The following is a 56,956-nucleotide window of genomic DNA, read 5'->3' on the forward strand; positions in this document are numbered from 1 at the left end:
AGATGCTGAGCGATGGCAATCGCTTCAAGAGCACCCAGTCGGCCTTGGTGCTCGAGGATCTGATCGGCAAGTTCCTCACCAGCTCAATCGACAAGAGCGGCTCGAAGTGACCCGCCCCAGACCGCACTCCAATTTTCAGCGTGGAATCAATGCGATGATTCGTCACCTGCTGCTCGCCCTCCTGCTGCTGTTACCCTGGTCCGGTCCGGTTTTGGCCGCCGAACCCCCACCGGATCAGGTGATCCAGCAGATCACCGACCGCATGATCGCGCTGATCCTGCAGGAGAAGTCCCGTTTCGACCGCGAACCGCAGCACTTTTATCAGGCCATCGATCAACTGATGACGCCGGCATCGGATTTCGATCGCATTGCCAAGGGAGTGATGGGCAAATATTACCGCCAGGCCAGCGATGCGCAGCGCAAGCGCTTCGCCGGGGTGTTCAAGGAGCGGATGCTCCAGACCTATGCCAAGGCCTTCATGAACTTCGACAACCAGAAGATCGTGGTGCTGCCCTATCGGCCGCAGCCGGGCGACGAGCCGGGTCAGGCCAGCGTCATGATGGAGGTCCATGGCCACGATGGGACCATCTATCCGGTCGCCTACTCGATGTTCCTCGACGATGCCCGACAGTGGCGGGTGCAGAATGTGATCGTCAATGGCATCAACCTCGGCCTCACCTTCCGCAGTCAGTTTGCCAGCTCGATGGATCAGAAGCAGAACATCGATCAGGTGATCGATGGCTGGTCGGCCGAGCTGGACGAGGTCAACAAAGTGACCAGGAAAGGCTGACGCGATGGCGGTCGAACTCCTCCGCGACAGCGATGGCTCGATTCAGCTGATCGGCCAACTCGACTTCGACAATGTCATCGAGTGCCGTCGCCGCGGCGAGCAACTGCTGGATGATTCAGCCAGTCCGGTGCGAATCTCGCTGGCCCGACTGGAGCGGCCGAGCAGCATCGTGGTCTCGCTGCTGCTCGGCTGGCAGCGCCACGCACTGCGGCAACAGAAGCCACTGCTCTTTCAGTCTCCCCCCGAGGCATTGCGGCAGATCATCACTGTCTGCGGCCTCGACGAGCTGTTCGCATTCGACGGCTGATCCGGCCATCCTCTCGACATCTGCCCGGTTCCCGCCACCTCTTGGCAGCTGGCTGTTTGCCTCTTTGCGCAGGACGGACCGGACCCCAACCCGAGTAGTTCAGCGAACGAACGTCTCGCGGGGTGAAATCGTGAGGGGGGAGGGAAAATGGCGCGCCCGAGAGGATTTGAACCTCTGACCTTTGGCTTCGGAGGCCAACACTCTATCCAACTGAGCTACGGGCGCGTACAGGCTTGATCGAGCAGCGGATTCTACGCAGTCGCGGCGGCTGAGTCCATCCACAATTCGCCTCTGCGATGCGAATTGTGCCAGTTCCATCGCTGTGTCAAAGATGCAAACCAAAGGTCGCAGGACAGACTCCAACGCGGCCCGGGCGGGCATCTGGCGAAAATGCGCGCCCGAAGCGACTCCAGATATTCTCCTATGCTTCTCATGATCAGCCCCACCCGCTGATTCTTTCAAAACGAGGCAAATCATGCGAACAAGCGCGCAGTTGCGACCGGCAGACTGGAGCCACTCCGAAACCATCTATCAGGATCAGGATCACCGCTTCATCTGGCTCGGCTGGGAGGAGGAAGAGGATGAAGGGATGGTGCAGACCAACCAGTATCTGATCATCCACAAGGGTGAGGGGATCCTGCTCGATCCGGGCGGGGTGCAGGTCTTTCCGCGGGTGATCGGCAATGTGGCGCAACACATCGATATCGCCAGGATTCGCCACATCTTTTTCACCCATCAGGATCCCGATGTCTCCGGTGGCATCGCCCTGTGGGCCGGCGCCACTCCAGCCCAGATCCATCTCTCCAAGCTGTGGGGAAGGTTCGTCCCGCACCTGGGCCAAGTCGACGAGAGCCGCTTCACCTCGGTCGATGACCGGGGTGGCGTCATCGCACTGCCGGGCATGGAGTTGCAGTTGATCCCCTCGCACTTCATGCACTCGGTCGGTTGTCTCAGCCTGTGGGATCCCCGCGCGAGGATTCTCTTCTCCGGCGATGTCGGCACCGCGGTCTTCCCGCCGAACGACCGCTACCTGCGGGTGGAGAACTTCGATCGCCACCGCCAGCGCATGGAAGGTTTTCATCGCCGCTACATGGTCAGTCAGAGTGTCTGCCGCCGCTGGGTCGGCATGGTACGACGCCTTGAGCCGCAGATCATCGCCCCCCAGCATGGCGCCATCTTCCCGGCACCCGCCATTGCGCCCTTTCTGTCATGGCTTGAGAACCTGCGCTGCGGCATCGACCTGCTCGACGACTGGTATGGGGCTGCATGATGGCCAGGTTGACATTTTTTCGGCGCTCGCCGCAATCAGAAGCAAGCGGAGGCCGCTTACAGGGTCTGACCCAGACCCTGGGCCACTATCTGGCCTATGGCACCCTGATGCGCAGTGCACTGAGTCAGACCTTCAGTCGTTTCAACGGCATGATCGCCCAGATCCAGAACAGCACCCATCTTCTCTCCGACGTGATGGCGCAGGTACGACACAATGCCGACGAAGTGCAGAGCCACAGCCAGGTGATGCTGCTGACGGCGGCTGAAACCGCACAGGCGCAGGTGGGGCTGGTCGACTCTTTCTCCGCGCGGCTGGAGGAGTCGCATCAGGCGGTACACAAAGGGCAGCGGGTCCACGGCGAGATGGAGCAGTTCTCCCAGGCCTTCGTCGCCATCGGCCAGATGGCCCAGGTGATCACCGACATCGCCGATCACACCAACCTGTTGGCGCTCAATGCCGCCATCGAAGCCGCCCGCGCCGGTGACGCGGGCCGCGGCTTCGCGGTGGTGGCCGACGAGGTGCGCGCTCTGGCGCGGAAGTCGAACCACTCCTCCCAGCAGATACAGCAGGCCATCGAGGATCTGCGGCAGCGCATGGCAGCCTGTCTGCATCTGCTCACCGACTTGGTCGGGACGGTGACCACGCTGGAAGAGCACATGGTCGAGGTCAGCGGCATCGCCACACAGACGCTGGAGCAGGCCAACTCGGTCCGCCACGCCTCCGAGACCATCAACCAGTCGGTCACCCGGCAGTGCGAGGCCATCGATCAGGCCGCCGAGGTCTCGGCACGGATGTTGACGCTCACCGAACAGGCCAGACAGACCACCACTTCCCTCGGCGAGGCGATGGCTGCCGCCTGGCAGGTTTACCAGGCAGGCGGCCATGGCCGCTGACCTTGAGCAGGATGGATGGCGAAACCGGGAGAGCCCACTGCCCAGCTCCATGCGCACGGTGCTGATTCCACACGGCAATCGGACTATACTTGGCACAGGCTTCGATCGATCGCCATCCGTTTTTTCAATGACCCAAACTGGAGAATGTGCCCGATGAATCATCCTGTTATCACCATCAAGCGCGCAATGCTGGCCACTGCGCTGATCGCCTGCGCCGGTTGGATGGGTGCGGTCAACGCCGCGGAGCAGAGCCGCACCAGCCACCACAGCAACACCGAAGCCGCGATTGCCGAGCGCATCCACCCGTTTGGTTCGGTCTGCGTCGAAGGCAAGGAGTGCGCAGCCAACCAGGGTGTCGCTGGCGCGCAGGTCGCCAGTGCCGCCAAGAGTGGTGAAGAGGTGTTCAAGGCCAGCTGCTTCAGTTGCCATGGCACTGGCGCCGCCGGCGCACCGAAACTGGGCGACAAGGCCGCCTGGGCACCCCGCATCGCCAAGGGGATGGACACCCTGCTGAAGAGCGCAACCAGTGGCCTCAACGCCATGCCGCCCAAGGGGCTGTGCATGACCTGCAGCGACGACGAACTGAAGGGCGCGATCAAGTACATGGTGGATGGCAGCAAATAATCCGCTCCAGGCGCGCAGATTTTGCTGAACAGGGGGCCCGAAGGCCCCCTGTTGCATTCAGGGGTCACTGCTCCAGCAGATGCCGCAGGCTCGACAGTGCGGCGGCACCCCGTTGCTGTTTGGCCTTGGGATCTTCGTCGCTGCGCCCCTCCCAGTCGAGCAGCTCCGCTGGCAGTTCGTCGAGAAAGCGGCTCGGAGTGGTGGTAAAGAGCTCCTGGTAGCGCTTGCGGCGGGCGGTCAGCGTCAGCGTCAGGCTCTGGCGGGCACGGGTGATGCCGACATAGGCGAGCCGCCGCTCCTCTTCGATCTGTCCCAGCTCGATGCTGTTGCGGTGCGGCAGCAGCTCCTCCTCCATGCCCATGATGTAGACATGCGCAAACTCCAGCCCCTTGGCCGAGTGCAGCGTCATCAACTGCACCCGGTTGTCGTCCTCCTCTTCGTCACGCTGTTCGAGCAGGTCGAGCAGCAGCAATCGGGCAACGGCTGATTCGATGTCCCGTTCCTCTTCGTCATCGCCCAGTTGGCGACCGATCGAACCGAGCAGCAGCTCGACATTGGCGATGCGCCGTTCGGCAGTGATCTCGCTCTTGCTGTTCTGCCGCAGCCACTGCGGGTAGTCGATTTCATCGACCAGTTCGCGAATCGCGGTCAGGCTGTTGCGGGTGAAGATCTGCCGACGGCTGCGCTCCAGCAACTGCTGGAACTGACGCAGCTTCTCCAGGGCCCGTGCCGGCAGCGCACTCTGCAATCCCAGTTCGCCACAGGCGGCCAGCAGGCTGATCTGGCGCGCACCGGCATACTCGGCCAGCGCACGCAGCGTGGCCGGCCCGATCTCGCGGCGCGGCACATTGATGATGCGCAAAAAGGCACTGTCATCATCCGGATTGACGATCAGCTTGAGGTAGGCGACCAGGTCACGCACCTCGCTGCGGGCAAAGAACGAGGTGCCGCCGCTGATGCGGTAGGGAACACGAAAGCTCTGCAATTTGAGTTCGAGCAGCCGTGCCTGGTGGTTGCCACGATAGAGCACGGCGCAATCGCCATAACGGACCCGCTGCTTCAGGTTGCGCTCGATGATGCCGTGCACGATGCGTTCGACCTCGGCCTCTTCATTCGGCAACCGCAGCACCCGGATCGGCTCGCCCGGCCCCAGTTCGCTCCAGAGGGCCTTCTCGAACAGATGGGGATTGCGGCTGATCAATGTGTTGGCCGCCTTGAGAATGGTGCCGGTCGAGCGGTAGTTCTGCTCCAGCTTGATCACCTTGAGTGTCGGAAAATCGCGCTGCAACTCGACCAGGTTCTCTGGCCGGGCACCGCGCCAGGCGTAGATCGACTGGTCATCGTCACCGACCACGCTCAGCGCCGCACGGCTGCCCACCAGCAATTTGATCAGCTGATACTGGCTCTCGTTGGTGTCCTGATACTCATCGACCAGCAGGTAGTGAATGCGGTTCTGCCAGCGCTCCCGCGCCGTGGCATCGTTGCGCAGCAGCTCGACCGGCAGGCGGATCAGGTCATCGAAATCGACTGCATTGTAAGCCTGCAAACTCTCCTGATAATGCCGGTACACCTCCGCCACCAGCGCTTCGAGCGGTGTCGCGGCCATGGCCCGCAGTTGCTCCGGACTCTGCAATCCCGACTTGGCACTGGAGATGAGTCCGCGCACCAGCGCGACCTGCTCATCCTGCGCCCCGTCGTCGCGTCGCATGATCTCCTTGATCAGCGTCAGGCTCTCCTCCTCGTCGAAAATCGAGAAGCCGGGCCGCAGACCGAGCTGACTGCACTCCTGACGCACGATCGTCAGGCCAAGGGTATGAAAGGTGGAGACCATCAGCCCCCCGCCCTCTCTCTGCAACAGCTGCTTGATGCGCGCCTGCATTTCACGCGCGGCCTTGTTGGTGAAGGTGACGGCGGCGATGTGCCGCGGCGACAGGCCACACTCACGCACCAGATAAGCGATCTTGCGGGTGATGACGCTGGTCTTGCCGCTGCCGGCACCCGCCAGCACCAGCAGTGGGCCGTCGATGTAGTGCACCGCGGCCAGTTGTTGAGGATTGAGTCGCTGCATCGCTGCGCCGGTCAGAAAAGGGGGCGGATTTTAACAGGCGCAATCGTGCCGGCGACAACAGCCGCGCCGTCGGTTCTGGCTGCTCAGGCGCCGTTGCTCACTGTGGAGACTGAACCAGCCAGCTAAGCGGCCATCTGTTGCAGCAGCCGCGCCAGCAGTTGGCGGACATGCGCCATGCCGCTGTCCAGCACCTGGTTGATCTCCTCCATCGTGATCAGCCCGCTGCCACGACCAGCCGCCGGGTTGACCACCAGGCAGACGCAACCGTAGCGCAGCCCCAGTTCACGCGCCAGTGCCGCCTCGGGCATGCCGGTCATGCCGACCAGGTCGCAACCGTCGCGCTCCAGACGGTCGACCTCGGCCTTGCTTTCGAGCCGTGGCCCCTGGGTGCAGCCATAGACACCGGCTGGACTGTAGGGCAGCGACAGGGCGCTGGCCGCTTCGACCAACTGCTGTTGCAACCCGGCATCGTAGGGATGGGTGAAGTCGACATGCTCGACCCGGTTCAGGTCGGCATAGGTGTGGGCACGCCCCCAGGTGTAGTCGATGATCTGATCGGGAAACACCAGGATGCCGGGCGGCAGGCTGGCCGGGATGGCACCGACCGTGTTGACCGCGATGACGCGGTCGGCACCGGCCTGTTGCAGTGCCAGCATGTTGGCTTGGTAGTTGATCAGATGGGGCGGCAGCGAATGCTGCGCGCCATGACGCGGCAGGAACAGCAGCGCCTGACCGTGAAAGTGGCCACAGCTGATCGGTGCCGAGGGGGTGCCGTAAGGGGTGTCGATCTGGCGGGTCTCGCTCAGCTGAAAACCCTCGAGCTGGGTCAGACCGGAGCCGCCGATGATGGCCAGTTTGCCGTTCATGCGCATTTTTCACTGATTGAATCGTTGCTGGAAATGAAAAACCCGGCCAGTGCCGGGTTTTTCATCGTCACGCCGCCGCTCGCTCAAAGCAGTTTGTCGAGGGCGGGGACCGCTTCGAACAGGTCGGCCACCAGACCGTAGTCGGCCACCTGGAAAATCGGCGCCTCTTCATCCTTGTTGATGGCGACGATCACCTTGCTGTCCTTCATCCCGGCCAAGTGCTGGATGGCGCCGGAGATGCCGACGGCGATGTAAAGCTCGGGTGCCACGATCTTGCCAGTCTGTCCCACCTGCATGTCGTTGGGCACGAAGCCGGCATCGACAGCAGCACGCGAGGCACCGATGGCGGCATTGAGTTTGTCGGCGATGCCTTCGAGCAGCTTGAAGTTCTCACCATTCTGCATGCCACGGCCACCGGAGATGACGACGCGGGCTGCGGTCAGCTCAGGACGGTCGGACTTGACCACCTCTTGCGAAACGAAGGTGGAAACGCCGGCATTGTGGGCAGTGCCAACCGCCTCGACCGCGGCGGAACCGCCTTCGGCCTTGGCGGCATCGAAGCCGGTGGCACGCACGGTGATCACCTTGATCGGATCACCCGACTTGACAGTGGCCATCGCATTGCCGGCATAGATCGGCCGCACGAAGGTGTCGGCGCTGACCACGGCAGTGATCTCGGAGATCTGGGCCACGTCGAGCAGTGCGGCGGCACGCGGCAGGGCGCTTTTGCCGTTGCTGGAGGCCGGTGCCAGAATGTGGCTGTAGCCCTTGCCGAGTTCGGCGATCAGCAGGCCCATGTTCTCGGCCAGTTGCTGGGCATAGGCAGGGTTGTCGGCCAGCAGCACCTTGCTGACGCCATCGACCTTGGCGGCCTGATCGGCCACCGCGGCACAGCCGCTGCCGGCAACCAGAACCACCACATCGCCACCAATCTGCTTGGCAGCGGCCACGGTATTGAGCGTGGCACCCTTGAGGGTGCTGTTGTCGTGCTCGGCGATGACTAGAACACTCATGAAATCACCTTCGCTTCGTTTTTGAGTTTATCAACCAGTTGCTCGACGCTTTCGACCTTGATGCCGGCCTTGCGCTCTGCGGGCGGCTCGACCTTCACAGTGGTCAGACGCGGTGCGGCATCGACACCCAGATCTTCGGGCGTGATCCGATCGAGCGGCTTTTTCTTCGCCTTCATGATGTTCGGCAGCGAGGCGTAACGCGGCTCGTTGAGTCGCAGGTCGGCGGTCACCACTGCCGGCAGTTTGAGCTCGATGGTCTGCAAGCCATCATCAACCTCACGGGTCACCGTGACGCTGCCACCGGCCACCTCGATCTTGGAGACTTGCGTGCCCTGGGCCAGACCGGCCAGTGCGGCGAACATCTGGCCGGTCTGGCCGTTGTCCGCGTCGATCGACTGTTTACCGAAGATGACGAGGCCCGGCTGCTCCTTGTCGTACACCGCCTTCAGCAGCTTGGCGATGGCCAGTGGTTGCAGTTCGGCATTGGTCTCGACATGGATGGCGCGGTCGGCGCCCAGGGCCAGCGCGGTGCGCAACTGCTCCTGGCTGGCGGCGGGGCCCATGCAGACCGCGACGATTTCGGTGGCGACCCCTTTCTCTTTCAGGCGAACCGCTTCTTCGACGGCGATTTCGCAGAAGGGGTTGATCGCCATTTTGACGTTGTTCAGGTCGATGCCGGTCTGGTCCGAGAGCACCCGAACCTTGACATTGGCATCAACGACGCGCTTTACCGGGACAAGAACCTTCATGATGTGCCGTTTCCCAATTGAGCTGTGAATAAATAAAAACCCGGCAGATGACCGGGCATGACGGACGCGCAAAGCGGCATGATTCTCCTCGTTTAGTCGCCCGAGGTCAATATTCGAGGGCATCCGTGCAGGGGCTCTGCGCATCTTTTGAATTGGTCTTTGTTCCGGGTCGCTCTATAATCGCCCGCTGTCATTTTCTTCGTGTTCTTCGTGGATGACTGGGTTGGCCGCCTGGACCGGCCAGCCAGGTTCAGCAGAAACATAAGCAGCCAGGAAGAAGCCCAGCTCAAGAGTGAGGAGTGATCGCCGTGGAACGTGAATCGATGCAATTTGATGTGGTGGTGGTTGGCGGGGGCCCTGCCGGCCTCTCTGCCGCCTGCCGTTTGATGCAGTTGGCGCAGGAAGCCGGACAGGAGCTGACCGTCTGCCTGGTCGAAAAGGGTTCCGAGATCGGCGCGCACATTCTCTCCGGCGCCGTTTTCGAGCCCTCGGCGCTCAATGAGCTGTTTCCCAACTGGCAGGAGCTCGACGCACCGCTGAAGACGCCAGTCAAGGGTGACGTGTTCCACTACATGCTGAGCCCGACCAGCGCGGCGAAGGTGCCGAACCTGTTCATCCCCAAGCCGATGCACAACGAGGGCAACTACATCGTCAGCCTCGGCAACCTCTGCCGTTGGCTGGCCACCCAGGCCGAGTCGCTCGGTGTCGAGATCTTCCCCGGCTTTGCCGCTTCCGAGATCCTGTACAACGAAGATGGCAGCGTCAAAGGCATCGCCACCGGCGACATGGGTGTGGGCAAGGATGGCAGCCAGAAGGACAGCTTCACGCCTGGCTACGAACTGCATGCCAAGTACACGATCTTCACCGAAGGGTGCCGTGGCCACCTCGGCAAGCAGTTGATCAGAAAATTCAACCTCGACGAAGGGCGCGATCCGGGCCACTACGGCATCGGCATCAAAGAGATCTGGGAGATCGACCCGGCCAAGCACGATCAGGGGCTGGTGGTGCACACGCTGGGCTGGCCGATGGACAACCAGACTGAAGGCGGTGGCTTTCTCTATCATGCCGAGAACAACCAGCTCTACCTCGGCTACATCGTCTCGCTGAGCTACACCAATCCCCACTTGAGCCCGTTCGAGGAGTTCCAGCGCTGGAAGCAGCATCCGAAGATCAGACACTACCTTGAAGGCGGCAAGCGCCTGACCTATGGCGCGCGGGCAATGAACAAGGGTGGTCTGCAGTCGCTGCTCAAGATGTCGTTCCCCGGCGGCTTGCTGGCCGGTTGTGAGGCGGGCACGCTCAACACCGCCAAGATCAAGGGTTCGCACACCGCGATGAAGTCGGGCATGCTGGCAGCCGAGGTGCTGGCCGAGGTGCTCTTCGCCGGCGACGAGGGCGGCAAGGATCTGACGCAGATGCAGCAGAAGTTCGAGACTTCATGGCTCTATCAGGAGCTGCATGCCACCCGCAACTACGGCCCGGCCCTGCACAAGTTCGGCACCTTCCTCGGTGCTGCTTTTGTCTATGTCGACCAGAACCTCTTCGGCGGCAAGATGCCCTTCACCTGGCGCAACCCCGACCCCGACCACAAGGCAATGAAACCGGCGGCCGAGTGCGCCAGGATCGTCTACCCGAAACCCGATGGGGTGATCAGCTTCGATCGGCTGTCATCGGTCTACCTCTCCAGCACCAACCATGAAGAGGATCAACCCTGCCACCTGACGCTGAAGGACCCTGCGGTGCCGCTGCGAAACAATCTGCCGCTCTACGACGAGCCAGCGCAACGCTACTGCCCGGCCGGCGTCTATGAGATCGTCGAAGAGACGAACGGCGACAAGCGCTTCCAGATCAACGCGCAGAACTGCGTGCACTGCAAGACCTGCGACATCAAGGATCCGGCCCAGAACATCAACTGGGTGGTGCCTGAAGGGGGCGGCGGTCCGAACTACCCCAACATGTAACGGCAAAACGCCGTTCGGTTCCGAACCGATTCAGACCGACAAGGGCCTGCGCAATGCAGGCCCTTGTCGTTTACAGTCATGCCTGACGGCCTCGGCTGGATGACTGGCTGTCTGACGCTGCAAAGATGGAATAAATCGTGTTTTGAGTTATAACTGAACTGACCGACCCAGACACGGTACGGACATGGCAACCGACAGCGAACCGGAGCAGACATGAAGCTGCAACAACTGCGCTACATCTGGGAAGTGGCCCGTCACAACCTCAACGTCTCGCAGACTGCCGAGAGCCTCTACACCTCACAGCCGGGCATCAGCAAGCAGATTCGCGCTCTCGAGGATGAACTGGGGGTGGAGATCTTCTCACGCAACGGCAAGCACCTGACCCATGTCACGCCGGCCGGTGAGGCGGTGCTGAAAGTCGCGGGCGAGATTCTGCAGCGGGTCGAGTCGATCCGGCAGCTGGCCCAGGAGTTTCGCGACGAGAACAAGGGCAGCCTGTCAATCGCCACCACCCACACCCAGGCACGCTACGCCCTGCCGCCGACGATTCAGCGGTTCATTGCACGCTATCCCGATGTCTCGCTGCACATGCATCAGGGCACGCCGATGCAGATCGCCGAAATGGCGGCGGAGGGCAAGGTCGATTTTGCCATCGCCACCGAGGCGCTCGACCTGTTCGATGCCCTGCTGATGATGCCCTGCTATCGCTGGAACCGCTCCATCGTCGTTCCGCATGGGCATCCATTGACGCAACTGCCCAGGCTCACGCTGGAACAGGTTTCCCGCTATCCGATCGTCACCTATGTCTTCGGCTTTACCGGCCGCTCACAACTGGATGACGCCTTCAACGCCGAACGGCTGAAGCCCAGGGTGGTGTTCACCGCCACCGACGCCGATGTGATCAAGACCTACGTGCGCCTGGGTTTCGGCATCGGCATCGTGGCCTCGATGGCTTACGACCCGTTGCAGGACCGCGACCTGGTCGCACTGGATGCCAGCGCGCTGTTCGAGCCCAGCATCACCCGAATCGGCTTTCGGCGCGGCACCTTTCTGCGGCGCTACATGTATGACTTCATGCAGTTTTTTGCTCCGCACCTCAGCCGCGATCTGGTCGATCGGGCGGTGGCCTGCAAAAGCCGGGAAGAGGTCGAGGCGCTGTTCGCGCAACTGGTGCTGCCCGAACATTAGCAGCGCCATCGCCGGTGCATGGATGGCGAATGGCGCTGCGAGAGGGCGGCCACTCAGCCGCGCTGGTCGATCGACACGAAGTCGCGTGCCTGCGCGCCGGTGTAGAGCTGCCGCGGCCGACCGATCTTGTAGCTGTTGCCGACCATCTCGTTCCAGTGGGCAATCCAGCCGACGGTGCGGGCCAGCGCGAAGATCACCGTGAACATCGTCACCGGAATGCCGATGGCCTTCAGAATGATGCCGGAATAGAAGTCGACGTTGGGGTAGAGCTTCTTCTCGATGAAGTAAGGATCCTTCAGCGCGATCTCCTCGAGCTTCATCGCCAGTTCGAGCTGGGGATCCTGGATGCCGAGCTGATCGAGCACCTCGTAGCAGGTCTGGCGCATCACCCGGGCGCGCGGATCGAAGTTCTTGTAGACCCGATGGCCAAAGCCCATCAGTTTGAATGGATCGCTCTTGTCCTTGGCCTTGGCCACGAACTTGTCGATGTTGGCCGACGAACCGATCTGATCGAGCATGATCAGCACCGCCTCGTTGGCGCCGCCATGGGCCGGCCCCCACAGCGCGGCGATGCCGGCGGCGATGCAGGCAAAGGGGTTGGCGCCTGATGAGCCCGCCAGCCGCACCGTCGAGGTCGAGGCGTTCTGCTCGTGGTCGGCATGAAGAATGAAGATGCGGTCCATCGCCTTGGCCAGCACCGGATTGATGTTGACCGGCTCGCACGGCACACCAAAGGTCATGTGCAGGAAATTCTCGGCATACGAGAGGCTGTTCTGCGGATACATGAACGGCTGGCCGACCGAATACTTGTAGCACATCGCGGCCATCGTCGGCATCTTGGCGATCAGCCGGTTGGCCGCGATCTCCCGATGCAGCGGATTGTTGATGTCGGTGGAGTCATGATAGAAGGCCGACAGCGCGCCGACGACGCCACACATGATCGCCATCGGGTGGGCATCGCGGCGAAAACCGTTGTAAAAGGAGCGGATCTGTTCATGCACCATCGTGTGATTCTTGATGGTGCTGACAAAGGCCTCTTTTTCTTGCGGGTTGGGCAGTTCGCCCTTCAGCAGCAGGTAGCAGGTCTCCAGATAGTCAGACTGCTCCGCCAACTGCTCGATCGGGTAGCCGCGGTGCAGCAGAACGCCCTGCTCGCCATCGATGTAGGTGATCTTCGATTCGCAGGAGGCGGTCGAGACAAAACCCGGATCGTAGGTGAAAAATCCCCGATTGGTCAGGTCACGCACGTCGACGACGTCAGCACCCAGCGTACCGGAATAGATGGGCAGTTCGATGGGCGCCATTCCCGGTATGGTCAGGGTGGCTTTTTTATCGGTCATTAACGGGGCTCCTGCGGTGAATACGAATGGAACTGGTCAGCGGCGTGGGCGACACATGACACGAAGGGCAGTGGTTTTCAGGGGAGAGCGCGACAGATGGAATGGGGTCATGAACCTGCATCATTGAATGTTTGTGTGCACCATTCTAGTCGAGGCCGGGGTTGCTGAAAATCGGCCGACATGCCAAGTGGAATGCCTTTTACCCTGCAAAATCCGCTCCCTGTTCGTGTCTGCCCCCTGCTGCACGGGCTGCTTCGGAGTGATTTTCTGCACAGAGCACTGCCGATCGCGACGAATCTGCCCGGTTGTGGCGCCTGAAAGGGCATCGCAGATGCGCATGAGGCATCCAAAAGGGACCGACCGGGCACGATTGCGGTGGCTGACCGCCCCCCCCAACGCTTGCGGAGGATTGAAGGCCAGCCTGAACAGCGTGAATGGCTGCTCAGACTGGCCGGTGAGCGATCACAGTGCCATCGACAACAGCGTGCGCGCCACTTCGCCCGCTTTCAGTGCCTTGATCGCCTGATTCACCTCGTTCAAAGGCCGCACCTGCGAGACCAGTTGATCGAGCATGATCTTGCCCTCCATGTAGAGGTCGACCAGCCGGGGAATGTCGACATGCACCTGCCCGGAGCCGTAGATCGAACCGACCAGCCGCTTCTCCTGCAGGAAGTCGCCGAGCGGAATCTCGGCAATGTGACCGGTGCCCACCCCGATGACGACAGCCATGCCGCCCGGGCGGATCATCGCGAAGGCCTGCTGCACAGTGACCGGCAGACCGATCACCTCGAAGGCGTAGTCGAGGTAGGGGCTGATCTCCTTCACCTTGGCCACCGGATCACCCTCGCCGGCGGCGACGCAGTGGGTGGCACCGAATTCGCGCGCCATCTCCAGCTTGTTCGGCAGCAGGTCGACCGCGATGATGCGGTGTGCACCAGCCAGTCTCGCCCCCTGAATGACGTTGAGGCCGACGCCGCCGCAGCCGATCACCGCGACATCGCTGCCCGGCTCCACCTTGGCGGTGTGGATGGCGGCACCCACACCAGTCATCACGCCGCAGCCGATCAGGCTCACCTTGTCGAGTGGAGCATCCTTGCGAACCTTCACCATGCTGGTCTCCGGCAGCAGCACCTGGTGGGCCCAGCCGGCCACCATCACCCCCTGCATCACCGGCGCACCCTCCTTGCGCAGACGCGGGCGTGGACCGGTTGCCTGCCGGTCGGGCAGATCGGATTCGGTGCAGAGGTTGCGCATGCCTTTCACGCAGTAGAAGCACTTGCCGCAGGCACCGCGGAAGGCGACGATGACATGGTCGCCCGCTGCCACGCTGGTCACATCCTTGCCCACCGCACGCACGACGCCGGCAGCCTCGTGGCCGAACACCATCGGCACCGGCGTCTGCGGCATTCGCGCCATCACATGCAGGTCACTGTGGCAGACGCCACAGGCGGTGACATCGACCAGCACTTCGCTGCCTTCGGGTGCGTCGATCTCGATCTCCTCGATGGCGATCGGCTTGTCACTGCCACGGTAAAGAGCTGCTTTCATCGGAGTTCTCCCTGGTTATTATTGTTGGGTCGATCGTTGAAGAAGCGGACGGTCGCACCGGCACTCTACACCATCTCCATCTCTGGCAAACATCGATCGTCGATGGCCAAAGGGCCAGACATTGGTCCATCATTGCGCACGGCACAATGCATATGGATTCAGGGATGAAGGAACAGACAGATTGCCCATCCTCTCTGCTGCACTACTGGGGCAAGGCCGACCCCGGCTACCCCGGCGAGCCCAAGTGGCACCCGCTGGTTTATCACTGCCTGGACGTGGCAGCGGTGGGGGTAGAGTACATGGAGCGCGCGCCGGCACAGCGGCGGCTGTTTGCTGTGGCACTGGGGGATGAGGCCGGACTCGCGGGGTGGATTGCCTTTTGGCTTGCGCTGCATGACTTGGGCAAGTTCACCGAGGCGTTTCAGGGCCAGCGCACGGACCTGTTCCGGGCGCTGCGCGGACGCCCGCCGGGCAAAACCTACAGCCTGCGTCATGACAGCTTGGGCTGGCTGCTCTGGCAGGGGTTAATCAGCGGGCAGGCCGAGACGGAGCAGTGGTTCCGGCCGGACAGCGACGCATACCGCGATGGACTCGACGCCTGGGTGCGCGCGGTCACTGGCCATCACGGACAGCCACCGCTTTCGGGCGGATTCTGGAAAACCCACTGTCACCGACAGGAAGATTGCGCGGCGGTACAGGATGCGGCGACGGCGCTACGAGGCCTGCTGCTCGATGAGGCAGCCTGCCAGATACCTGCGCGGCTCGGTGCGGAGCGCTTTGCCGAGATCAGCCGGGATCTGTCCTGGTGGCTGGCCGGGCTTACGGTGCTGGCCGACTGGATCGGTTCCAACACCCGGTATTTTCCGTACCAGAGCGCCAAACAATCGTTGGCCGACTATTGGCAGCAGGCGCGCAAGCAGGCTGCCTTCGCGCTGAGCGACTGCGGCGTGTTGCCGGTGTGCAGCCGTAGTGAACTCCCCTTCGGCAAGCTGTTCCCGAATATCGCCCTGCCTTCGCCGTTGCAGTGCTGGGCCGCTGACCTCGACCTGTCCGCCGGCCCGCAGATTCACCTGCTGGAGGATGTCACCGGCGCCGGCAAGACCGAAGCGGCGGTGGCGCTCGCCCACCGCTTGATGGCACAAGGGCAGGCTGATGGATTTTTCATCGGCCTGCCCACCATGGCCACCGCCAACGCCATGTATGGCCGTATCGCGGCCGTTTATGGGCGCCTGTTCGAAGGTGAGGCGAGTCTTGCGTTGGCCCATGGCCACCGCCGGTTCGTCGAGGCATTCGCCCGGTCGGTGCTACCCCCCACCACCGCGGAGCATGACAGTGCTCAACAGGACGAAACCGCCAGTGCACGCTGTGCGGCCTGGCTCGCCGACCACAACAAGCGGGCGCTGCTGGCCCCCGCTGGCGTAGGAACGCTGGACCAGGCCTTGCTCGCGGTGTTGCAGAGCCGCCATCAATCGCTGCGCCTGCTGGGTTTGAGCCACAAGGTGCTGCTGGTCGATGAAGTCCATGCCTGCGACGACTATATGCTGGGCGTGCTCTGCGTGCTGCTGCAATTTCACGCCCGCGCCGGTGGCAGCGCCATTCTGCTTTCGGCCACCTTACCCGTTGCCATGAAGCGCAAGCTGCTGGCCGCCTTTGCCCATGGCTGCGGTAACACGAATATTCCTGCGCTGACGCAGATGGCCTATCCGCTGGCCACGAGTTGGCACAGCGGCGCGCCGCAGCGAATGCTCGAAACCCCGCTCGACACGCGCTCCTCAGTGATGCGCACGGTGACGGTGCGCTCAGCGGAAGATCAGGAAGAGCTCATCGCCGCCGTTCTGGCTGCGCTGGATGCCGGGCGCTGTGTCTGCTGGATTCGCAATACGGTGGCCGATGCGCTCGATGCCTTCGAGCTGTTCCGCGGCCGGATTCCCGATGAACACCTGATGCTGTTCCACGCCCGTTTCGCGCTGTGCGATCGCCTGGACATCGAAGCGCGGGTGCTCATGCATTTCGGCCCCGAAAGCAGTCCTGCCGAGCGCGCCGGACGGCTGCTCATCGCCACCCAGGTGGTCGAGCAGTCGCTCGATCTCGACTTCGATCTACTGGTCACCGATCTGGCGCCCATTGACCGCATGATCCAGCGCGCTGGCCGCCTGTGTCGCCATGTGCGTGATGAGGCGGGTCGGCGTTTGATCGCGCCGCAGGCAATGGATCGGCGCGGTTCGCCGTGCCTGTGGGTCTATGGACCAGCCTGGACGGAAACCCCGGCAGGCGACTGGTTCAAGCGCACATTCCCCAAAGCCGCGGTGGTCTATCCGGATCACGATCAGCTGTGGCTGACGGCCCAGGCGCTGCGCCGCGGTTCGATCGCCATGCCGCAGGACGCGCGCAGGCTGATCGAAAGCGTTTTTGGCGAGGACGCGCAGACGCCCGAGGGGCTGCAACACAGCGCCGACCGTGCCCAGGCCAAGGGTTATGCCGATGCCAGCCAGGCGCGGGCCAACACCCTCACCTTCGAGGCTGGCTACAGCGCCGATGGGACGGACTGGTGGAGTGAAGCCAGAACGCCCTCCCGGCTCGGCGAGCCCACGGCCAACGTGGTGCTCGCGCGCTGGGACGGCGACAGCCTGCGGCCCTGGGCCGACCATGACGATCCCCGTCAAGCCTGGGCCTACAGCACGGTGCGAGTGGCGGAACGCCTGATCGCCCGCGCAGTCGAGCCCGAATCGGCCTCGCGCAAAGCCGCCCTCGAGGCGGTGCGCGAAGCCCTGCCGGGACAGGGGCGTTGGTCGGTGTTGCTGCCGCTGGATGAAACGCGCGACGGGTGGCAGGCGGACGCAGTGGGCTCCCCTGAGCCAGGCGTATTTCGCGACAAGCGAATCCGCTATTCGAGGCGTGCAGGTCTGGTCGGAGGGGATGTGCTGGATGGTGATCCATCCAGCACATGAGCCCCGCGTAGGCGGGGAACGTATCGCCGCTGGCCGGATTGGTAAGCCGACATGCGGTTCATCTCCGGCTTACGGAGAACTTTGGCAATTATAAGTTTTAGAAAACAAATGTAGCGGAGTTAAGCTTCAAATAATTTTTTTGGAAAACCAACATGCTTGACTATATTCGCATTGCCCGGCACAGTGCAGCTTGTGGCCTCTGGGCAAGACCGAAGACTCGAAGGAAACCGCCTCCAAACGGCTCCCTGCTTCGGATGTTGCCGTGAGCGGACGGCGTCCAAAACCGTCCTGACCACGCCGTTCCCCGCGCGAGCGGGGATGAGCGTCAGTAAGCAGAACGTATTGAGGTAGGACGATGAATCTGCTCGATGAACCCTGGCTGCCGGTGCGCGATGCCGGGAACCACCGCCACTGGATTGCCCCCGCCGCGCTGGGCGATCCCGCCTGGATTGCCTTCGATGCCGACCGGGCGGACTTCAATGGCGCACTGACGCAGTTTGCCATCGGCCTGCTGCAAACCGCCGCGCCGGTCAAGAACGCCGCGCAGTGGCGCGGATGGTTTCGGCAGCCACCGGACGCCACGACCCTGGACGACTGGTTCGCGCCGTTGCGGCCCGCCTTCGAGTTTGACGGCAATGGCGCGCGTTTCATGCAGGACCGTACGCTCGCTTCGAATGAAGGTGCCTGCAACGACATCGGTGCATTGCTGATCGAGGCCCCTGGCGAGCAGACGCTGAAGAACAATGCCGACCACTTCATCAAGCGTGGCCAGATCACCGCCCTGTGTCCCACCTGTGCCGCCACCGCGCTGCTGACGCTTCAGATCAATGCGCCATCGGGTGGCGCCGGCCATCGCACTGGGTTGCGGGGTGGCGGCCCGCTGACCACGCTGGTGGCCTGCCAGCCGGCACGCACTCTGTGGCACGACCTGTGGCTGAACGTGCTGGAGCAGGAGGTTTTTCTGGCTCAAGCCGGCGATGCCCGTCTTGCCCGGACGCACTTCACCTTCCCATGGATGGCAGACATCGCCACCCTGCAAAAGGAAAAAGGAGAGCTGGCACCCATCCAGACCCACCCGGCGCACGTCCATTGGGCGATGCCGCGGCGCATCCGCCTCGATTTCAGCGACACGGTTGCCGGCGACTGCGGCGTCTGCGGCCGCTACTCCGACACCCTGCTGCAGCGCTATGTCACCAGGAACTACGGGCTCAACTACAAGGGCGCCTGGAATCACCCGTTGTCGCCTTACTACCAGAACAGCGAGGACTGGCTGCCGATCCATCCGCAGCCGGGCGGCATCGGCTATCGCCACTGGCTCGGTTGGGTGCTGGGCCAGACCGAGGGCAAAAAGTCCGTTCGCCCGGCACGAGTGGTGTCACACCTGTGCGAACGCCGCCGCCGCGACGTCGAAGGTCAACTGCGGCTGTGGGCATTTGGCTACGACATGGACAACATGAAGGCGCGCTGTTGGTACGAAGCCCAGTTGCCGCTCTACGGACTGGCCGAATGCGAGACCGATACCCAGCGCGAGGTGGAAGAGGCCGTCAGGCCCTGGTTGGCCGGGGCGGAACTGACGGTGTTTTTTCTGCGCAGCGCGGTCAAGCAAGCCTGGTTCGATGACGAGGCGCGGGGTGATTTTTCGGCGATCGACGCCAGCTTCTGGAGCGGTACCGAACTTCCCTTCTATCGCCTGCTGCGCCAAGCGATCGACCATGCTCGCCTGGATCGTGAGATCGATGCCGAGGCTTTTGCCACCCAATGGCACCGGCAGTTGCGGCAGGTCGCAATCGATCTGTTCGATCGGCAATTCGTCGGCGCCGGCGCCGTCGAGCGGCAGAACCCGCGCCGCGTGGCCGAAGCCTACCGCCAGTTGCAGCGCAATCTGGATGGCAAGAAGCTGCGGACCGCTTTGGGATTGCCAATCCAGACCAAAGCCAATCCGACCGAAACCGAACATGCACTGACCTAGGGAGGCGGCATGAACAACGATTTTCAGAAAAACCCGCGCCTGCACGCAGCACTGCACGACTGGTGGGCCGGCTTGAAGGATGAGCGTGGTGACCGCGCACAACTGCGCCGCGCCCATGACATCACCGCCATCATCCTCAGCCCCGCCTACCAGCGCGCCCATCGGCGCCTGTGCGCGGCGGGTTGGGAGGTCGAGGGCAACTCACCGCTCAACGACCGGCTGGCGGCCATCGTCGGCCTGTTGGCGCATGTCGAGCGTGATGGCGATGCCGCACCCGCCAGAGCGATGAGCGCCCGCAAACCGGGCGACGACCGGCCGGCCGTGAGTCCGCTGCGCTTTCAGCGGCTGTTGGAGTCGCCCGATCTCGATGCGCTCTTTACCGGGTTGCGGCGCGTGCTGCCGCTGCTTCAACAGCCCATCGGCATCGCCGCCCTGGCCAATGACCTGCTGTTCTGGGGCGACCGGGTCAAGAAAGCCTGGGCCTACGACTACGAATGGCCTGCACCGAAAGCCGACTGAATGCCAACTTCACACGGAGACCGAACCATGAGCCGTTTCGTCCAATTGCATCTGCTGACCAGCTATCCGCCCGCCAACCTCAACCGCGACGACACCGGACGCCCCAAGACGGCGCTGGTGGGGGAAGCGCTGCGATTGCGGATTTCGTCGCAAAGCCTGAAGCGCGCCTGGCGCACTTCAGGCATTTTTCAGGAAGCCCTGGTCGGGCACATCGGCACGCGCACCAAACGGATGGGCACGGAGATTTTCGCAGCACTGCGTGAACACGGCATTGCCGAAAAGGCTGCCCGAGAATGGACACGGGCGATTGCCAGCCAGTTCGGCAAGATCAAATCCGAAAAGAAAACCGAACACAACGAGGATCTCGAAATCGAGCAGTTGGCCCACTTCGGTCCGGAAGAGCGCGAAGCCGTCATGGCCCTGGCACGCAACTGTGCAGAGCGCGGCAGCGGCCCCAGCGAGGAAGAGCTCGACCTGCTGCGCAAACCGGAGCGGGCGGCGGACATCGCCATGTTCGGGCGCATGTTGGCCGATTCGCCACGCTACAACGTGGAGGCGGCTGTGCAGGTCGCCCACGCCGTCACCGTACACAAGGCGGCAGTGGAGGATGACTATTTCAGCGCCGTGGATGATCTCAACGACGGCCGCGAGGATGCCGGCGCTGGCCACATCGGTGAGCGCGGCTATGGTGCCGGCGTCTTTTACCTCTATCTGTGCATCAACCGCGAACTGCTGCAAGAAAACCTCGGCGGCGATGCCGTGCTCACCGGGCGTGCGCTGGAGGCACTGGTCCATGCGGTGACCAAGGTCGCGCCGACCGGCATGCAGAACAGTTTCGCCTCACGTGCCTACGCAGCCTTCGCACTGGCCGAAAAAGGCGACCAGCAACCACGCTCGCTGGCGCAGGCCTTCCTGAAGCCGGTGCGTGCCCGCGAGGAACTGAGTCTGATCGACGCCGCCGTCGCCGCACTGGATCGCCGCTGCGCGAATTTCGATCAGGTTTATGGTGCCTGTGCCGATGGCCGTTACCGCTTCAACGTCGAGACCGGTGAGGGCTCCCTGCAAGGACTGACGGACTTCGTCAAGGGAGTCTGACCATGGACTTTCTGCTCTTTCAACTGCACGCACCCCTGGCGGCTTGGGGTGATACGGCGGTGGGCGAATACCGCGGCAGCCTCAACTGGCCAAGCGAATCGGCCTTGATCGGACTGCTTGGCGCCGCCTTGGGCGTCCGTCGGACGGATGAAGCCGCGCACGCCGGGCTGCGACAGGGCTATCGCTACGCCGTCGGAACGGTGGCGCCGGGAACGTTACTGCGCGACTACCACACCGCGCAGGTACCCGGCCGCGCGGACCTGAAAAAGCGGCCGCACCAGACGCGACGCGATGAGTTGGCCGTACCTAAGCACCTGCTCAATACGGTGCTCTCCACCCGCGACTATCGCCAGGAAGGCGCCTGGCGCGTCGCGATACAGGAAGCGCAAAACCCGCCGCATTCCCTGCAAACACTGGCGGAAGCATTGGCGAAACCACACTTCGTGCTCTATCTGGGACGGAAATCCTGCCCATTGGCGGCACCGCTTGATCCGTGGCTCATTGCCGCCGGGAGCGTCAAGGATGCTTTTGAGGCCTACCGGCTCCGGCAACACGAGCATCTGCAGAGCCAGCGCAACCGTCATGGAGAACTGCCACTGGAGAGCCCAGAGCCGCTGCGGCAGATGGCTTGGCCCGATCAGATGGAAGCCGGCATGGAACCCGACCTCACTACTGTGCGCAAGGATCGCCTCATCCGGCGCGGTGGTTGGCAATTCGCCGACCGCTTCGAGCATGTGGCAATGCTAAGCGGGGAGGAGTAGCGATGTTTTTCAGCCTCATTGCGCCGACCCCAGGCAGCGAGCGCGACGCCGCCCATGCCTTGCTGGGCGGGCCGTATGAAGAACATCAGTGGCTGTGGCGGTTCTTTCCGGGTAATCCCGATGCCCGGCGCGACTTTCTGTTCCGGCGCAGCGAACAGACGGGGATGGCGCGTTACCACGTGGTGTCGGCACGTCAACCCGTGAGCCCAGACAGCGCCTGGATGGTACAGAGCCGGGAGTACGCGCCGCGCATCGCTCCGGGAACGCGCCTGCAATTCGAGTTGCGCGCCAACCCGGTGGTGCGCACCCGGCGCGATGGCAAGGCCTGCCGGGACGATGTGGTCATGGCGGAGAAAAAGCGGCTGCTACAAGCCCGTGGGCTGGACCGGTGGGCAGATTGGGTCGACGCAGACCGTCCGGCCCTTTATGACCTGGTGGCGCAAACCTGCAGTTTGTGGCTGCACAGGTCTGGTGAACGTAACGGGTTTGCATTGGATGAAGAGGCGCTGCGCGTGGACGCTTACCAGAACCACGCCGAAAAGCGGCAGCTTCCCAGAGAGCGGCGCCTGCGTTTTTCCTCGGTCGATTTTGCCGGTGTGCTGACCGTCACCGACACCGATCGCCTGCACGAGGCGTTGATCCACGGCATCGGCCCCGCCAAGGCCTTCGGCTGCGGCCTGCTGCTGGTACGGCGCTTGTAGGCCTGCCAGGGGCGGCCTATCCTTACTGCAATGTAAGGAATTTGTCAGGAGGAAAGAAATGGAAGCGACGCTGACCAGCAAAGGCCAGGTCACCATCCCCAAGGCGGTGCGCGATGCGTTGCACCTGCGTTCCGGTGATCGGCTCGATTTCATCCTGGAAGCCGACGGCACCGTGCGGGTGCTGCCCATCACAGGCTCCGTCAAACGCCTCAAGGGCATGCTGCCCAAGCCTCCGCGGCCTTTGACTGTCGAGGAAATGGACGAAGCCATCGCCAAGGGTGCGGCCGGCGCATGATCGGCCTCGATACCAACGTGCTGGTGCGCTACATCGTGCGGGACGACCCGGCGCAGACCGCCTTGGCCGACCACTGCATCGACCACAGGTGCAGCCGCGAGCAGCCTGGTTATGTCTCACACCTGGTCATGGCGGAGCTTTGCTGGGTGCTGGAGCGCGGTTACGGCTACCCACGGCAGATACTGGGAGAGGTGCTCGGCACGCTGCTCACGAGCGAGGAGATCAAGATTCAGGATGCACCGCGGGTGCGGCTGGCGCTCGGTACCTTTTCGGCCAGTGCGGCCGACTTCGCCGATTGCTTGATCGGCATCCTGCACCAGCGGGCCGAATGCGAAGTCACAGTGACCTTCGACAAGAAGGCTGCTCGACTTCCGACCCATCGCCTGCTGGAGTGAGCCGTGGCCGATCTGCTGCCAGCGTCTCCAAGGCTCTCGATCACACGCCCGCTGGGGTTGCAGGGAATGAAACTTGTCCGAGAAGATCGCCAAGGCTATGCTGCATCGCAAATGCAATGCATGAGGAGTCTGCATGAAAACCACCACCCTGCCCTCGGTACGGGTTGCCGGAGAACTGCGTGCCGCCGTTGAATCGGTGCTGTGCGAGGGTGAGACACTTTCTGCATTTTTGCTGGAGTCGGTGCGGCTCAACGTCGAGCGGCGCGAGGCGCAGCGCGAGTTCATCACCCGTGGCTTGCGCGCGCGTGACGAGGCGCGCGCAAGCAGTGAGTACGTCGGCACGGAGGAGATGCTCGCCAGATTGGACGCCACGCTCGCCAAGGCGCGGGAGCGGCTGGCGGGCGAATCCCGGTGAACTACCGGCTGCGCCTGACGCCCGGTGCGGCCGAAGACCTCCAGCGTCTGTTCGATTTTCTGGCGGAACAGGATCTCGCCATGGCCGAGCGCGCCAGGGTGGCCATTGCCAAGGCATTCGATTTTCTGCGGGAGTTCCCCTTTGCCTGCCGCAAGATCGGGGCGGAACACCCCTTGCTGCGCGAGATGGTGATCAGCTTCGGGCGGGCAGGGTATGTGGCCCTGTACGAGATTGAAAGCGAGCGGACGGTGACCGTGCTCGCCGTCCGCCACCAGCGCGAGGACGATTATTTCTGATGGCCGACCTGCTGCCGCCACTGCGCCCGATCCCGATCAAGGAACGCCTGTCGGTGCTCTACATCGAGCGCGGCCAGATCGACGTGCTCGACGGCGCCTTCGTGGTGGTCGATGCCAACGGCGTGCGCACCCATATCCCGGTCGGTGGCGTGGCCTGCCTGATGCTGGAGCCCGGTGCCCGCGTATCCCATGCCGCCGTGGCGCTGGCCGCGCGGGTCGGCACCCTGCTGGTCTGGATCGGCGAGGCCGGCGTGCGGCTCTATTCCGCGGGTCAGCCCGGCGGTGCGCGTTCTGACCGCTTGTTGTATCAGGCCAAGCTGGCGTTGGACCCAGACCTGCGGCTGAAGGTGGTGCGCAAGATGTACGAACTGCGCTTTGGCGAGCCGCCGCCGCAGCGCCGCTCGGTCGAGCAGCTGCGCGGCATCGAGGGCGCCCGCGTGCGCGAGATGTACAAGCGCATCGCGCAGAAATTCGGCGTCACCTGGCGCGCGCGTAACTATGATCCAACCGAGTGGGACGCCTCCGACCTGCCCAACCGCTGCCTGTCATCGGCCACCGCCTGCCTTTACGGCGTCACCGAAGCGGCCGTGCTGGCAGCCGGATACGCGCCAGCGGTAGGGTTCATCCACACCGGCAAGCCGTTGTCGTTCGTCTACGATGTCGCCGACGTGTACAAATTCGAGACCGTCGTGCCGGTCGCCTTTCAGGTTGCCGCCAAAAAGCCGGCCAACCCCGAACGCGAAGTGCGCCTGCGCTGCCGCGACATCTTTCGGCAGACCCGCCTGCTCGAACGCATCATTCCCGGCATCGAAGAGATGCTGGCCGCCGGAGAGATCGCGCCTCCGGTTGCCCCGGACGACGCCATCGGCCCGGCCATCCCCAACCCGGAGCCGCTCGGCGATGCTGGTCATCGTGGTTGAAAATGCCCCGCCAAGGCTGCGCGGGCGGCTGGCCGTGTGGCTGCTGGAGATTCGCGCCGGCGTCTATGTCGGCGACTATTCGCGCCGCGTGCGCGAGAACATCTGGTCACAGGTCGAGCAGGGCATCGGTGATGGCAATGCCGTGATGGCCTGGAGGGCGGCGACCGAAGCCGGTTTCGATTTCGTGACCTGCGGGCTCAACCGGCGCATTCCGGTGGAACTCGATGGCGCCAAACTGGTGTCGTTTCTGCCGCCGGATGCCGGCGAGGGCCAACCGTGAGTCTGCTCTTTAACAATACGCAATCGATTTGTCAGCACCTGGCAATTGCTGGTAGATTTTCGCTTGCCATTTTTCTGATTAAAAATCAGTGAAATGGAAGAAGTGCGTTCCCCGCACCCGCGGGGATGAACCGGTGATCGGGGTGCAGCAGGCGGTAGGCAAAACGCGTTCCCCGCACCCGCGGGGATGAACCGCCAGCCGGCCACCTCGTCCGGCGCCGTCGCCCGCGTTCCCCGCACCCGCGGGGATGAACCGTGACGGTGACGATCGATGGCGTGGCAGCGTCGGCGTTCCCCGCACCCGCGGGGATGAACCGGGTAACGGGTGTCAAGCACTTTTTCGACGAAAGCGTTCCCGCACCCGCGGGATGAACCGGACGGGAAAGACGCGGCCAGCATGACCGCCTCGCGTTTCCCGCACCCGCGGGGATGAACCGCAATGCTGGACGGCGACCAGGCACCACTGGTGCGCGTTCCCCGCACCCGCGGGATGAACCGGCGTCCCTCGTCATCGGCCAGAGTCCATAGTAGCGTTCCCCGCACCCGCGGGGATGAACCGCGAGGGCTATCAATGAGCTATGTGATGAGGCCGCGTTCCCCGCACCCGCGGGGATGAACCGGCGGCGCCGGTCGCCTTGGGCAGCTCCCAGACGCGTTCCCCGCACCCGCGGGGATGAACCGTCGTTCTCGCCGGCTGGCGCCTTCGAGAGCGGAGCGTTCCCCGCACCCGCGGGATGAACCGGCATCGGCCCACCCGTCTGCGCTGGCTGCTCCGCGTTCCCGCACCCGCGGGATGAACCGTATGAGACCAGCGGGTCGATCGGACCGCTGACGCGTTCCCCGCACCCGCGGGGATGAACCGGTGCTTGGCGTGCAGCAGGCGCTTGGCAAGAGGCGTTCCCCGCACCCGCGGGGATGAACCGGGGTCCGGCCAGCAGGGGAGCGGAACCGGCGAGCGTTCCCCGCACCCGCGGGATGAACCGAACTCCGGTGACAACTCCTTCGGCATCTCTGCGCGTCCCCGCACCCGCGGGATGAACCGCAGGTTGCCGATGGCTGGGTCGGGGTTTCGGTGCGTTCCCCGCACCCGCGGGGATGAACCTGGATGCGCCGCGCCAACGCGGAGGCTGCGGCGGCGTTCCCCGCACCCGCGGGGATGAACCGGGGTTGCTGGGCGAGGATTATGCCAGTGGCGAGCGTTCCCGCACCCGCGGGATGAACCGTTGCGACAATTTTCACGTCAGGCGCTGTGGCGGCGTTCCCACCCGCGGGGATGAACCGCCCCATGACATCGATGCCTGTTTTGGGTCGCGGCGTTCCCCGCACCCGCGGGATGAACCGCAGCGAGCGACAGCAGAGGTCCTTCAACGTCGGCGTTCCCCGCACCCGCGCGGGATGAACCGGCCGTCGGCAGCATTGCTGCATGGATCGATGGGCGTTCCCCGCACCCGCGGGGATGAACCGCGATACGATTGGCCCTTCAAAACCGCTGCGATAAGCGTTCCCCGCACCCGCGGGGATGAACCGATGATCGAGATAGTATTGGAGCTCCATGAGCTGCGTTCCCGCACCCGCGGGATGAACCGGGATCGTTTTCGGATCTAAAGGCGGTCAACGAGCGTTCCCCGCACCCGCGGGATGAACCGTGGCAGCTACTCCGCCGGGCTGTCGACAACGCGCGTTCCCCGCACCCGCGGGATGAACCGGCATCGATGACGCCATGCCCGGTCAGGTCGGCGCGTTCCCCGCACCCGCGGGATGAACCGGACGCGGATGGCGACGAGCTGGCTTTCAACGAGCGTTCCCGCACCCGCGGGATGAACCGTGGGTCGCGCGGTGCTGTGTCTTCGAGACGCGCGCGCGTTCCCGCACCCGCGCGGGATGAACCGGCCGATGGGCTTGGGTTGCCGATCGGCAAGTTGCGTTCCCCGCACCCGCGGGATGAACCGTTCGTTCCGGCCTTCGGCCTCCACGTGACCTGGCGTTCCCGCACCCGCGGGATGAACCGTCACGGCACACTCGCATCCAGCAGTGGTAGGGGGCGTTTCCCCGCACCCGCGGGATGAACCGCCTCCTGGTGGAGTTTCGGGAGATTGTTTGGTGCGTTCCCCGCACCCGCGGGGATGAACCGGTGCGCAGCGATTGGACAACCCTGGTGATCCGCGTTCCCCGCACCCGCGGGATGAACCGGCGGTCAACGAGGCCGGCGAATATGAGACTGGGCGTTCCCCGCACCCGCGGGATGAACCGGCATGGAGGATGAGAACGGTCCTGCCGATGCGCGTTCCCCGCACCCGCGGGGATGAACCGAGTGGTTCCGCGACCAAAACCTTCAGAATTCGGCGGCGTTCCCGCACCCGCGGGGATGAACCCGCAGGCATGAGCATCCTCGACGCGCCTGCGCTGGCGTTCCCCGCACCCGCGGGGATGAACCGGGCTGGCGATCTACAACGCTTTGCGCAGCCACGCGTTCCCCGCACCCGCGGGATGAACCGGTGATCCAGCCGGTGGAGTATGTTCACGCTAAGCGTTCCCCGCACCCGCGGGATGAACCGTATTGGTGGCGGTGTCCCAGATCGGCCGCGTCCGCGTTCCCGCACCCGCGGGGATGAACCGGCACTTCTTTGTATGGTCCGACTTTCTTGTAGGCGTTCCCGCACCCGCGGGATGAACCGCACACCGCCCGCAGTTGATATCAAGTAGACGCGTTCCCCGCACCCGCGGGGATGAACCGTCACCGGCATTTTCGATCAGCCCGAGGCTCCTGCGTTCCCCGCACCCGCGGGGATGAACCGACTCATGCGCGCAAATTCTGGTTCGATATTGTGCGTTCCCCGCACCCGCGGGGATGAACCGATACATTCAGGGTTACGAACTTCATCCGCAAAGCGTTCCCCGCACCCGCGGGGATGAACCGGCCCGCGACGATAAAACCGCGTGGCGCACGATGCGTTCCCCGCACCCGCGGGGATGAACCGCTGGGGGGGGGGTAATTGAGCTCAGACCACGATTTTCTCGGTTTCCTGCTCTCCAGACCGGACAAGTCACCGGCCTGCCTGATGGGAGAACAGGCCAAAACCACTGACAGCCATTGAAAACTTTTCAGCAGCGAAGCCAGGATGATTGTCCGCAATGCGGCATTCGCTCGATTTCGGCGCAGCCATAGCGTGCTCCAGACCTTCAATTCACCCCCACCCCCTCGTGCCGCAGCAGCCACCGTTTGCGCTCCAGACCGCCGCCATAGCCGGTGAGTTGACCGTTGCGGCCGATGATGCGGTGGCAGGGCACCACGATGGCGATCGGGTTTCTGCCGTTGGCCAGTCCCACGGCGCGGCAGGCGCGAGGATTGCCGATGGCCGCGGCGATGGCGCCATAGCTGGCGGTGCGGCCATGGGGAACCTGCAGCAGTGCTTGCCACACCCGCTGCTGAAATGGGCTGCCCTCGCCGGCAAGCGGCAGGTCGAACCGCTGCAGGCGGCCGTCGAAGTAGGCAGTGAGCTGGCGGAGGGCCTCGCGCAGCAGGGCATTGGGACCGGCCACGGGCAGAACCGGGGGCAGCTCTTCAGGAAAGCGGATCGCGGTCAAGGCGTGGTCGCTGGCGCAGAGGGTCAGTTCGCCGAGCGGACTGTGCAGGGTGGCGGCGTGGTGCATGGAAGACAACCTCGTCGGTGCGGTCGGGGTGCTCCATTGTGCATCAGGGCATGGCTGGATCGATAATGCAGTCAGAAGGAGCTGCCACGGCCGCGTGTTGACGCCGGCGACGGCAGACGGCAGGCTGAACTGCCGCGCAATGCGACAGCCACCGATTCACCCATCCGACTTCCATGCTGGAGCCCCGCATGACCGCGCCGCGCCACCGCCGTCACTACCGTTACTATGACCTGGTCATGGCGGCCTTCGTCACGGTGCTGCTCTGCGCCAACCTGATCGGCGTCAGCAAGGTGACCACGGTGGCCGGCTTCACCTTCAGCGCTGGCAACCTGTTCTTTCCGATCAGTTACCTGTTCGGCGACATCCTGACCGAGGTGTACGGCTTCGCCCGCTCGCGGCGGGTGGTGTGGGCCGGTTTTGGCGCGCTGGCCTTCGCCAGCTTCATGAGCACGGTGGTGGTGAATATGCCGCCGGCCGCCGGCTGGGAGGGGCAGGCGGTGATCGAGGCGGCCTTCGGCTCCACTTGGCGCATCGCGCTGGCCTCGCTGATCGGTTACTGGTGCGGCGAGTTCACCAACTCCTTCACACTGGCGCGAATGAAGGTGCTGACCCAGGGGCGTCACCTCTGGAGCCGCACGATCGGCTCGACCGTCGCCGGTGAGGCGGTCGACACGCTGGTGTTCTATCCGCTGGCCTTCTATGGCGTCTGGGAGACCGATCTGCTGCTGGCGGTGATGGCAATGAACTACTGCATCAAGGTGGGCTGGGAGGTGGTGATGACGCCGCTGACCTACCGCATCGTGGCGGCATTGAAGCGGGCCGAGCATGAGGATTACTTCGATGACAAGACCGATTTCAACCCCTTCAGCCTGAAAGTGTAGTGGTGCTGTGCCGATGAATCCGCCGATCGATTTTCTGCCCGCCGCGCTACAGGCGGTGGTGCTGCGCCACTGGCAGCGGCTCGATGACGCGACGATGCAGCGCTATCTGGCGCTGCCGCCCGCGCGGCTCGAACGGCTGCTGCGGGTGTGGGCGGTGAGCGATTTCGTTGCCGACTGCTGCGTGACCCAGCCGATGCTCGCGCTGGAGCTGGAGGCAAGCGGCGACCTCGACCGTGACTATCCGGCCGGAATGTATCAAGCGCAGGCACAGCAACTGCTCACTGTGGTCGACAGCGAGGCGGCACTGATGCAGCAGCTGCGCCGCTGGCGTCGCCGCGAGATGGTGCGGATCGCCTGCCGTGACCGATGCCGGCTGGCGGATTTCGTCACCACCAGCCGCGAGCTCTCGGCACTGGCCGAAGCCGCAGTCGATGTCGCCCTCGGTTGGCTGTATCAGGATGGTTGCCGCAGTCATGGCGTGCCGACCGGCCGCCACACCGGCCGCGAGGCGGTGATGGTGGTGCTCGGCATGGGCAAGCTGGGTGGCGGCGAGCTCAATTTCTCTTCCGACATCGACCTGATCTTCGCCTGCTCCGAGGCGGGCGAGACCCGGGGCGGACCGCAGTCGATCGACAACGGCCGTTTTTTCACCCGGCTCGGGCAGCGGCTGATCAACGTGCTCGACCGCGCCACCGACGAGGGGAGTGTCTTTCGCGTCGACATGCGACTGCGACCCTATGGGCAGAGCGGTGCGCTGGTGCCGAGCTTCGATGCGATGGAGAGTTACTACCAGGAGCAGGGCCGGGTCTGGGAGCGCTATGCGATGCTGAAGGCGCGGGTGATCGCCGGCGCGCCTGCGGCCGCGGCCGATCTGATGGCACGGCTGACTCCCTTCGTCTACCGCCGCTATCTCGACTTCAGTGTGATCGGCGCGCTGCGCGAGCTGAAGGCGATGATTCAGCGCGAGGTGCGCGAAAAGGGGCTGGAGCAGAACCTCAAGCTCGGTTCGGGCGGCATCCGCGAGGTGGAGTTCATCGTCCAGGCGTTGCAGTTGAGTCACGGTGGCCGTGATCCGCGCCTGCGCCAGACCAGCCTGCTGGCGGCGCTCGGGCAGATTGCCGATGGTGGCTATCTGCCGCAACCGACCGTGGCCGCGCTGCGCGAGGCCTACCTCTTTTTGCGCGACAGCGAGCATGTGCTGCAGGAGCTGGATGACCGGCAGACGCAGAACCTGCCCACCGACGAGGCCGAGCGGGAACGGGTGGCCTTTGCGATGGGCTTTGCCGACTGGTCGGGTTTTCAGCAGCGACTGACCGAGTACCGCGAGACGGTCCACCGTCACTTCAACGAGATGGTCAGCGAACCGGAGGCGAAAAGCGCGCTGCCGGTGCCCGAGGGCAGCGGCTGGCTGAAGCTGTGGCGCGGCGAGCTGGCGGAGGATCAGGCCGCCCGCTGGCTGGGCGAGCAGGGGCTGCAGCAGCCGCAGGCACTGATGCAGCGCATCGCGCAGTTGCGCAGTGAGCCGCGGGTCGCGGCACTGCGGGATGAGGCGCGGGCACGGCTCGACCGGCTGCTGCCGATGCTGCTGGCCGACATCGCCCGCCACGCCACACCGCAGGTCGCGCTGGAGCGGGTGCTGACGGTGATCGAGGCGCTGCTGCGCCGCACGGTCTATCTGGTGCTGCTGACCGAGAACCCCTCGGCGCTGCATCATCTGATCGACCTCTGCGCACTCAGCCCCTGGATCACCGATCTGATCAGCCGCTTTCCAAGCCTGCTCGACGAGTTTCTCGACGCGCAGAACCTCTACGCACCACCCGAGCGACAGGCGGTGCAGGAGGCGCTCAACCTGCGACTGCTGCGCATTCCCGAGGATGACCTGGAGGCGCAGATGGAGGGGCTGCGCTACTTCAAGCAGGCCCATCTGCTGAAGGTGGCGGCCGCCGAAATGGCGCAGCGCATCCCGCTGATGAAGGCGAGCGACTACCTCACCTTCATCGCCGAGGCGGTGCTGGTGCAGGTGTTCAACCTGGCCTGGCGCCACCTGACCCGCAAGCATGGGGTGCCGCAGCGGGCGCCAGGGGTGGCCTGCAACCCCGACTTCATCATCGTCGGCTATGGCAAGCTCGGCGGCATCGAGCTCTCCTACAGCTCCGACCTCGATCTGGTCTTCATCCATGACGCGGCGCCCAACCTCACCACCGATGGCGACCAGCCGATCGACAACGGCCTGTTCTTCTCGCGGCTGGTGGCGCGGATGATGCACATCCTCACCGCGGTGACGCCGTCGGGGCAGCTCTATGAGGTGGACATCCGGCTGCGCCCGTCCGGGCGTTCCGGGGTGCTGGTCAGCTCGCTCAACGCCTTTCGTGGCTACCAGCTCGAAGATGCCTGGACCTGGGAGCATCAGGCACTGGTGCGCGCGCGGGTGGTGGCGGGCTGCCATCGACTGCGGCAGAAGTTCGAGCAGGTGCGCGCCGAGGTGCTCGGCCGGCCGCGTGATCTGCCGACGCTGCGCGACGAGGTGGCGAAGATGCGGGGGCGCATGGTCGAGGAGCTGGGCAGCGTCGATCGGCATCAGGCGATCGACGAGGCCGCGCTGTTCGACCTCAAGCAGGATCCCGGCGGCATCGTCGACATCGAGTTTCTGGCCCAATATGGCGTGCTGGCGTGGTCCGCCGACCATCCGCAACTGTTACAATTCACCGACACGATTCGCATTCTCGATGGCCTGGAAGAGGCCGCGCTGCTCGGCGCCGACGAAGCACGGCAACTGCGCGACCACTACCGCAGCTATCGCACCAGCACGCACCGATTGGCACTGATGAAAGAGCCCCAGGTGGTGCCGGCCGCGCCTTGGCGCGACGCGCGCCGGCAGGTGGCTGCGATCTGGCAGCGGCTGCTGGTGCCGCCCGCAGCGTGATCCGCGCAATCCGACAACAGACAACCGCACAAAGCAGAGGATCGATGATGACTACAGCGACCATGGCCGACCGTGATGGCCTGATCTGGCTGGATGGCGAGATGGTGCCCTGGCGCGATGCCCGGGTTCATGTGCTGACCCACACCCTGCACTACGGCATGGGGGTCTTCGAGGGCACCCGCGCCTACCGCACCGACCGTGGCCCCTGCATCTTCCGGCTGGTCGACCACACCGAACGGCTGTTCCGCTCGGCACACATCATGAACATGAAGATCCCCTACACCCAGCAGCAGCTCAACGCAGCCCAGCTGGAGCTGATTCGCGTCAACGATCTGCCCGAGGCCTACATCCGGCCGATGGCCTTCTATGGCGCCGAAGGCATGGGGCTGCGTGCCGACAACCTCAAGGTGCATGTGATGATCGCCGCCTGGGTCTGGTCGAGCTACATGAGCCCCGAGGCGCTGGTCAATGGCATCAAGGTGCGCACCTCCTCCTACACCCGCAACCACGTCAACATCGCGATGTGCAAGGCCAAGGCCAATGGCAACTACATCAACTCGATGCTGGCGCTGCAGGAGGCACTCGGCAGCGGCGCCGACGAGGCACTGCTGCTCGACAGCGAAGGCTATGTCTCCGAGGGGTCGGGCGAGAACTTCTTCATGGTGTCGCGCGGGGTGCTCTACACGCCGGAGCTCACTTCCTGTCTCGACGGCATCACCCGCCGCACCGTCTGCACGCTGGCCGAAGAAGAGGGGCTGAAAATCGTCGAGAAGCGCATCACCCGTGACGAGGTCTATGTGGCCGACGAGGCCTTCTTCACCGGCACCGCCGCCGAGGTGACGCCGATCCAGTCGCTCGATGGCCGCATCATCGGCAGCGGCACGCGTGGCCCGATCACCACCCGCCTGCAGCAGCTCTACTTCGACGAAGTGGCCGCCCGACGCGATGGCCATCCCGAGTGGCACAGCTTCGTCAACTGATCGGGAGCGGGCCATGAGCGAGCATGTCGTCTACTTTGCCCACGGCAAGGAGAGCGGTCCCTGGGGCATCAAGATCACCGCGCTGGCCCAGGTGGCGCGGGAGCTGGGGCTGGCGGTCGAGAGTCCCGACTACCAGGGACTCTCCGGTCCGGCGCGGGTCGACAAGCTGCTGGCGCTGCTGAACGACGAGTCACGCCAGCCGATTCTGGTCGGCTCCAGCATGGGCGGCTACGTGGCCGCCGCCACCGCCAACCTGCGTGAGGTTGCCGGCCTGTTCCTGCTGGCGCCGGCGCTCTACATCGACCGTCCCGACTATCCGCAGAGCCACTTCGTGCCGCGCACCCGGCAGCGGGTCGTCATCCATGGCTGGCGGGATGAGATCGTACCGGTGGCGGCCGCGCTGCGCTTCGCCAGCGAGGTCGAGTGCGACCTGCATCTGCTGCTGAGCGGCCATGATCTGGTCGATCGCCTGACCGACCTCGAACAGCTGTTCCGGCTGTTTCTGGCCCGCATCCTCGGCGCGCAGACCTGAGCCCACCCGGCCGCCCCACCGTGCGATGCACGGCACTCCCCGTGCCTGCTTGTTGACAGCTGATACTTTCTCTAAACTGCCGCCGCTTCATGCCGCAGGGTCCATCCGCGCCATGACGGCGCTGCCCTGTGCGGCGGGTCACAAAAGTTTTTTGTGACAGAAATAAAATCCTGTAGAGTTGGCCATCCCGACCAATCGGTCAGGCAGGATTGGCTATGGTTATCAGCATGTTGAGACGGAAGAAGAGGTGTAATCGATGGCCAAGAAGAGTGGTGGTGGCGATCTGCTCGATGGCGTGAACCGAGGTGATTTCGACTATGACTACATCGGCAGCAAGGATGAATCCGCCGAGGCGCGGACCATGTCCTCGCGGGCGCGGCTGCGGCAGAAGATGCAGAGCGATGTCGAGCAGTTCCTGAAGCGCGGTGGCACCATCGATGTGGTCGAGAGCACGCTGCGGCAGCCGGCGAAAAAGCCGAAGGTCGAATATGGCAGCGAACCGATCAGCGCCGAAGGCGGTGTCGAAGAGATCGAGTAGCGCCGCCTGCATGCAGCATGCAACGATCCGCCTCGCTGGCGGATCGCCCGAAACAGACCAGAAACAAAAAAGCCCCACACCGGGGCTTTTTTGTTGGCAATGCGGTTTTGATCAGAAGGCGATCTGCAACCGGCTGACCAGTGCGTCGCCGCTGTCCTCGCCGCCAATCGGCTGATCGGTCTTGGCGTGCACATAGTTCAGCCCCACCTTGACCAGGTCATTGGCGTACCAGTTGACACCGAGGGTGGTGGTGTTGCCGGTTTCGCCGACCATCTTCACTGCGACATTCTGGTTGTCCGAGGCATCCAGCTCGTCATAGCGGGCGAAGATCTCCCAGGCGCCCTGCGGGTTGACCGGTTTGACCTTGTCGAAGGCCGCGATCTCATCGTTGTAGCGGCGGTGTTCGCCAGTCACGATCCAGCCCAGTTGCACGTAGTAGCCGTTGGCTTCGATGTCGGGGCTGCTGTTCACACCAGAGATCTTGCCGTCGAAATATTCGGCCATCAGGTGGACCGGACCCAGGTAGCCGGCCAGCTCGGCGTTCCAGACATCCTGCCCATCCGCCACTGGAGCCGGAGTGCCGGTGTAGGCCGCACTGACCACTTGCGCCGCGCTGCCATCTTCGTTACCACGCACGCCCAGCCGGGAGCTGATCTTGGTGAACTTGCCATCACGCGAGGTGGCGCCAACACCCAGGTGCAGCAGACGGTCCTTGCCATAGATCGGTCGCACGACGAAGCGGCCGGTCAGGGCGCTGTTGAGGTCGTTGCTGTTGTCGAGGTCCTGCTTGTAGGCGCCCAGGCTGTAGCTGAAGGTCTTGTTGGCGCCGTGCAGTTTGACGCCGACATTGTTCTTGGTGTCGAAGGCATTGCTCGGCATCGAGCGTTCGATGGCGGTGATCCATTTGGAGCTGCCAGTGTCTTCGAGGCCGAAATCCTCTTTCTGCTGGCCAAAGGTCAGCTCGGCCAGCTTGCCGAAACCGTTGTAGCTGGTCCACAGCAGATCGATGCTGCCGCTTTCGGTCAGGTTGTAGGACATCAGGTAGCCCCAATCCTTGTAGGTGCCGCCCATCTCCAGACGGGCACGGCGGAAGAAGAGGTCGCTGCCATTCTCGCCAGGGGTTTTCGTGTTGATAACGCCATCGTAGCCGTTGTAATCGAGCTGAACGCGGCCGCCGAGCTTGAACGAGGCCTTGCCGTCGGCGGTCTTGGCTTCGAGTCCGCCCTTGGTCTTGATGATGATGTCAGAGCCGTCGGTGGTCACGGTGCCGGCCAGCGCCGAGGTGGCGATGGAGAGGCTGGCAGCGCTGATCAGTGCGGGCAGAAGCAGTTTACGCATGAGTGGTCTCCGTTGGATTGGGGATGGCAGCAGGCCACCCTGACTGTTCCGGATCGAAACAGGCGCAAAGCCTAAGAGGTGCATATGACAGAAAAATGACAAACATCAGACCCGCTTCCCTCTTCTTGTGACGGTGACAGGCCGCTGTTTGTGACAGTGATGAGGTCGGCTGGTGATTGTTGCGGTAAGGGAACTTTCAGGATTCAGCCGGCTTCGGCCGTCAGACCGAGCCATTGGTAGAACTCGACCTCGGCCAGCAGTTCGGCGCTCTGCTGCGGACTGTCATCCTGCGGCGGCGGGCGGTGGGTCAGCAGCAGTGCCAGCATGACGGCCGTCGCCGCCATCCAGAACCGCTCCGGCAGCCGGCGCGGCCGCTGCCGCAATCCGTTCTCGATCGCCTGCAGCCGGGCCTGGCGCAGCCGCTGGTGAATTTCGGCTGGAATCGACTCCTGTTCATCACTCATGGCGGTAGGCTTCGAGCCGGGCGCGCAACTGCTGGAGTGCGCGAAAGTAGTGGGTCTTGACGCTGCCGATGCTGATACCGAGGCGATCGGCGGTCTGCTGTTCGTTCAACCCATCCCAGCAGCGCAGCATGAAGGTGCGCTGCTGCTGGGGCGCCAGGCTGGCCACCGCCTGTGCCAGCGCGGCATGAAAACGGCCACGGGCCATGGCCCGATCCGGCTCCAGGCTGCTGGCCGCTGGCAGGGTCGGGTTCTGTTCATCCTGCTCATCGTAGGCGGCGAAGCGCCAGCCGGCGCGCGGACCGTACTGCTGTCGCTGCCAGTCGCGCAACTGATTCTGCAGGATGCGCTGAAACAGCGCCGGCCACTGTGCCGGTGGCCGATCACGGTAGTGGCTCACCAGACGGGTCATCGCCTCCTGCACCAGTTCGAGCGCCGTGTCACTGTCACGGGTGACACGGCGCGCCCTCAGGTAGGCACTGGTCTCGTGCTGTTCAAAAAAGTGCGAAAGTGCTGCCTTGACCGATGTGTCGGCCGGCTCGATCGGCATCGGTGCGGGAAGCGTGCTGGCCGGGATGTCGTTCATCGGAACCTCGATTGGCCGCAATGGGAGTGCGTGTTTTTAGCTTTCCATAACGAATCCGCGGGCGGCAGGTTGACGGCCGCTGGCGTGGCACTTCCTGCCATTTTCGGATAGAATGGCGCCGTTTTCGATCTGTCACAAGCCGCTCCGTGGGGCGTGGCGCTTCTGGGTGCAAGCGGGATGGAACCGATCGTTCCCTCTCGCTTTTTTATGGCCGGGCGCGCGTGCGTCCGGCTGCCATCAAACAGACCAAAGGGGTGTGCTCTTGTCAGCCAGACCAGCCGTGCTCATTCTGGAAGATGGAAGCTGTTTCAGGGGCATGTCGATCGGCGCCGATGGCATGGCAGTCGGCGAGGTGGTGTTCAACACCTCGATGAGCGGCTATCAGGAGATTCTGACCGATCCCTCCTATGCCCGGCAGATCGTCACCCTCACCTACCCTCACATCGGCAACACCGGCATCACCGCCGAAGATGAAGAGTCCCCGTCCATTCATGCGGCGGGTCTGGTGATTCGTGATCTGCCGCTGCGCAGCAGCAACTGGCGCCGTCAGGGTGAGCTGGACGAGTACCTGCGTCACCATCGCCGGGTCGGCATCGCCGGCCTCGACACCCGGCGGCTGACGCGCATCCTGCGCGACCAGGGCGCGCAGCGCGGCTGCATCATGGCCGGCGCTGAGCTCGATCAGTCGGCCGCGCTGACGGCGGCGCGCGCCTTCCCCGGTTTGCAGGGAATGGATCTGGCCAAGGAGGTGACCACCGCCCGCGCCTATCCCTGGAGCGAAGGGTGCTGGCGCATCTCGACCGGCCACCGCGCGGTCAGCGAGAGCCGCCACCATGTCGTGGCCTATGATTTCGGCGTCAAGCGCAACATCCTGCGGATGCTGGCCGAGCGCGGCTGCCGGGTGACGGTGGTGCCCGCGACCACCTCGGCCACCGAGGTGCTGGCGTTGCAGCCCGATGGCGTCTTTCTCTCCAACGGACCGGGCGATCCGGAGCCCTGCGACTACGCCATCGCGGCGATTCGGGAGTTTCTGCAGCGCGATCTGCCGCTGTTCGGCATCTGTCTGGGTCACCAGCTGCTGGCGCTCGCCAGCGGTGCCAGAACGCTGAAGATGAAGTTTGGCCACCATGGCGCCAACCATCCGGTGCAGGATCTGCGCAACGGCAAGGTGATGATCACCAGCCAGAACCACGGTTTTGCCGTCGACTCCGAGGATTTGCCAGATAACATCGAGGTGACCCATCTGTCGCTGTTCGATGGCAGCGTGCAGGGCTTCGCCCGGCGTGACCGGCTGGCCTTCGGCTTTCAGGGCCACCCCGAGGCAAGCCCCGGTCCGCATGATGCCGAAGCCCTGTTCGACCACTTCATCAGCCTGATCGACCTTCATCGCCAGCGTCGGGTCAACTGACCGGACGCTGCACCACGACGCCTGCTGCCATGCCAAAACGTACAGACATTGGTTCCATTCTGATTCTCGGTGCCGGTCCGATCGTGATCGGTCAGGCCTGCGAGTTCGACTACTCCGGCGCCCAGGCCTGCAAGGCGCTGCGCGAGGAGGGTTACCGGGTGATCCTGGTCAACTCCAATCCGGCCACCATCATGACCGACCCGGTGATGGCCGATGCCACCTACATCGAGCCGATCAACTGGCGCACGGTGGCAAAGATCATCGAACAGGAGCGCCCCGACGCGCTGCTGCCGACCATGGGCGGGCAGACGGCGCTCAACTGCGCGCTCGACCTCGACCGTCACGGCATCCTGGCGCAGTATGGCGTCGAGATGATCGGCGCCAACCGCGAAGCGATCGACACCGCCGAAGACCGACAGCTGTTCGACCGGGCGATGCGCTCGATCGGGCTGGCCACCCCGCGCTCGGCGATTGCCCATTCGCTGGAGGAGGCCGAACAGGTGCAGGGGCAGATCGGCTATCCCTGCATCATCCGTCCCTCGTTCACGATGGGCGGCAGCGGTGGCGGCATCGCCTACAACCGCGAGGAGTTCATCGAAATCTGCCAGCGTGGTCTGGCGCTGTCGCCGACCCGCGAGCTGCTGATCGACGAGTCGCTGATCGGCTGGAAGGAGTTCGAGCTGGAGGTGGTGCGCGATCGGGCCGACAACTGCATCGTGGTCTGCACCATCGAGAACTTCGACCCGATGGGGGTGCACACCGGCGACTCGATCACGGTGGCACCGGCACAGACACTGACTGACAAGGAGTATCAGCTGCTGCGTGACGCCGCCATCCGGGTGCTGCGCCGCATCGGTGTAGAGACCGGCGGCTCCAACGTGCAGTTCGGTGTCGATCCCGCCACCGGCCGCATGGTGGTGATCGAGATGAATCCGCGGGTGTCGCGCTCCTCGGCGCTGGCCTCCAAGGCGACCGGCTTCCCGATCGCCAAGGTGGCGGCCAAGCTGGCGGTGGGCTATACGCTGGACGAGCTGCGCAACGAGATCACCGGCGGATTGATTCCGACCTCGTTCGAGCCGGCGATCGACTATGTGGTCACCAAGATTCCGCGCTTCACCTTCGAGAAGTTCGCCGAGGCCAACAACATCCTCACCACCCAGATGAAGTCGGTGGGCGAGGTGATGGCGATTGGCCGCAGCTTTCAGGAGTCGCTGCAGAAGGCCATGCGCGGCCTCGAAACCGGAGTGATGGGGTTCGATCCGAAGCTCGACCTCGGCGCCCGGGATGCGCTGGAGCAGTTGCGGCAGCGGCTGATCAACCCGACTGCCGAGCGGCTCTGGTACATCGGTGATGCCTTCCGTGCCGGCATGGGGGTCGATGAGATCCACGAACTGACCGCCATCGACCCCTGGTTCCTGGCCTACATCGACGATCTGATCCGCGAGGAGCAGGTGCTGGCCGGCCAACCGCTGGCGGCGCTCGACGCTGACTGGCTGCGGCGGCTCAAGCGCAAGGGCTTTGCCGACGCCCGGCTGGCGCGACTGCTCGGCGTCGACGAACAGGCAGTGCGCGATCAGCGCCATCGGCTGGGGGTGCGGCCGGTCTACAAGCGGGTCGACACCTGCGCCGCGGAGTTCGCCGCCAGCACGGCCTACCTCTACTCCAGCTATGACGAGGAGTGCGAGGCGGCACCCAGTCAGCGTGACAAAATCATGGTGCTGGGTGGCGGACCCAACCGCATCGGCCAAGGCATCGAATTCGACTACTGCTGCGTGCATGCGGCGCTGGCGATGCGCGAGGATGGCTACGAGACCATCATGGTCAACTGCAATCCAGAGACGGTGTCGACCGACTACGACACCTCCGACCGCCTCTACTTCGAGCCGGTGACGCTGGAGGATGTGCTCGAGATCGTCGCGCTGGAGCAGCCCAAGGGGGTGATCGTCCAGTTCGGTGGCCAGACGCCACTCAATCTGGCGCGGGCGCTGCATCGCGCCGGCGTGCCGATCATCGGCACCACGCCCGACGCGATCGATCGGGCCGAGGACCGCGAGCGGTTCCAGCAGATGATCCAGCAGCTCAACCTCAGGCAACCGCCCAACCGCACCGTGCGCAGCCTCGAAGAGGGGCTGGTGGCGGCCGAATCGATCGGCTATCCGCTGGTGGTGCGTCCCTCCTACGTGCTGGGCGGCCGGGCGATGGAGATCGTCTACAACACTGCCGAACTGAAGCGCTACATGGTCGAGGCGGTGCAGGCTTCGAGCGAGCGGCCGGTGCTGCTCGACCGTTTTCTGGATGATGCGGTCGAGGTCGACATCGATGCGGTCAGTGACGGCAGGCAGGTGGTGATCGGCGCCATCATGCAGCACATCGAGCAGGCTGGCGTCCACTCGGGCGACTCGGCCTGCGCGCTGCCGCCCTACAGTCTGGCGCCCGAATTGCAGCAGCGGATGCGCGGCATGATCGAGGCGATGGCGCTGGAGCTGGGCGTGGTCGGGCTGATGAACACCCAGCTGGCGGTGCAGAACGGCGAGATCTATGTGCTCGAGGTCAACCCGCGCGCCTCGCGCACCGTGCCCTTCGTCTCCAAATGCATCGGCATCTCGCTGGCCAAGGTGGCGGCCCGCTGCATGGCCGGCATCGACCTGGCGCAGCAGGGCTTCGTCACCGAACGCATCCCCGACTATGTCAGCGTCAAGGAGGCGGTCTTCCCGTTCAACAAGTTCCCCGGCGTCGACCCGATTCTGGGACCGGAGATGAAATCGACCGGTGAAGTGATGGGCGTCGGCCTCACGTTCGCCGAAGCTTTCGCCAAGGCCCAGGCCGGTGCCGGAGAACTGCTGCCGAGTGGCGGTGTCGCCTTTCTCAGCGTGCGCGACCCCGACAAGGCCGGCGCGGTCGAGGTGGCCCGTGCACTGATCGGCCTCGGCTTCTCGCTGACGGCCACCCGGGGCACCGCAGCGGCGCTGAAGGCGGCAGGGTTGGCGGTCGAGCAGACCAACAAGGTCGGCGAGGGGCGGCCGCACATCGTCGATCGGTTGAAAAACGGCGAAATCTCCTTCATCGTCAACACCACCGAAGGACGGCAGGCCATTGCTGACTCCGCAACCATTCGCCGTTACGCACTGCTCAACCGGGTTCACTACACCACCACCCTGGCGGGCGCCGAGGCCATCTGCCAGGCGTTGCAGTTCAAAGGGGATCTGGCCGTCCACACATTGCAGGCACTGCACGAGAGGCTGAAGTGATGAAAAGGGTCCCGATGACCAAAGAGGGCGCCAAGCAGTTGGAAGAGGAGCTGCAACGGCTCAAGACGGTGGAGCGACCGCGCATCATCAATGCGATTGCCGAGGCGCGCGCCCATGGCGACCTGAAAGAGAACGCCGAGTACCATGCGGCCCGCGAGCAGCAGAGCTTCACCGAAGGGCGCATCCGCGAGATCGAATCCAAGCTCTCCGAGGCGCAGATCATCGACATCACCCAGATTCCCAACAGCGGCAAGGTGATCTTTGGCGCCACCGTCGATCTGATCAACAGCGCCACCGACGAACGGCTCACCTTCCGCATCGTCGGCGACGACGAGGCCGATGTGAAGGCCAACAAGATCTCGGTCTCCTCGCCGCTGGCCCGCGCCCTGATCGGCAAGGAAGAGGGCGACATCGTCGAAGTGGCCACCCCCGGCGGCAAGGTCAGCTACGAGATCGACGCCACCCGGCATCAGTAGCGCGGCCGCGGATGGCCGATGACGCAGGCAGGCCGGGTACGGCGTCAGCCTTGCAGGATCATGCCGTCATGCACTGCCTCCCCCTCTGCCTGCTGTTCAACCGCCTGTTCGTTCCCAGCCATGCCACCCTGCTGCAGGGTGGCGGCGAGGAGCCGATCTACCTGCCGGCCACGCCGGGACAGCCACTGCATCTGATCCGCTTTCGCCATGACTACTTCGCCAGCGCGCTGCATGAGGTGGCACACTGGTGCATCGCCGGCCCGACCCGGCGCCAGCAGGTCGACTATGGCTACTGGTACTGCCCGGATGGCCGCAATGCCGATGAGCAGGCCCGCTTCGAGCAGGTGGAGGCGGTGCCGCAGGCGGTGGAGTGGCTGCTCACCCTCGCCACCGGCGCCCGTTTCCGGCTCAGCCTCGACAACCTGAACGGCGCCCTCCCCTCGACCCGGCACAGGTTCGCCGAACAGGTGTCGAGGCAGGCAGCGCGCTACCGCGAGCAGGGGCTGCCGCCGCGCGCCGAGCGGTTTGCCCGTACGCTGGCCGACCACTATCAACAGCCCTGGCCGCCCGCTCCGGCCAGTTTCGACCCCGATCGGTGCTGAACGCCATGCCGCTGCGAATCGTCGCCGACGAAAACATCCCGCTGCTCGATCCGCTGTTTGCGCCGCTCGGCGAAGTGGTCAGGGTGCCCGGACGCGCCATCACGCCGGCACTGCTGCGCGACGCCGACCTGCTGCTGGTGCGCTCGCTGACCCGCGTCGATGCCGAGCTGGTGCGCGGTTCCTCGATCAAATTCGTCGGCAGCGCCACCATCGGTGTGGACCACCTGGATTGCGAGCCGCTGCGGCAGCTCGGCATCGAGGTGGCCAATGCCCCCGGCTGCAACGCCCGCGCGGTGGCCGAATATCTGCTCTCGCTGCTGCTGACGCTGCGCGAGGCAGAGCGGTTGCCGCCGCAACCCAGAGTGGCGGTGGTGGGGCTGGGCAGTGTCGGACAGCAGCTCTGCGCGCTGCTGCGCACCCTTGGTTGGCCGCTCGACTGCGTCGACCCCTACCGGCCGGATCTGGCCAACAGCGACCTCGATGCCGCCATGCAGGCCGATGTGATCACGCTGCACACCCCGCTGACCCGGCAGGGCGACCATCCCACCTGGCATCTGTTCGATGCGGCGCGACTGGCGCGGCTGCATGACGGCCAGTTGCTGATCAACAGCGGCCGTGGCGCGGTGATCGACCACCAGGCGCTGCTGGCACGGCTGCAACAGCCCAGGGCACCCAGCGTGGCGCTGGATGTCTGGGAGGGTGAGCCCAACATCGACCCGGCCCTGCTCGATCGGCTGGTGCTCGGCACGCCGCACATCGCCGGCCACAGCCTGGAGGGCAAGATGCGCGGTGCCTGGCAGCTGCGTCAGGCGATCGGTGCATGGCTGGAGCTGCCGCCGCTGCCGCCACTCGACACCTTCCTGCCGCCACCGCTGCTGCGCGAGGTCACGCTGGCCGCGGCGGCCGATCCGCTCGACCTGCTGCTGCAGGTGATGCGACTGCTCTACGACATCCGCCTCGACGACTGGCGATTGCGGCGCGCACTGGCGCAGGACCCTTCAGCCGCCACCTTCGACCGGCTGCGCAAGCACTACCCCGGCCGCCGCGAATTTGCCTCCCTGCGGCTGCGGCTGCCGGCCGAGGCCGAAGCCACCCGGGCGCTGTTCGCCGCGCTGGGTTTTGCGGTGGTTTGAGAAGAGAAGCAACCCCAGCCGAGGACGGTTGGGGTTGTCATTGATCGATCAGGTTTTTCGCCTTGGCTGGTCACCGGAAAGGCCGTTCACCCTACCCCGGTCACCCCTTCGTGCCGCAGCCGCCGCCGCTTGCACTCCAAGACGCAGCATGGCGCCATGGCTGGCCACGATTTTCGTGTACCCTCGGTCATGAGTGCGAATGCAAAGAAGAGAACCGATGGGCAGAGTGATTCGAATGTTGCCATTGCTCGGTGTACTGGCGCTGGCATTGGCCTGTGCGCGCAGCGCACCGGCGGCGGGCAACGAAGGGCAGCCGATTGCAGGCGGCGCGTTCGTGATCGATGGCGACACCCTGACGGTTGCGGGGCAGCGCATTCGCCTGTACGGCATCGATGCGCCTGAGTTTCATCAGCTGTGTCAACGCGATGGAGAACCCTGGCGCTGCGGGCAAGCCGCCACCGTGGCGCTGACGGAGTTCATCGGGCGGCGTCCGGTGCGCTGCGAGCCCAGGGATCGGGAGCCGGACTCCTTCGAACAGGGGCGCCACCGCTACGGCAGGGTGATTGCGGTCTGTTCGGTGGGAGGCGCGGAGCTCAACCGCTGGCTGGTCGCCGAGGGACATGCGCTCGCTTACCGCCATTACAGCAGCGACTACGTGGCGGATGAAACGCAGGCGCAGCGCGCCCGCAAGGGGGTGTGGGGCTCGGAGTTCGAGCCGCCGTGGGTGTGGCGCCACCAGTCGAACGGTGTCAGCCGGCGGAGCACGCTGGCGCCCTCCACCACGCCACCCGCGCGCACTGCCGCCGAAGCGGAGTGCGGCACCAAGAAGCGCTGCGCGCAGATGTCGAGCTGCGCGGAGGCGCGCGACCATCTGACGCGCTGCGACATCAAGTCGCTGGATGGCGATGGCGATGGGGTGCCGTGCGAGTCGCTGTGCCGGTAGTCTCTGTTGTGCCGGCGCGACTGGCCATTTCGGCTTAGAATGGCGCAATTTTGATCTGCTGTTGCGAGAGCCCTGCCGATGCCGAACCTGCCTGCCGCCCCGCCCCACGCCCTGATCCGCTGGAGTCACCGTGTCGAACCCGGATTGACGCTGCGCGGCTGGCGCACGCCGCCCTCCGGCAAGCCGCTGCTGCACTTCGTGCATGGCAACGGCTTCTGCGGCCTCAGCTATTGGGCGATGCTGCGTCGGCTCGGCAGCCACTATGACCTGTTTCTGAGCGATGTGCAGGGGCATGGCGACAGCGATGCCGGGGAGCGGTTCGATGGCTGGCAGGTCACCGTGGAGCGGCTCTTTGCGGTGATCGAGCGGTTTGCGCCCGAGTGGGGCGAGGTGCCGGTGCATGGCGTTGGCCACAGTTTTGGCGGTGTGTTGACGCTGTCGCTGGCGGCGCTGCATCCGCAGCTCTTCAGCAGCATCGTCGTGCTCGACCCGGTGCTGTTTCCGCCGGAATTGATGCAGGCCGAGATCGAGAGCCGCCAGCGGGGCGAGTCGCCGATGGCACGTGACGCGCGGCTGCGCACCGCCCTCTGGCCATCGCGCGCCGCTGCCTGGCGCCATCTGCATCAGCGCGGTGGTTACAAGGGCTGGAGTGACGAGGCGTTCGCCTGCTTCATCGACCATGCGCTGTACGCCGACGACGGCGGCCAGTATCGGCTCAAGTGCCCGCCGCAGATCGAGGCGGCCATCTACAGCTCGGTGCCGCTCGATTACTGGCGGCTGATTCCGCAGATCGACTGCCCGGGTGCGATTCTCCATGGCGATTCGACCATGCCTTTCATCGCGCCGGCCGTGGCCCGGGCGTTGCAGCTCAATCCGGGGTTGCAGGCCGAGCAGGTCACGGGCGGTCACTGTTTCATGCAGGAGCAACCAGCCGCCACCGCCGAGCGGGTCGCGCAGTGGTTGCAGCGGCTGGCGCCGTCGGCGGCCGACTGTGCCGCTACGGCGCGGCAGGCGCTGCACACTCCGTAGCGGCTGCGGTCGCCGGCCGGGCGCTGATCTCGGCACGGGTCGCCACCATGGTATCGCGCACTGCCGGGGCGAGCGCAGGCTGTCGCAGGCCGCGTTCGATCAGTGTCAACGCCTGGTCGCGGCAGCCGAGCTGCGCCAGGGTGTCGGCCAGGTTGTTGAGCGCGACTGGATCCTCGGGACGCAGCCGCAACAGTGCACGGTACTGTTGCGCTGCGGCGGCATGGTCACCGCGGGCGTGGAGCATGTTGCCGGCACCCAGTCGGGCGGTGGGTTGATCCGGCCAGCGTTCGACTGCCGCCAGATAGCCACGCAGCGCGGCCGTGTTGCGACCCTGGCGCTCCCACACGGCCAGTTCGGCCAGATAACGTGTGCTGTCGACGTTGGCCGGCAGTTCACCCGGCTTCAGCACCACCAGTGCCCAGTGGTCGCTCTGCTGCCAACTGTAGAGAAACTGGCGCATCGGCAGCCGCTGGCGCCGTTCGGTGCCGGAGCGCAGGATCACCCCCTCGTGCCGGGCATCGTGGCCGATCACCACCGCATAGTGCCAGCGCGGCCAGAAGGAGAAACCGAGATTCTGCAGCACCAGCACCGGCCGGCCGGCGGCCAGTTCGGCCTCGATCGCCGACCAGTGTGGATCGAGCCGGTAGGGAATGCGACCGGCCCGGCGGCTGGCCGCGATCAGCTCCGGTTGCAGGCTGCCGGCCCGCTGCGGCAGGTAGACCTGTGGTGCAAGCTGATCGGGCGTGGTCTCGACCCCGGCATCGACCAGCAGCGTGGCCAGGGCCGCGGGTCCGCACTGGTAGCGTGCCTGGGGAAAGAAGGGTGTCGCGCTCAGCTCAAGCGTCGGCGAGGCGGCTGTCCCGGCTGGCGGCGACCACTGTGTGCAGCCGGCCAGCCACAGCAGCAGCAGGGCGCCCAGCGGGCGCCAGCGCAGTGCGCTCAAACGGAGCGAAAGACGTTGGTCGCGCCGACGAAGTCGAGAATCAGCAGCACGATAAAGACGATACCGAGCACCGCGAACAGGCCGTCACCGCCGGCTGGCAACTGGTCGATCTGCTGCTGGATCGAGGCAATCTCCGCGTCGCTCAGGTTGGCGATGCGGGCGGCCGCCGCCTGCGGGTCGACACCCTTCTCGATCAGTTTTGCCTGCACATCGGCCCGTGCCAGCGCCTGTTGCAGCGGCGCGAGCCGGCTCTGACGCTGCTCCAGCGTCAGCGCGCTTTCGGTCGAGATCAGCGCGGCCGCAGCCGGCTGCACGGTGGCCAGCGCCACCGACTGGGTCACCAGCAGCGCGATCAGTGAACGTTTGAGAAGTCTGGATTGCATCGGTCAGCTCCTGAAAGTCGTACGGTTGAAGGCTCATCTTAGCGCACTCCATTGGCCAGGGGATGCGGTCTGGCCGCTCAATCGGGGTGACGATGGCCATGGTGGGCGTCGGGAAAGTGCGGATGGTCGTGGCTGAGCGCCGGATGGTGGTGAAAGTGGCTGTGGCCTGTGCCGGGCGGTACCGGTTCGGCATGGCTGTGGTCATGGTGCGGATCGCCATCCAGTGCGTGGTGATGGCGGTGGCGGTGACTCATCGGCGCATGGTGGTGCAGATGCTGGTGTCGCTCCGTCAGATGCAGCGCCACACCCACCGCCATCAGCAGTGCGGCCACCAGCAGTTGCGGCGTGAGCGGTTCACCCAGCAGCGCGATGGCCAGCAGCGCGCCCCAGAACGGCGCCAGACCGAAGTAGGCACTGGTGCGCGCGGCACCAAGCTGCCGCAGCGCGACCACGAACAGCGTCAGGCTGACGCCATAGCAGAGGAGGCCCAGCAGCGCGGCAGTCGCCACCACGCCCGGCGCTGGCCAGTCGACCCGCAGCTGGAGTGCCAGCAGCAGGTTGGTCGAACCGGCGATCAATCCCTTGCTCATCGCGATGAAAGAGGCATCGGCCAGCGCGATCTTGCGGGTGAGGTTGTTGTCGATCGCCCAGGCCAGCGCGGCAGCGAGCAGGGCCAGGGTGGGCCAGAGCGTGGCCAGTTGCAGCCGCTGCGGCCAGCTCAGCAGCAGGGCGCCGGCGACGATGGTCAGCATCCCCGCTGCAATGCGGCGGTCGAACGGCTCCCTGAACAGAAACCAGGCCAGCAACACGGTCAGCACCGCCTCGGCATTGAGCAGCAGCGCGGCCGTGGTGGCGGGCATCGCCGACAGCGCGAACATCAGCAGCAGCGGTGCGGCCACACCACCGGCGGCAATGGCGGCCGCCAGCCAGCCCCAGTCACCGCGTTCGAGCCGCACTGCCTCGGCACGGCCCAGCCGCCGCAGCAGCCACAGACCGACGCCGGAGCCCAGATAGAGCAGCGCGGCCAGCAGCCAGGGGTCGATCCGCGTCAGCAGCAGCTTGGCCAGCGGTGTGCTGGCGCCGAACAGCAGCGCCGCGGCCAGCGCAGCGAGGATGCCACTGATGCGCTGGCCGTTCATGATGCGTGGCAGGCGCAGGATTCGCCGTGGGCAGCGGCCACCAGCTCCTGCAGGATGCCGCAGTCACGGGCGGTGCGGGCGGTGCCGCACCGCCGGCGCAGCGTATCCAGTTGCAGTGCCAGCGCCTGCAGGCTGACGATGCGCGCCTGCACCCGGTTCAACTGCGCCGCGATCAGTTGATCGATGTCACCGCAGTCGGCCTCGGGCTGCTCAATGAAGCGCAGCAGCCGCTGTACGTCGGCCAGCGGGATGTCCAGCGCGCGGCAGTGGCGGATGAAGCTGAGCCGCTCCAGGTGCGAACGGTCGTAGGCGCGGTAGCCGTTGTCATGGCGCGCCGGCGCCGGCAGCAGTCCGCTTTTTTCGTAGTAGCGAATGGTCTCGACATCGACGCCAGTGGCCCGCGCCAGTTCACCGATGCGCATGGCGTGTCTCCTCTATCGAACCGGGCTTCATCGTTGCTGAACGTGATGTTAAATCGCTTGACCCTGTAGTGGCTACGGGGTGTTGAATCGATGACTGTCCTCATTCATCAGGAGATCGCCATGTCCGACAACTGCTGCGGACCCACCCCTGCTGTCGCGCTCACCCCCCGTTACCGCAAGGCGTTGTGGGTCGCCTTGCTGGTCAACAGTCTGATGTTCTTCGTCGAGGTCGCCGGCAGCCTGCGGTCAGGCTCCTCCGCGCTGCTGGCCGATGCGATCGATTTTGCCGGTGATGCCGCCAACTACGGTTTGTCACTGGCAGTGCTGTCGCTGGCGCTGGTGTGGCGCTCGCGCGCTGCCTGGATCAAGGGCGCCACGATGGCGCTGTTCGGGCTGCTGGTGCTGGGCAGAACCGGCTGGGCAGCGCTGCACGGGCTGCTGCCCGAGACCTGGACGATGGGTCTGGTGGCACTGCTGGCGCTGGCCGCCAATGCCGGCGTGGCGCTGCTGCTCTATGCCTTTCGCGATGGCGATGCCAACATGCGCTCGGTCTGGCTCTGCAGCCGCAACGATGCGATCGGCAATCTGGCGGTGATTCTGGCCGCCGGTGGCGTGGCCCTCACCGGCAGCCGCTGGCCCGACCTGCTGGTGGCGGTGGCCTTGGCGCTGCTGGCACTGAGTTCGGGCGTCTCCATCATGCGCCATGCCCGCGATGAGTTGAACAGCGCGTTGCCATCCGCCGTGCAGAGCTGCCAAAGCGACCCCTGCGGCCGGTGAATGTCGCCGTTCATCCCAGCCGCGCCACGAAGCGGGCGATGCGCGCCGCCGCCTGCGCCAGTCGGTCGATGTCGGCGGTGTAGGCCACCCGCACGAAGTCGTTGGCGCGGTACTGACCGAAGTCGGTGCCTGGGGTGATGGCCACCCCTTCTTCTTCGAGCAGGCGCAGGCAGAAGGTCTCGCTGTCGAGTCCCAGATGGTCGATCGCCGCATAGAGGTAGAAGGCCCCCTCCGGCTCCCGTTCGATCACGAGGCCGGCCTGCCGCAGCGCCGGCAGCAGCAGATCGCGTCGCCGCTGGAACTCGCCACGCTGCGCTTCGAGAAGCTCGATCGTCGATGCCGAAAAGGCCGCCAGCGCCGCGTGCTGTGCCGGTGTCGACGGGGCGATGAACAGGTTCTGCGCCAACTTCTCCAGCGGGGCAACGGCCGTGGGCGGCGCCACCAGCCAGCCGAGTCGCCAGCCGGTCATGCCGAAATATTTCGAAAAGCTGTTGATCACATAGGCTTCGTCGGTGAAGGCCAGCATCGAGGGCGCATCGCTGCCGTAGGTGAGCCCCTGGTAGATCTCATCCACCAGCACAAAGGCCTCCTTTTGCACGGCCAGCTCAGCGAAACCACGCAGATCGCTCCGGTTCAGCACGGTGCCAGTCGGGTTGGAAGGGGTTGCCAGCAGCAGGCCACGGCTGTTCGGCCGCCACTGTTGCTGCGCCAGCGCCGGCAGCAGTTGAAAGCGTTGCGCGGCCGCCACCGCCACCGCCTGGGGTTCGCCGCCGAACAGCCGAATGAAGTGGCGGTTGCAGGGGTAGCCCGGATCGGCCAGCAGCACGCCGCTGCCCGGCTCCACCAGCAGCGCGGCGGCCAGCAGCAGTGCGCCGGAGGCCCCAGCGGTGATGAGGATGCGTCGCGGGTCGATGTCGAGCCCTTGGGTACGCCGATAGTGGTCGCTGATCGCCGCGCGCAGTTCGGGCAGCCCCAGCGCCGGGCTGTATTGAGTCCGGCCCGCAGCCAGCGCGGCCCGGCCGGCTTCGACAATCGGTGCGGCGGTGGGAAAATCGGGCTCACCCACCTCCATGTGGATGATGTCCCGGCCCGCCTGCTCCAGCGCGCGGGCCTGCTCCAGCACCGCCATCACCCGAAAGGGTTCGATCTCGGCCACCCGGGCGGCGAATCGCCGGTCACTCATACCACATCTCCTGCTGTTTCAGCCTGCTGCCGCGGTCGATGGCGCACCGACAGAAAAGCAACCCGAGGCTCTGGCCAAAGGGTAACCTATCTGATAGCTTCTGCGCGCTGTTCTGTCACGCCCGTCCATGCTGCCGACAGCGTCGAGGGCGTGCAGGTCATTCAACCCGCCCCATCCATCCGATCTGGCCGAGTCGGCGCCGGATCATCCACGAGCCGTATCCCGGAGCAGAAACCATGGCAGCCAAGGAGCATTCACGCGCTGAAGCCATTCTCAAGACCTTTTCGCCCTACAAAGAGAAGAAGGGCGAGGAGTACATGAATCCGCAGCAGCTCGCACACTTCAGGAACATCCTGCAGACATGGAAGAAAGAACTGATGGAAGAGGTCGACCACACCGTCCACCACATGCAGGATGAGGCCGCCAACTTCCCCGATCCCTCCGACCGCGCCAGCCAGGAAGAGGAGTTCAGCCTCGAACTGCGCACCCGCGACCGCGAGCGCAAGCTGATCAAGAAGATCGAATCGACCCTCGAGCGCATCGACCAGGGCGAATATGGCTTCTGCGACGCCTGCGGCATCGAGATCGGCATCCGTCGGCTCGAGGCGCGCCCGACCGCCAGCCTCTGTGTCGACTGCAAGACGCTGGATGAAATCAAGGAAAAGCAGCAACGCGGCTGACGCCGGCGGGGCCATGGCGCGCCTCCAGGCTGGCACCGAATCCCCCCTGCACCCTCCCTCCCGCCGTTATCGGGGCCGCTTTGCCCCCTCGCCGACCGGCCCCCTCCATCTGGGCTCCCTGCTGACCGCGGTGGCCAGTTACCTCGACGCCCGCCAGGCCGGCGGCGACTGGCTGCTGCGGATCGAGAACATCGATCCGGTCCGTGAGGCCAGCGGGGCCGAATCGCAGATTCTGCATGCGCTGGAGCAGCATGGTCTCCATTGGGATGGCCCACTGGAGCGGCAATGGTCGCGGATGTCGCACTACCGCGAGGTGGCGGAGCGGTTGCGCGAACGCGATCTGGCTTACCGCTGCCAATGCAGCCGCAGCGAACTGGCCTCCCTGGGCGGACAGCATCCCGCCACCTGCCGTCATCGCCCCCCGGCGGCCAATCTCCCCAGTGCATTGCGGGTCGATGTCGGCGACCGGCCGATCCGCTTCATCGACCTGATTCAGGGGCCGCAGCAATTTCAGCTCGCCCGCGATGGGGGCGATTTTGTCATCTGGCGGCGCGATGACCTGGTCAGTTATCAACTGGCGGTGCTGCTCGATGACCTGCGCCAAGGCATCAGCCGGGTGGTACGCGGGGTCGACCTGCTCGACTCCACGCCGCGCCAGATCCATCTGGCCATGCTGCTGGGAGAGCCGCCACCCGACTATGGCCATCTGCCGGTGCTGGTCAATCGAAGCGGTGCCAAGCTGAGCAAGCAGAACCTCGCACCGGCGCTCGATCTCTCCCGCGCGCGGCAGAATCTCCATGCCGTACTGACGCTGCTGCGACTCGAACCGCCGCCGGCACTGCGGCATGAAGCGGTGCGGACCCAGCTCGATTGGGCCACGCCCCGCTGGTCGCTGGCCGCGCTGCAGGGCTGCCGCAGCCTGCCGATGCCGGAACGGCTGGCGGATTGAGTCCGGCCTCTCTACCATAGCCGGTCGATCCGTCATCCATTCAGGACATTGCGATGTATGTCCCGCGCTCGATCATGCTGCTGGTGATTGGGGTGCTGCTGCTCTTTCCCGGCGTGCAGGCCTGGGTCGGCGATGTCGGCAGCAGTTGGTATCGGCCCCATCTGGTCTGGCTGGCGGTGATCATTCTCGCCCTGGTTCTGCAGCAGCTGCGGGAGCCCGATGAGTCCTGAGCTCGCTCTGCCGCTGGCGGTTCTGGGCTATCTGGCGCTGCTGTTCCTCACTGCCTGGGCTGCCGAACGCTGGCGCGGGCCGGCCCGCCTGGCGCGCCATCCGCTCATCCATCTCTTCGCACTCGGGGTTTACGGCGGTGCCTGGTCGCTGCTGGGGTCGATCGGCTTCGCCCGGCATTTCGGCCACAGCTACCTGTTCTACTATCTCGGCATGAGCATGGCCTTTCTGCTGGCGCCGATCTTTCTGCAGCCGCTGGCCCAGTTGGTGCGTACCCATCAGCTCAACTCGCTGGCCGATGTGCTGGCGTTCCGTTACCGCAGCCGCCTGGTCGGGGCATTGGCCGCGCTGCTGCTGCTGTTCGGCTCGTTGCCGATGGTGGCGTTGCAACTGAAGAGCGTGCATGAACTCTTCGTACTGCTGAGCCACGATGGCCCTGCCCCCTGGTTGCTGCTGGGTGGATTCGTGCTGCTGCTGCTGCTCTTCACGCTGCGGTTCGGCTCACGTGACCTCACTGCGGAGCAGAAGCATTCGGGCCTGCTGCTTGCGATCGCCAGCTCCGGACTGCTGAAGCTGGTGGCGTTCGGCGGGCTCGGCTGGCTGGCGCTGCGCTACGCCTTTGGCGACTTGCAGGGACTCGGCCAGTGGCTGCGGGCCCATCCGCTGCTGCTCGACCGGCTGCATCAGCCGATGGCGCAGTGGACACCACGCATCCTGCTGCTGCTGTTCTTCTTTGCCACTGTGCTGATGCCGCACATCTACCGCCTGCTGTTTGCCGAGGGTCGTTCAGCGACATTGTCCAACTGGCTGGGTGGTGGCTTCTCGCTCTATCTGCTGCTGTTGAGCCTGCCGGTGCTGCCGATACTGTGGGCCGGCGAGGCCATCGGACTGAGCGGCTCCGCCGAATTTTTCTCGATCGGTCTGGCACTGACGAGTCACTCGCCGGCGATTCTGCTGGCGACCCTGCTCAGCACCCTGGCCGCCACCAGCGCGGTGATGGTGGTGGGGACGCTGGCGCTGGCCTCCATCTGTCTGAACCATCTGGTGCTGCCGTTCTACCAGACCGCGCAAAAGGAGCAACTCTATCGTTGGGTGCTGGCGCGCCGGCGCTGGCTGATTGCGCTGATCTTTCTGATCGGTCTGCTGGGTCCGATGCTCTTTTCCGACTGGCAGCCACTGGCCGAACTGGCCCTGTTTGCCTTTGTCTGCATCCTCCAGCTGATGCCCGGCACCCTGGGAGTGCTCTACTGGCCGCATGCCAACCGCAAGGGGCTGGTGGCAGGACTGCTGACCGGTCTTGTGCTCTGGCTGCTCTGTGCCCTGCTGGCACAGCCACTGACCGGTGCCCGTTCACTGTCGCTGCTGCAGGACAACTGGAGTCCGCTGGCACTCGGTTGTCTGGCCCTCAACATCGCCATCTTCTCCCTGGTCTCGGCCGTTACCTCACGCAGTCCGGCGGAGCGTGCCGCAGCCGAACTCTGCTCGGTGGACAACATCCGTCGGCCGCGACGCCGTGAATTGAGCCAATCGTCACCCGAGCGCTTCATCCAGCAGTTGAGCAAGGCGCTCGGGCTCAATCTGGCACGGCAGGAGGTGGAGCAGGCGCTGCGCGAGCTCGAGCTCGATGCCGATGAGCGGCGCCCCTATGCAATGCGCCGTCTGCGTGACCGCATCGAGGCCAACCTGTCGGGCCGGCTGGGACCCTCCACCGCCCAGGAGATCGTCTCACGCCTGCTCCCCTACAAGGAGTCACCCTATGCTTACGACGTCGAGGACATCAACTTCATCGAAAACCGGCTCGAATCCTATCGCAAGGATCTGCGCGGCCTGGCGGCCGAACTCGACACCCTGCGGCGTTACCACCGCCAGACATTGCGCGACCTGCCGATCGGAGTGCTCTCGATCGGTGTCGATGGCGAAGTGCTGCTGTGGAACCGCGCGATGGAGGCGCTGACCCAGACGCCAGCCGGAGAGGTGATCGGCTCCACCCTGGCCTCGCTCGCACCACCCTGGGGAGCGCTGTTCGCCGATTTTCTACATGACCCGGCCATGCAGCGCCACAAGGAGCCAATCAAGCTGGGCGGGGAGCAGCGCTGGGTGGCCCTGCACAAGTCGGATGTCTCCGCCGAGGATGTCTATCAGGGTGGCAGTCAGGTGATCCTGGTGGAGGACATGACCGACACCCGACTGCTCGAACAGAAGCTGATGCACAGCGAGCGGCTGGCCTCGATCGGCCGGCTTGCCGCCGGTGTCGCCCATGAGATCGGCAATCCGGTCACCGGCATCGACTGTCTGGCGCAAAACCTCGCTGCCGAGAGTGACGAAGCCGAAATCAGGGAGCTGGCCGAGCAGATTCGCCAGCAGATCCGCCGCATCAACCGCATCGTCCAGTCGCTGGTCACCTTTGCCCACCGCGGCAACCCCGAGACACCCTCCCGGCATGGTGCCGTCTCGCTCAGGGCCTGTGTGGCCGAAGCGGTCGAACTGTTGTCGATCGGTGGCAAGGGGTATGACATCCGCTTCGACAACCGCTGTGATCCGGACCTCGACGTGCGTGGCGACAGCCAGCGGCTGCAGCAGGTGTTCGTCAACCTGCTCGACAACGCCCGTGACGCCTCGCCACCCGGTGCCTGCATCCTCATCCGCAGCCAGCTTCTGGAGGGCATGGTCCAGACCGAGGTGATCGATCAGGGCAGCGGCATCGACAAGAGCCTGCACGAGCGGGTGTTCGATCCGTTCTTCACCACCAAGGAGCCGGGCGAGGGCACCGGACTCGGCTTGGCACTGGCCTACAGCATCGTCGAGGCGCATCAGGGGCAACTGCTGATCGACAGCCCGCTGGATGCGGCGACCGGACGCGGCACCAAGGTAACAGTGCTGCTGCCAAAGTGGGTGGAATCAACGCAACAGAGCGCGCAGACGGATGATTCTGAGTCAGAAACTGGTTAGACTGGTAACGTCTTATACTGCCGAGGTCGTGAGTAATGAAGTCGACCCCCAAGGTGCTCATCATCGAGGATGAGTCGGTCATCCGCTACGCGCTGCGCCGTCTGCTGGAGCGCAACCAGTTCAAGGTCAGCGAGGCCGGTTCGGTGGCCGAGGCCCAGACGAAGCAGAATCTTGACGAGTTCGACATCATCATCAGCGACCTGCGCCTGCCCGGTGCGCCGGGCACTGATCTGATCAAGCTGGCGCCGGCGACGCCGGTGCTGATCATGACCAGTTACGCCAGCCTGCGCTCGGCGGTCGATGCCATGAAGATGGGCGCGGTCGACTACATCGCCAAGCCCTTCGACCACAACGAGATGCTGGGCACGATCCGCCGCATCATCGCCAGTCACACGCCGACACCGGTTGCCGCCGACGGCGCCAACCACGGCCTGCCCGGCATGGTCGGGCGCTCACCGGCGATGCAGGCGATCTACAGCCACATCCACAAGGTGGCCAGGACCGCCACCACCGCGCTGATCCAGGGTGAATCGGGCACCGGCAAGGAGCTGATCGCCAAGGCCATCCATGCGCTGGGACCACGCCGTGACCAACCGCTGATCAGCATCAACTGCGCGGCCATTCCCGAAAGCCTGATCGAATCCGAACTCTTTGGCCACGAAAAGGGCGCCTTCACCGGCGCGACCGCCAGCCGCACCGGCCTGGTCGAAGCCGCCGATGGCGGCACCCTCTTTCTGGATGAGATCGGCGAACTGCCGCTGGAGGCCCAGGCCCGCCTGCTGCGGGTGCTGCAGGAGGGCGAGATTCGCCGCATCGGTTCGGTCGAATCGAAGAAGGTCGATGTGCGTCTGATCTCGGCCACCCACCGCGATCTGGCGCGCATGGTCAAGGAGAACCGGTTTCGCCAGGATCTCTACTACCGAATCAATGTGGTGAAGATCGAACTGCCGCCGCTGCGCGAGCGCGGCAGCGACATCCTCGAGATCGCCGAACACATTCTCGACAAGGTTGCCCAGCGTCTGGGGCGCTCCGCGCTGCGGTTCTCGCCCAACGCCATCCAGGCCATCACCACCTACGGTTGGCCCGGCAATGTCCGCGAGCTCGAAAACGCCATCGAACGGGCGGTGGTGCTCAGCGAGCAGCCGGTCATCGACCACCCGCTGCTCGGCATCGATGTCGAGTTGATCGAGGTGGCCGAACTGCGCAGACAGCAGGAAAGCAAGGGCACGGTGCCGTCAAAGATCGCCTTTGAACCGCAGGAGGGGCTGTCGCTCGAGGATTACTTCCAGCAGTTCGTGCTGCAGCATCAGGACCAGATGAGCGAGACCGAGCTGGCGCGCAAGCTCGGCATCAGCCGTAAATGT

53 protein-coding genes and 1 tRNA gene (2 of these 54 running past the window's edge) are annotated in these 56,956 nt (G+C 64.7%); 38 read left to right on the forward strand and 16 right to left on the reverse strand.

Annotated features, from left to right (window positions below):
• The 3 genes in view from mlaD to H7A13_05985 are tightly spaced (at most 4 nt apart) and all read left to right on the forward strand, a layout consistent with a single transcriptional unit that may run on beyond the window.
• Positions 1-110, forward strand: the end of a protein-coding gene (mlaD, locus tag H7A13_05975) for an outer membrane lipid asymmetry maintenance protein MlaD (protein ID MCP5332891.1). Its footprint begins 361 nt before the window's first position; 110 of the gene's 471 nt are visible here — the last part of the coding sequence; its start codon lies beyond the left edge, outside the window; the stop codon is at positions 108-110.
• Positions 107-790, forward strand: coding sequence for an ABC transporter substrate-binding protein (locus H7A13_05980; GenBank protein MCP5332892.1), 684 nt, complete (start codon positions 107-109; stop codon positions 788-790). The genes mlaD and H7A13_05980 overlap by 4 nt, the downstream gene beginning before the upstream one ends.
• Before the next feature lie 4 nt (positions 791-794).
• Positions 795-1,097, forward strand: coding sequence for an STAS domain-containing protein (locus tag H7A13_05985; GenBank protein ID MCP5332893.1), 303 nt, complete (start codon positions 795-797; stop codon positions 1,095-1,097).
• Positions 1,098-1,245: 148 nt separating this feature from the next.
• Here H7A13_05985 and H7A13_05990 read toward each other — a convergent pair.
• Positions 1,246-1,322 (reverse strand) — tRNA-Arg (locus H7A13_05990).
• A 250-nt stretch (positions 1,323-1,572) separates the two neighbouring features.
• Between H7A13_05990 and H7A13_05995 the strand changes: the two genes are divergently transcribed.
• From H7A13_05995 to H7A13_06005, 3 genes are all read left to right on the forward strand, one after another.
• A complete protein-coding gene (locus tag H7A13_05995) occupies positions 1,573-2,367 on the forward strand; it encodes an MBL fold metallo-hydrolase (GenBank protein ID MCP5332894.1) in 795 nt (264 codons plus the stop codon).
• Between the two features lie 8 nt (positions 2,368-2,375).
• Entirely contained in the window at positions 2,376-3,260 is an 885-nt protein-coding gene (locus H7A13_06000) for a hypothetical protein (protein MCP5332895.1), read from the forward strand.
• A gap of 186 nt (positions 3,261-3,446) precedes the next feature.
• Positions 3,447-3,884 (forward strand): cytochrome c5 family protein, encoded by a 438-nt coding sequence (locus H7A13_06005; protein MCP5332896.1) that lies wholly within the window; start codon positions 3,447-3,449, stop codon positions 3,882-3,884.
• 64 nt (positions 3,885-3,948) lie between these two features.
• On the opposite strand, the gene H7A13_06010 is transcribed toward H7A13_06005, so the two are convergent.
• From H7A13_06010 to H7A13_06025, 4 genes are all read right to left on the reverse strand, one after another.
• A complete protein-coding gene (locus tag H7A13_06010; GenBank protein ID MCP5332897.1) occupies positions 3,949-5,952 on the reverse strand; it encodes a UvrD-helicase domain-containing protein in 2,004 nt (667 codons plus the stop codon).
• A gap of 122 nt (positions 5,953-6,074) precedes the next feature.
• The gene (locus tag H7A13_06015; protein ID MCP5332898.1) at positions 6,075-6,818 is read right to left on the reverse strand and encodes an S-methyl-5'-thioinosine phosphorylase; all 744 of its coding nucleotides are present in this window, start codon (positions 6,816-6,818) and stop codon (positions 6,075-6,077) included.
• Between the two features lie 83 nt (positions 6,819-6,901).
• Positions 6,902-7,831: an electron transfer flavoprotein subunit alpha/FixB family protein gene (locus H7A13_06020; GenBank protein ID MCP5332899.1), complete on the reverse strand. Its 930-nt coding sequence runs from the start codon at positions 7,829-7,831 to the stop codon at positions 6,902-6,904.
• Positions 7,828-8,580 (reverse strand): electron transfer flavoprotein subunit beta/FixA family protein, encoded by a 753-nt coding sequence (locus tag H7A13_06025; protein MCP5332900.1) that lies wholly within the window; start codon positions 8,578-8,580, stop codon positions 7,828-7,830. The genes H7A13_06020 and H7A13_06025 overlap by 4 nt, the downstream gene beginning before the upstream one ends.
• A gap of 308 nt (positions 8,581-8,888) precedes the next feature.
• Here H7A13_06025 and H7A13_06030 point away from each other — a divergent pair, with 308 nt between their 5' ends.
• The gene (locus tag H7A13_06030) at positions 8,889-10,541 is read left to right on the forward strand and encodes an electron transfer flavoprotein-ubiquinone oxidoreductase (GenBank protein ID MCP5332901.1); all 1,653 of its coding nucleotides are present in this window, start codon (positions 8,889-8,891) and stop codon (positions 10,539-10,541) included.
• 213 nt (positions 10,542-10,754) lie between these two features.
• Positions 10,755-11,729 (forward strand): HTH-type transcriptional regulator CysB, encoded by a 975-nt coding sequence (gene cysB / locus H7A13_06035; protein ID MCP5332902.1) that lies wholly within the window; start codon positions 10,755-10,757, stop codon positions 11,727-11,729.
• 53 nt (positions 11,730-11,782) lie between these two features.
• Here the strand turns inward: cysB and gltA are convergent, their stop codons facing one another.
• A complete protein-coding gene (gltA, locus tag H7A13_06040; GenBank protein MCP5332903.1) occupies positions 11,783-13,069 on the reverse strand; it encodes a citrate (Si)-synthase in 1,287 nt (428 codons plus the stop codon).
• Between the two features lie 462 nt (positions 13,070-13,531).
• Complete coding sequence (locus H7A13_06045) at positions 13,532-14,617, reverse strand: Zn-dependent alcohol dehydrogenase (GenBank protein ID MCP5332904.1); 1,086 nt, start codon at positions 14,615-14,617, stop codon at positions 13,532-13,534.
• A gap of 164 nt (positions 14,618-14,781) precedes the next feature.
• Here H7A13_06045 and cas3 point away from each other — a divergent pair, with 164 nt between their 5' ends.
• From cas3 to cas2, 12 genes are all read left to right on the forward strand, one after another.
• Entirely contained in the window at positions 14,782-17,565 is a 2,784-nt protein-coding gene (gene cas3 / locus H7A13_06050; GenBank protein ID MCP5332905.1) for a CRISPR-associated helicase Cas3', read from the forward strand.
• A 355-nt stretch (positions 17,566-17,920) separates the two neighbouring features.
• Positions 17,921-19,534, forward strand: a complete 1,614-nt coding sequence (gene casA / locus H7A13_06055; protein ID MCP5332906.1) for a type I-E CRISPR-associated protein Cse1/CasA — start codon at positions 17,921-17,923, stop codon at positions 19,532-19,534.
• Between the two features lie 9 nt (positions 19,535-19,543).
• The gene (casB, locus tag H7A13_06060; GenBank protein MCP5332907.1) at positions 19,544-20,053 is read left to right on the forward strand and encodes a type I-E CRISPR-associated protein Cse2/CasB; all 510 of its coding nucleotides are present in this window, start codon (positions 19,544-19,546) and stop codon (positions 20,051-20,053) included.
• A gap of 27 nt (positions 20,054-20,080) precedes the next feature.
• On the forward strand, positions 20,081-21,148 hold the full coding sequence (cas7e, locus tag H7A13_06065) for a type I-E CRISPR-associated protein Cas7/Cse4/CasC (protein ID MCP5332908.1): 1,068 nt from the start codon (positions 20,081-20,083) through the stop codon (positions 21,146-21,148).
• A 2-nt stretch (positions 21,149-21,150) separates the two neighbouring features.
• A complete protein-coding gene (cas5e, locus tag H7A13_06070) occupies positions 21,151-21,909 on the forward strand; it encodes a type I-E CRISPR-associated protein Cas5/CasD (protein ID MCP5332909.1) in 759 nt (252 codons plus the stop codon).
• A gap of 2 nt (positions 21,910-21,911) precedes the next feature.
• Complete coding sequence (cas6e, locus tag H7A13_06075; GenBank protein MCP5332910.1) at positions 21,912-22,610, forward strand: type I-E CRISPR-associated protein Cas6/Cse3/CasE; 699 nt, start codon at positions 21,912-21,914, stop codon at positions 22,608-22,610.
• Between the two features lie 58 nt (positions 22,611-22,668).
• Positions 22,669-22,905 carry an AbrB/MazE/SpoVT family DNA-binding domain-containing protein gene (locus H7A13_06080; protein ID MCP5332911.1) on the forward strand — a complete coding sequence of 79 codons (237 nt, stop codon included), beginning with the start codon at positions 22,669-22,671 and terminating at the stop codon, positions 22,903-22,905.
• Positions 22,902-23,300, forward strand: coding sequence for a type II toxin-antitoxin system VapC family toxin (locus H7A13_06085; GenBank protein MCP5332912.1), 399 nt, complete (start codon positions 22,902-22,904; stop codon positions 23,298-23,300). The genes H7A13_06080 and H7A13_06085 overlap by 4 nt, the downstream gene beginning before the upstream one ends.
• Before the next feature lie 133 nt (positions 23,301-23,433).
• Positions 23,434-23,715 (forward strand): prevent-host-death protein, encoded by a 282-nt coding sequence (locus H7A13_06090; GenBank protein MCP5332913.1) that lies wholly within the window; start codon positions 23,434-23,436, stop codon positions 23,713-23,715.
• Positions 23,712-24,011: a type II toxin-antitoxin system RelE/ParE family toxin gene (locus tag H7A13_06095; protein ID MCP5332914.1), complete on the forward strand. Its 300-nt coding sequence runs from the start codon at positions 23,712-23,714 to the stop codon at positions 24,009-24,011. Before H7A13_06090 ends, H7A13_06095 begins: the two co-directional genes overlap by 4 nt.
• Positions 24,012-24,019: 8 nt before the next feature.
• The gene (gene cas1e, locus H7A13_06100) at positions 24,020-24,931 is read left to right on the forward strand and encodes a type I-E CRISPR-associated endonuclease Cas1 (protein ID MCP5332915.1); all 912 of its coding nucleotides are present in this window, start codon (positions 24,020-24,022) and stop codon (positions 24,929-24,931) included.
• Positions 24,912-25,211, forward strand: a complete 300-nt coding sequence (gene cas2 / locus H7A13_06105) for a type I-E CRISPR-associated endoribonuclease Cas2 (protein ID MCP5332916.1) — start codon at positions 24,912-24,914, stop codon at positions 25,209-25,211. Before cas1e ends, cas2 begins: the two co-directional genes overlap by 20 nt.
• Positions 25,212-28,390: 3,179 nt before the next feature.
• Here the strand turns inward: cas2 and H7A13_06110 are convergent.
• Positions 28,391-28,861: a methylated-DNA--[protein]-cysteine S-methyltransferase gene (locus H7A13_06110; protein MCP5332917.1), complete on the reverse strand. Its 471-nt coding sequence runs from the start codon at positions 28,859-28,861 to the stop codon at positions 28,391-28,393.
• Positions 28,862-29,034: 173 nt separating this feature from the next.
• Here H7A13_06110 and H7A13_06115 point away from each other — a divergent pair, with 173 nt between their 5' ends.
• The 5 genes from H7A13_06115 (at position 29,035) to H7A13_06135 (ending at position 34,715) form a co-directional block, all read left to right on the forward strand.
• A complete protein-coding gene (locus tag H7A13_06115; GenBank protein MCP5332918.1) occupies positions 29,035-29,742 on the forward strand; it encodes a queuosine precursor transporter in 708 nt (235 codons plus the stop codon).
• Positions 29,743-29,755: 13 nt separating this feature from the next.
• Positions 29,756-32,665, forward strand: coding sequence for a bifunctional [glutamate--ammonia ligase]-adenylyl-L-tyrosine phosphorylase/[glutamate--ammonia-ligase] adenylyltransferase (glnE, locus tag H7A13_06120; GenBank protein MCP5332919.1), 2,910 nt, complete (start codon positions 29,756-29,758; stop codon positions 32,663-32,665).
• Positions 32,666-32,727: 62 nt separating this feature from the next.
• Positions 32,728-33,645: a branched-chain amino acid transaminase gene (locus tag H7A13_06125; GenBank protein MCP5332920.1), complete on the forward strand. Its 918-nt coding sequence runs from the start codon at positions 32,728-32,730 to the stop codon at positions 33,643-33,645.
• 13 nt (positions 33,646-33,658) lie between these two features.
• Positions 33,659-34,177 carry an alpha/beta fold hydrolase gene (locus H7A13_06130; GenBank protein MCP5332921.1) on the forward strand — a complete coding sequence of 173 codons (519 nt, stop codon included), beginning with the start codon at positions 33,659-33,661 and terminating at the stop codon, positions 34,175-34,177.
• A gap of 256 nt (positions 34,178-34,433) precedes the next feature.
• Positions 34,434-34,715, forward strand: coding sequence for a hypothetical protein (locus tag H7A13_06135; protein MCP5332922.1), 282 nt, complete (start codon positions 34,434-34,436; stop codon positions 34,713-34,715).
• Between the two features lie 111 nt (positions 34,716-34,826).
• On the opposite strand, the gene H7A13_06140 is transcribed toward H7A13_06135, so the two are convergent.
• The 3 genes from H7A13_06140 to H7A13_06150 form a co-directional block, all read right to left on the reverse strand.
• Entirely contained in the window at positions 34,827-36,053 is a 1,227-nt protein-coding gene (locus H7A13_06140) for a porin (protein MCP5332923.1), read from the reverse strand.
• Positions 36,054-36,256: 203 nt separating this feature from the next.
• Entirely contained in the window at positions 36,257-36,517 is a 261-nt protein-coding gene (locus H7A13_06145) for a hypothetical protein (GenBank protein MCP5332924.1), read from the reverse strand.
• Complete coding sequence (locus H7A13_06150) at positions 36,510-37,100, reverse strand: sigma-70 family RNA polymerase sigma factor (protein ID MCP5332925.1); 591 nt, start codon at positions 37,098-37,100, stop codon at positions 36,510-36,512. Before H7A13_06150 ends, H7A13_06145 begins: the two co-directional genes overlap by 8 nt.
• Positions 37,101-37,212: 112 nt before the next feature.
• On the opposite strand from H7A13_06150, the gene carA reads away from it, so the two are divergent.
• The 7 genes from carA (at position 37,213) to H7A13_06185 (ending at position 45,939) form a co-directional block, all read left to right on the forward strand.
• Positions 37,213-38,508, forward strand: coding sequence for a glutamine-hydrolyzing carbamoyl-phosphate synthase small subunit (gene carA, locus H7A13_06155; protein ID MCP5332926.1), 1,296 nt, complete (start codon positions 37,213-37,215; stop codon positions 38,506-38,508).
• 29 nt (positions 38,509-38,537) lie between these two features.
• Positions 38,538-41,756, forward strand: coding sequence for a carbamoyl-phosphate synthase large subunit (gene carB / locus H7A13_06160; protein ID MCP5332927.1), 3,219 nt, complete (start codon positions 38,538-38,540; stop codon positions 41,754-41,756).
• A complete protein-coding gene (gene greA, locus H7A13_06165; protein ID MCP5332928.1) occupies positions 41,756-42,232 on the forward strand; it encodes a transcription elongation factor GreA in 477 nt (158 codons plus the stop codon). The genes carB and greA overlap by 1 nt, the downstream gene beginning before the upstream one ends.
• Before the next feature lie 68 nt (positions 42,233-42,300).
• Complete coding sequence (locus H7A13_06170) at positions 42,301-42,834, forward strand: elongation factor P hydroxylase (GenBank protein MCP5332929.1); 534 nt, start codon at positions 42,301-42,303, stop codon at positions 42,832-42,834.
• A gap of 11 nt (positions 42,835-42,845) precedes the next feature.
• Positions 42,846-43,967 (forward strand): 4-phosphoerythronate dehydrogenase, encoded by a 1,122-nt coding sequence (locus H7A13_06175; protein MCP5332930.1) that lies wholly within the window; start codon positions 42,846-42,848, stop codon positions 43,965-43,967.
• 217 nt (positions 43,968-44,184) lie between these two features.
• The gene (locus H7A13_06180; protein MCP5332931.1) at positions 44,185-44,910 is read left to right on the forward strand and encodes a thermonuclease family protein; all 726 of its coding nucleotides are present in this window, start codon (positions 44,185-44,187) and stop codon (positions 44,908-44,910) included.
• A 78-nt stretch (positions 44,911-44,988) separates the two neighbouring features.
• A complete protein-coding gene (locus tag H7A13_06185; protein ID MCP5332932.1) occupies positions 44,989-45,939 on the forward strand; it encodes an alpha/beta hydrolase in 951 nt (316 codons plus the stop codon).
• Here the strand turns inward: H7A13_06185 and H7A13_06190 are convergent.
• The 4 genes from H7A13_06190 to cadR form a co-directional block, all read right to left on the reverse strand.
• On the reverse strand, positions 45,908-46,882 hold the full coding sequence (locus H7A13_06190) for a PA2778 family cysteine peptidase (protein ID MCP5332933.1): 975 nt from the start codon (positions 46,880-46,882) through the stop codon (positions 45,908-45,910). The two genes, H7A13_06185 and H7A13_06190, sit on opposite strands and share 32 nt — an antisense overlap.
• A complete protein-coding gene (locus H7A13_06195; GenBank protein MCP5332934.1) occupies positions 46,879-47,265 on the reverse strand; it encodes a PA2779 family protein in 387 nt (128 codons plus the stop codon). The genes H7A13_06190 and H7A13_06195 overlap by 4 nt, the downstream gene beginning before the upstream one ends.
• 77 nt (positions 47,266-47,342) lie before the next feature.
• A complete protein-coding gene (locus H7A13_06200) occupies positions 47,343-48,404 on the reverse strand; it encodes an EamA family transporter (protein MCP5332935.1) in 1,062 nt (353 codons plus the stop codon).
• Entirely contained in the window at positions 48,401-48,826 is a 426-nt protein-coding gene (gene cadR, locus H7A13_06205; protein MCP5332936.1) for a Cd(II)/Pb(II)-responsive transcriptional regulator, read from the reverse strand. Before cadR ends, H7A13_06200 begins: the two co-directional genes overlap by 4 nt.
• 120 nt (positions 48,827-48,946) lie before the next feature.
• Between cadR and H7A13_06210 the strand changes: the two genes are divergently transcribed.
• Positions 48,947-49,603 (forward strand): cation transporter, encoded by a 657-nt coding sequence (locus H7A13_06210; protein ID MCP5332937.1) that lies wholly within the window; start codon positions 48,947-48,949, stop codon positions 49,601-49,603.
• A gap of 10 nt (positions 49,604-49,613) precedes the next feature.
• On the opposite strand, the gene H7A13_06215 is transcribed toward H7A13_06210, so the two are convergent.
• Positions 49,614-50,786 carry a pyridoxal phosphate-dependent aminotransferase gene (locus H7A13_06215; protein ID MCP5332938.1) on the reverse strand — a complete coding sequence of 391 codons (1,173 nt, stop codon included), beginning with the start codon at positions 50,784-50,786 and terminating at the stop codon, positions 49,614-49,616.
• 236 nt (positions 50,787-51,022) lie between these two features.
• Between H7A13_06215 and dksA the strand changes: the two genes are divergently transcribed.
• The 5 genes in view from dksA to H7A13_06240 are tightly spaced (at most 53 nt apart) and all read left to right on the forward strand, a layout consistent with a single transcriptional unit that may run on beyond the window.
• Positions 51,023-51,466 (forward strand): RNA polymerase-binding protein DksA, encoded by a 444-nt coding sequence (gene dksA, locus H7A13_06220; protein MCP5332939.1) that lies wholly within the window; start codon positions 51,023-51,025, stop codon positions 51,464-51,466.
• Positions 51,467-51,479: 13 nt separating this feature from the next.
• Positions 51,480-52,415, forward strand: a complete 936-nt coding sequence (gluQRS, locus tag H7A13_06225; GenBank protein MCP5332940.1) for a tRNA glutamyl-Q(34) synthetase GluQRS — start codon at positions 51,480-51,482, stop codon at positions 52,413-52,415.
• 53 nt (positions 52,416-52,468) lie between these two features.
• Entirely contained in the window at positions 52,469-52,645 is a 177-nt protein-coding gene (locus H7A13_06230; protein MCP5332941.1) for a hypothetical protein, read from the forward strand.
• Positions 52,635-55,592 (forward strand): PAS domain-containing protein, encoded by a 2,958-nt coding sequence (locus H7A13_06235; protein MCP5332942.1) that lies wholly within the window; start codon positions 52,635-52,637, stop codon positions 55,590-55,592. The genes H7A13_06230 and H7A13_06235 overlap by 11 nt, the downstream gene beginning before the upstream one ends.
• A gap of 35 nt (positions 55,593-55,627) precedes the next feature.
• Positions 55,628-56,956, forward strand: partial view of a sigma-54-dependent Fis family transcriptional regulator gene (locus H7A13_06240; protein MCP5332943.1) — the 5' portion only. It continues 66 nt past the right edge of the window; the window shows 1,329 of its 1,395 coding nt (coding positions 1-1,329); its start codon is at positions 55,628-55,630; the stop codon falls past the right edge of the window.

The organism is Pseudomonadales bacterium, assembly GCA_024234215.1.
Classification (GTDB): Bacteria; Pseudomonadota; Gammaproteobacteria; order Pseudomonadales; family UBA5862; genus JACKOQ01.

Bases quoted from the DNA above. Each gene is read 5' to 3' on its own strand.
- H7A13_05985 (MCP5332893.1), top strand. From the start codon at position 795: ATGGCGGTCGAACTCCTCCGCGACAGCGATGGCTCGATTCAGCTGATC.
- H7A13_05995 (MCP5332894.1), top strand. From the start codon at position 1,573: ATGCGAACAAGCGCGCAGTTGCGACCGGCAGACTGGAGCCACTCCGAA.
- H7A13_06005 (MCP5332896.1), top strand. From the start codon at position 3,447: ATGCTGGCCACTGCGCTGATCGCCTGCGCCGGTTGGATGGGTGCGGTC.
- H7A13_06010 (MCP5332897.1), bottom strand. From the start codon at position 5,952: ATGCAGCGACTCAATCCTCAACAACTGGCCGCGGTGCACTACATCGAC.
- H7A13_06015 (MCP5332898.1), bottom strand. From the start codon at position 6,818: ATGAACGGCAAACTGGCCATCATCGGCGGCTCCGGTCTGACCCAGCTC.
- H7A13_06020 (MCP5332899.1), bottom strand. From the start codon at position 7,831: ATGAGTGTTCTAGTCATCGCCGAGCACGACAACAGCACCCTCAAGGGT.
- H7A13_06025 (MCP5332900.1), bottom strand. From the start codon at position 8,580: ATGAAGGTTCTTGTCCCGGTAAAGCGCGTCGTTGATGCCAATGTCAAG.
- cysB (MCP5332902.1), top strand. From the start codon at position 10,755: ATGAAGCTGCAACAACTGCGCTACATCTGGGAAGTGGCCCGTCACAAC.
- gltA (MCP5332903.1), bottom strand. From the start codon at position 13,069: ATGACCGATAAAAAAGCCACCCTGACCATACCGGGAATGGCGCCCATC.
- H7A13_06045 (MCP5332904.1), bottom strand. From the start codon at position 14,617: ATGAAAGCAGCTCTTTACCGTGGCAGTGACAAGCCGATCGCCATCGAG.
- cas3 (MCP5332905.1), top strand. From the start codon at position 14,782: ATGAAGGAACAGACAGATTGCCCATCCTCTCTGCTGCACTACTGGGGC.
- casA (MCP5332906.1), top strand. From the start codon at position 17,921: ATGAATCTGCTCGATGAACCCTGGCTGCCGGTGCGCGATGCCGGGAAC.
- casB (MCP5332907.1), top strand. From the start codon at position 19,544: ATGAACAACGATTTTCAGAAAAACCCGCGCCTGCACGCAGCACTGCAC.
- cas7e (MCP5332908.1), top strand. From the start codon at position 20,081: ATGAGCCGTTTCGTCCAATTGCATCTGCTGACCAGCTATCCGCCCGCC.
- cas5e (MCP5332909.1), top strand. From the start codon at position 21,151: ATGGACTTTCTGCTCTTTCAACTGCACGCACCCCTGGCGGCTTGGGGT.
- cas6e (MCP5332910.1), top strand. From the start codon at position 21,912: ATGTTTTTCAGCCTCATTGCGCCGACCCCAGGCAGCGAGCGCGACGCC.
- H7A13_06080 (MCP5332911.1), top strand. From the start codon at position 22,669: ATGGAAGCGACGCTGACCAGCAAAGGCCAGGTCACCATCCCCAAGGCG.
- H7A13_06085 (MCP5332912.1), top strand. From the start codon at position 22,902: ATGATCGGCCTCGATACCAACGTGCTGGTGCGCTACATCGTGCGGGAC.
- H7A13_06090 (MCP5332913.1), top strand. From the start codon at position 23,434: ATGAAAACCACCACCCTGCCCTCGGTACGGGTTGCCGGAGAACTGCGT.
- cas2 (MCP5332916.1), top strand. From the start codon at position 24,912: ATGCTGGTCATCGTGGTTGAAAATGCCCCGCCAAGGCTGCGCGGGCGG.
- H7A13_06110 (MCP5332917.1), bottom strand. From the start codon at position 28,861: ATGCACCACGCCGCCACCCTGCACAGTCCGCTCGGCGAACTGACCCTC.
- H7A13_06115 (MCP5332918.1), top strand. From the start codon at position 29,035: ATGCTGGAGCCCCGCATGACCGCGCCGCGCCACCGCCGTCACTACCGT.
- glnE (MCP5332919.1), top strand. From the start codon at position 29,756: ATGAATCCGCCGATCGATTTTCTGCCCGCCGCGCTACAGGCGGTGGTG.
- H7A13_06125 (MCP5332920.1), top strand. From the start codon at position 32,728: ATGGCCGACCGTGATGGCCTGATCTGGCTGGATGGCGAGATGGTGCCC.
- H7A13_06130 (MCP5332921.1), top strand. From the start codon at position 33,659: ATGAGCGAGCATGTCGTCTACTTTGCCCACGGCAAGGAGAGCGGTCCC.
- H7A13_06135 (MCP5332922.1), top strand. From the start codon at position 34,434: ATGGCCAAGAAGAGTGGTGGTGGCGATCTGCTCGATGGCGTGAACCGA.
- H7A13_06140 (MCP5332923.1), bottom strand. From the start codon at position 36,053: ATGCGTAAACTGCTTCTGCCCGCACTGATCAGCGCTGCCAGCCTCTCC.
- H7A13_06145 (MCP5332924.1), bottom strand. From the start codon at position 36,517: ATGAGTGATGAACAGGAGTCGATTCCAGCCGAAATTCACCAGCGGCTG.
- H7A13_06150 (MCP5332925.1), bottom strand. From the start codon at position 37,100: ATGAACGACATCCCGGCCAGCACGCTTCCCGCACCGATGCCGATCGAG.
- carA (MCP5332926.1), top strand. From the start codon at position 37,213: ATGGCGCCGTTTTCGATCTGTCACAAGCCGCTCCGTGGGGCGTGGCGC.
- carB (MCP5332927.1), top strand. From the start codon at position 38,538: ATGCCAAAACGTACAGACATTGGTTCCATTCTGATTCTCGGTGCCGGT.
- greA (MCP5332928.1), top strand. From the start codon at position 41,756: ATGAAAAGGGTCCCGATGACCAAAGAGGGCGCCAAGCAGTTGGAAGAG.
- H7A13_06170 (MCP5332929.1), top strand. From the start codon at position 42,301: ATGCACTGCCTCCCCCTCTGCCTGCTGTTCAACCGCCTGTTCGTTCCC.
- H7A13_06180 (MCP5332931.1), top strand. From the start codon at position 44,185: ATGGGCAGAGTGATTCGAATGTTGCCATTGCTCGGTGTACTGGCGCTG.
- H7A13_06185 (MCP5332932.1), top strand. From the start codon at position 44,989: ATGCCGAACCTGCCTGCCGCCCCGCCCCACGCCCTGATCCGCTGGAGT.
- H7A13_06195 (MCP5332934.1), bottom strand. From the start codon at position 47,265: ATGCAATCCAGACTTCTCAAACGTTCACTGATCGCGCTGCTGGTGACC.
- H7A13_06200 (MCP5332935.1), bottom strand. From the start codon at position 48,404: ATGAACGGCCAGCGCATCAGTGGCATCCTCGCTGCGCTGGCCGCGGCG.
- cadR (MCP5332936.1), bottom strand. From the start codon at position 48,826: ATGCGCATCGGTGAACTGGCGCGGGCCACTGGCGTCGATGTCGAGACC.
- H7A13_06210 (MCP5332937.1), top strand. From the start codon at position 48,947: ATGTCCGACAACTGCTGCGGACCCACCCCTGCTGTCGCGCTCACCCCC.
- H7A13_06215 (MCP5332938.1), bottom strand. From the start codon at position 50,786: ATGAGTGACCGGCGATTCGCCGCCCGGGTGGCCGAGATCGAACCCTTT.
- dksA (MCP5332939.1), top strand. From the start codon at position 51,023: ATGGCAGCCAAGGAGCATTCACGCGCTGAAGCCATTCTCAAGACCTTT.
- gluQRS (MCP5332940.1), top strand. From the start codon at position 51,480: ATGGCGCGCCTCCAGGCTGGCACCGAATCCCCCCTGCACCCTCCCTCC.
- H7A13_06230 (MCP5332941.1), top strand. From the start codon at position 52,469: ATGTATGTCCCGCGCTCGATCATGCTGCTGGTGATTGGGGTGCTGCTG.
- H7A13_06235 (MCP5332942.1), top strand. From the start codon at position 52,635: ATGAGTCCTGAGCTCGCTCTGCCGCTGGCGGTTCTGGGCTATCTGGCG.